Annotated in this window: 49 protein-coding genes and 2 pseudogenes (1 of these 51 only partly in view); 45 read left to right on the top strand and 6 right to left on the bottom strand. The window is 36.7% G+C overall.

Annotated elements, in window-relative coordinates:
* The 22 genes and pseudogenes from RTL21_RS02085 to RTL21_RS01980 form a co-directional block, all read left to right on the top strand.
* On the top strand, positions 1–116 hold the end of the coding sequence (locus RTL21_RS02085; protein ID WP_312092815.1) for an ABC transporter ATP-binding protein. It extends 895 nt beyond the left edge of the window; 116 of the gene's 1,011 nt are visible here — the last part of the coding sequence; the start codon falls outside the window, past its left edge; it ends in the stop codon at positions 114–116.
* Positions 85–1,077 (top strand): ABC transporter ATP-binding protein, encoded by a 993-nt coding sequence (locus RTL21_RS02080; protein ID WP_312092813.1) that lies wholly within the window; start codon positions 85–87, stop codon positions 1,075–1,077. The genes RTL21_RS02085 and RTL21_RS02080 overlap by 32 nt, the downstream gene beginning before the upstream one ends.
* Position 1,078: 1 nt before the next feature.
* Positions 1,079–2,689, top strand: a complete 1,611-nt coding sequence (locus RTL21_RS02075; protein ID WP_312092812.1) for a gamma-glutamyltransferase family protein — start codon at positions 1,079–1,081, stop codon at positions 2,687–2,689.
* A gap of 24 nt (positions 2,690–2,713) precedes the next feature.
* Positions 2,714–3,277, top strand: coding sequence for a chromate transporter (locus RTL21_RS02070; protein ID WP_312092810.1), 564 nt, complete (start codon positions 2,714–2,716; stop codon positions 3,275–3,277).
* A complete protein-coding gene (locus tag RTL21_RS02065; protein ID WP_312092808.1) occupies positions 3,274–3,804 on the top strand; it encodes a chromate transporter in 531 nt (176 codons plus the stop codon). Before RTL21_RS02070 ends, RTL21_RS02065 begins: the two co-directional genes overlap by 4 nt.
* A gap of 19 nt (positions 3,805–3,823) precedes the next feature.
* Positions 3,824–4,660: a DUF1028 domain-containing protein gene (locus RTL21_RS02060; RefSeq protein WP_312092806.1), complete on the top strand. Its 837-nt coding sequence runs from the start codon at positions 3,824–3,826 to the stop codon at positions 4,658–4,660.
* Positions 4,661–4,929: 269 nt separating this feature from the next.
* The gene (locus tag RTL21_RS02055) at positions 4,930–5,607 is read left to right on the top strand and encodes a GntR family transcriptional regulator (RefSeq protein ID WP_312092885.1); all 678 of its coding nucleotides are present in this window, start codon (positions 4,930–4,932) and stop codon (positions 5,605–5,607) included.
* A gap of 78 nt (positions 5,608–5,685) precedes the next feature.
* A complete protein-coding gene (locus RTL21_RS02050) occupies positions 5,686–7,764 on the top strand; it encodes an alpha-glucuronidase family glycosyl hydrolase (protein ID WP_312092804.1) in 2,079 nt (692 codons plus the stop codon).
* A gap of 318 nt (positions 7,765–8,082) precedes the next feature.
* On the top strand, positions 8,083–9,174 hold the full coding sequence (gene uxuA, locus RTL21_RS02045) for a mannonate dehydratase (protein WP_312092803.1): 1,092 nt from the start codon (positions 8,083–8,085) through the stop codon (positions 9,172–9,174).
* Positions 9,175–9,253: 79 nt separating this feature from the next.
* Complete coding sequence (locus RTL21_RS02040) at positions 9,254–10,408, top strand: Gfo/Idh/MocA family protein (protein ID WP_312092801.1); 1,155 nt, start codon at positions 9,254–9,256, stop codon at positions 10,406–10,408.
* Positions 10,409–10,426: 18 nt separating this feature from the next.
* Positions 10,427–10,594 (top strand): annotated as a pseudogene (locus RTL21_RS02035) (Gfo/Idh/MocA family protein); the annotation flags it as partial.
* Between the two features lie 886 nt (positions 10,595–11,480).
* The gene (locus RTL21_RS02030) at positions 11,481–12,431 is read left to right on the top strand and encodes a Gfo/Idh/MocA family protein (RefSeq protein WP_312092799.1); all 951 of its coding nucleotides are present in this window, start codon (positions 11,481–11,483) and stop codon (positions 12,429–12,431) included.
* A gap of 461 nt (positions 12,432–12,892) precedes the next feature.
* Positions 12,893–15,412, top strand: a complete 2,520-nt coding sequence (secA, locus tag RTL21_RS02025) for a preprotein translocase subunit SecA (RefSeq protein WP_312092797.1) — start codon at positions 12,893–12,895, stop codon at positions 15,410–15,412.
* A 74-nt stretch (positions 15,413–15,486) separates the two neighbouring features.
* Entirely contained in the window at positions 15,487–15,951 is a 465-nt protein-coding gene (locus tag RTL21_RS02020) for a hypothetical protein (RefSeq protein WP_312092795.1), read from the top strand.
* A 50-nt stretch (positions 15,952–16,001) separates the two neighbouring features.
* A protein-coding gene (gene prfB, locus RTL21_RS02015) for a peptide chain release factor 2 (protein WP_312092883.1) occupies positions 16,002–17,109 on the top strand; the annotation gives its coding sequence in 2 pieces (ribosomal slippage) (positions 16,002–16,073 and positions 16,075–17,109; 1,107 coding nt in all).
* Between the two features lie 200 nt (positions 17,110–17,309).
* A complete protein-coding gene (gene bacA / locus RTL21_RS02010; protein ID WP_312092793.1) occupies positions 17,310–18,110 on the top strand; it encodes an undecaprenyl-diphosphate phosphatase in 801 nt (266 codons plus the stop codon).
* A gap of 347 nt (positions 18,111–18,457) precedes the next feature.
* Positions 18,458–19,276: a YitT family protein gene (locus tag RTL21_RS02005; protein WP_312092791.1), complete on the top strand. Its 819-nt coding sequence runs from the start codon at positions 18,458–18,460 to the stop codon at positions 19,274–19,276.
* A 652-nt stretch (positions 19,277–19,928) separates the two neighbouring features.
* On the top strand, positions 19,929–20,615 hold the full coding sequence (gene ftsE / locus RTL21_RS02000; RefSeq protein WP_312092789.1) for a cell division ATP-binding protein FtsE: 687 nt from the start codon (positions 19,929–19,931) through the stop codon (positions 20,613–20,615).
* Positions 20,605–21,498, top strand: coding sequence for a permease-like cell division protein FtsX (gene ftsX / locus RTL21_RS01995; RefSeq protein ID WP_312092881.1), 894 nt, complete (start codon positions 20,605–20,607; stop codon positions 21,496–21,498). Before ftsE ends, ftsX begins: the two co-directional genes overlap by 11 nt.
* A 152-nt stretch (positions 21,499–21,650) precedes the next feature.
* A complete protein-coding gene (locus RTL21_RS01990; RefSeq protein ID WP_312092787.1) occupies positions 21,651–23,042 on the top strand; it encodes a murein hydrolase activator EnvC family protein in 1,392 nt (463 codons plus the stop codon).
* A 250-nt stretch (positions 23,043–23,292) separates the two neighbouring features.
* Positions 23,293–23,637, top strand: a complete 345-nt coding sequence (locus RTL21_RS01985; protein WP_312092785.1) for an ArsR/SmtB family transcription factor — start codon at positions 23,293–23,295, stop codon at positions 23,635–23,637.
* A 249-nt stretch (positions 23,638–23,886) separates the two neighbouring features.
* Entirely contained in the window at positions 23,887–26,070 is a 2,184-nt protein-coding gene (locus RTL21_RS01980) for a heavy metal translocating P-type ATPase (RefSeq protein WP_312092783.1), read from the top strand.
* A 39-nt stretch (positions 26,071–26,109) separates the two neighbouring features.
* On the opposite strand, the pseudogene RTL21_RS01975 reads toward RTL21_RS01980, so the two are convergent.
* Positions 26,110–26,250, bottom strand: a pseudogene (locus RTL21_RS01975) (manganese catalase family protein); the annotation flags it as partial.
* Positions 26,251–26,390: 140 nt separating this feature from the next.
* On the opposite strand from RTL21_RS01975, the gene RTL21_RS01970 reads away from it, so the two are divergent.
* Positions 26,391–27,812, top strand: a complete 1,422-nt coding sequence (locus RTL21_RS01970; protein WP_312092879.1) for a S41 family peptidase — start codon at positions 26,391–26,393, stop codon at positions 27,810–27,812.
* 51 nt (positions 27,813–27,863) lie between these two features.
* Here RTL21_RS01970 and RTL21_RS01965 read toward each other — a convergent pair whose 3' ends face one another.
* Positions 27,864–28,226 carry a winged helix-turn-helix transcriptional regulator gene (locus RTL21_RS01965; protein WP_312092781.1) on the bottom strand — a complete coding sequence of 121 codons (363 nt, stop codon included), beginning with the start codon at positions 28,224–28,226 and terminating at the stop codon, positions 27,864–27,866.
* Between the two features lie 189 nt (positions 28,227–28,415).
* On the opposite strand from RTL21_RS01965, the gene RTL21_RS01960 reads away from it, so the two are divergent.
* The 14 genes from RTL21_RS01960 to RTL21_RS01895 all read left to right on the top strand — a co-directional run bounded on the left by RTL21_RS01960 (position 28,416) and on the right by RTL21_RS01895 (position 44,668).
* Positions 28,416–29,612, top strand: a complete 1,197-nt coding sequence (locus RTL21_RS01960) for an MFS transporter (protein WP_312092779.1) — start codon at positions 28,416–28,418, stop codon at positions 29,610–29,612.
* The gene (locus RTL21_RS01955; RefSeq protein ID WP_312092777.1) at positions 29,609–30,448 is read left to right on the top strand and encodes an aldo/keto reductase; all 840 of its coding nucleotides are present in this window, start codon (positions 29,609–29,611) and stop codon (positions 30,446–30,448) included. Before RTL21_RS01960 ends, RTL21_RS01955 begins: the two co-directional genes overlap by 4 nt.
* A gap of 255 nt (positions 30,449–30,703) precedes the next feature.
* Complete coding sequence (rpiB, locus tag RTL21_RS01950; RefSeq protein ID WP_312092775.1) at positions 30,704–31,120, top strand: ribose 5-phosphate isomerase B; 417 nt, start codon at positions 30,704–30,706, stop codon at positions 31,118–31,120.
* 230 nt (positions 31,121–31,350) lie between these two features.
* Positions 31,351–32,214, top strand: a complete 864-nt coding sequence (locus RTL21_RS01945; protein WP_312092773.1) for a 6-phosphofructokinase — start codon at positions 31,351–31,353, stop codon at positions 32,212–32,214.
* A 90-nt stretch (positions 32,215–32,304) separates the two neighbouring features.
* The gene (gene tkt / locus RTL21_RS01940; RefSeq protein WP_312092772.1) at positions 32,305–34,320 is read left to right on the top strand and encodes a transketolase; all 2,016 of its coding nucleotides are present in this window, start codon (positions 32,305–32,307) and stop codon (positions 34,318–34,320) included.
* A 383-nt stretch (positions 34,321–34,703) separates the two neighbouring features.
* Entirely contained in the window at positions 34,704–36,758 is a 2,055-nt protein-coding gene (locus tag RTL21_RS01935) for a BglG family transcription antiterminator (protein ID WP_312092770.1), read from the top strand.
* A 27-nt stretch (positions 36,759–36,785) separates the two neighbouring features.
* Positions 36,786–37,253: a PTS sugar transporter subunit IIA gene (locus RTL21_RS01930; protein ID WP_312092768.1), complete on the top strand. Its 468-nt coding sequence runs from the start codon at positions 36,786–36,788 to the stop codon at positions 37,251–37,253.
* A gap of 16 nt (positions 37,254–37,269) precedes the next feature.
* Positions 37,270–37,554: a PTS sugar transporter subunit IIB gene (locus RTL21_RS01925; protein WP_312092766.1), complete on the top strand. Its 285-nt coding sequence runs from the start codon at positions 37,270–37,272 to the stop codon at positions 37,552–37,554.
* An 80-nt stretch (positions 37,555–37,634) separates the two neighbouring features.
* Positions 37,635–37,919, top strand: a complete 285-nt coding sequence (locus RTL21_RS01920; protein ID WP_312092764.1) for a PTS sugar transporter subunit IIB — start codon at positions 37,635–37,637, stop codon at positions 37,917–37,919.
* Between the two features lie 122 nt (positions 37,920–38,041).
* Positions 38,042–39,313, top strand: a complete 1,272-nt coding sequence (locus RTL21_RS01915) for a PTS galactitol transporter subunit IIC (protein ID WP_312092762.1) — start codon at positions 38,042–38,044, stop codon at positions 39,311–39,313.
* 42 nt (positions 39,314–39,355) lie between these two features.
* Positions 39,356–40,387 (top strand): zinc-binding dehydrogenase, encoded by a 1,032-nt coding sequence (locus RTL21_RS01910; RefSeq protein ID WP_312092760.1) that lies wholly within the window; start codon positions 39,356–39,358, stop codon positions 40,385–40,387.
* Positions 40,388–40,629: 242 nt separating this feature from the next.
* The gene (gene rpiB / locus RTL21_RS01905; RefSeq protein WP_312092758.1) at positions 40,630–41,076 is read left to right on the top strand and encodes a ribose 5-phosphate isomerase B; all 447 of its coding nucleotides are present in this window, start codon (positions 40,630–40,632) and stop codon (positions 41,074–41,076) included.
* 142 nt (positions 41,077–41,218) lie between these two features.
* Positions 41,219–43,234, top strand: coding sequence for a transketolase (tkt, locus tag RTL21_RS01900; protein ID WP_312092756.1), 2,016 nt, complete (start codon positions 41,219–41,221; stop codon positions 43,232–43,234).
* Between the two features lie 240 nt (positions 43,235–43,474).
* A complete protein-coding gene (locus tag RTL21_RS01895; protein ID WP_312092754.1) occupies positions 43,475–44,668 on the top strand; it encodes a PDZ domain-containing protein in 1,194 nt (397 codons plus the stop codon).
* Between the two features lie 108 nt (positions 44,669–44,776).
* Here RTL21_RS01895 and RTL21_RS01890 read toward each other — a convergent pair whose 3' ends face one another.
* Positions 44,777–45,817: an NAD(P)-dependent alcohol dehydrogenase gene (locus RTL21_RS01890; protein WP_312092752.1), complete on the bottom strand. Its 1,041-nt coding sequence runs from the start codon at positions 45,815–45,817 to the stop codon at positions 44,777–44,779.
* Between the two features lie 238 nt (positions 45,818–46,055).
* On the opposite strand from RTL21_RS01890, the gene RTL21_RS01885 reads away from it, so the two are divergent.
* From RTL21_RS01885 to zupT, 4 genes are all read left to right on the top strand, one after another.
* Positions 46,056–46,466, top strand: coding sequence for a MerR family transcriptional regulator (locus RTL21_RS01885; RefSeq protein ID WP_312092751.1), 411 nt, complete (start codon positions 46,056–46,058; stop codon positions 46,464–46,466).
* A 138-nt stretch (positions 46,467–46,604) separates the two neighbouring features.
* Positions 46,605–47,030 carry a MaoC family dehydratase gene (locus tag RTL21_RS01880; protein WP_312092749.1) on the top strand — a complete coding sequence of 142 codons (426 nt, stop codon included), beginning with the start codon at positions 46,605–46,607 and terminating at the stop codon, positions 47,028–47,030.
* Positions 47,031–47,199: 169 nt separating this feature from the next.
* Positions 47,200–47,448 (top strand): hypothetical protein, encoded by a 249-nt coding sequence (locus RTL21_RS01875; RefSeq protein WP_312092747.1) that lies wholly within the window; start codon positions 47,200–47,202, stop codon positions 47,446–47,448.
* 246 nt (positions 47,449–47,694) lie between these two features.
* Complete coding sequence (gene zupT / locus RTL21_RS01870; RefSeq protein ID WP_312092745.1) at positions 47,695–48,504, top strand: zinc transporter ZupT; 810 nt, start codon at positions 47,695–47,697, stop codon at positions 48,502–48,504.
* A 167-nt stretch (positions 48,505–48,671) separates the two neighbouring features.
* On the opposite strand, the gene RTL21_RS01865 is transcribed toward zupT, so the two are convergent.
* Positions 48,672–48,890 (bottom strand): hypothetical protein, encoded by a 219-nt coding sequence (locus RTL21_RS01865; RefSeq protein ID WP_312092743.1) that lies wholly within the window; start codon positions 48,888–48,890, stop codon positions 48,672–48,674.
* Between the two features lie 330 nt (positions 48,891–49,220).
* Here RTL21_RS01865 and rpiA point away from each other — a divergent pair, with 330 nt between their 5' ends.
* Positions 49,221–49,907, top strand: coding sequence for a ribose-5-phosphate isomerase RpiA (gene rpiA, locus RTL21_RS01860; protein ID WP_312092877.1), 687 nt, complete (start codon positions 49,221–49,223; stop codon positions 49,905–49,907).
* 298 nt (positions 49,908–50,205) lie between these two features.
* Positions 50,206–51,435, top strand: a complete 1,230-nt coding sequence (gene ystJ, locus RTL21_RS01855) for an NADP-dependent malic enzyme (protein WP_312092741.1) — start codon at positions 50,206–50,208, stop codon at positions 51,433–51,435.
* 62 nt (positions 51,436–51,497) lie between these two features.
* On the opposite strand, the gene RTL21_RS01850 is transcribed toward ystJ, so the two are convergent.
* Positions 51,498–52,832, bottom strand: coding sequence for a nucleobase:cation symporter-2 family protein (locus RTL21_RS01850; RefSeq protein ID WP_312092739.1), 1,335 nt, complete (start codon positions 52,830–52,832; stop codon positions 51,498–51,500).
* 156 nt (positions 52,833–52,988) lie between these two features.
* Positions 52,989–54,635, bottom strand: coding sequence for a PucR family transcriptional regulator (locus RTL21_RS01845; protein WP_312092737.1), 1,647 nt, complete (start codon positions 54,633–54,635; stop codon positions 52,989–52,991).
* Between the two features lie 263 nt (positions 54,636–54,898).
* Between RTL21_RS01845 and RTL21_RS01840 the strand changes: the two genes are divergently transcribed.
* Both RTL21_RS01840 and RTL21_RS01835 read left to right on the top strand, forming a co-directional pair.
* Positions 54,899–56,134 (top strand): Zn-dependent hydrolase, encoded by a 1,236-nt coding sequence (locus RTL21_RS01840; RefSeq protein ID WP_312092736.1) that lies wholly within the window; start codon positions 54,899–54,901, stop codon positions 56,132–56,134.
* A gap of 122 nt (positions 56,135–56,256) precedes the next feature.
* A complete protein-coding gene (locus RTL21_RS01835) occupies positions 56,257–57,486 on the top strand; it encodes a pyridoxal-phosphate-dependent aminotransferase family protein (protein ID WP_312092735.1) in 1,230 nt (409 codons plus the stop codon).
* Positions 57,487–57,671 lie beyond the last annotated feature (185 nt).

Here is a 57,671-nt window from a genome sequence, read left to right as displayed (position 1 = left end):
GATGTAAAGAAGCTTCACCGAAAGAATATGAGCTACATTCCGCTCATCGCGTAAAATGCTGGTTGCAGGAGGAGGTGGAAATACATGCAGACGATCGAGAAACAATCCCTTCTTAAATTAGAAGGGGTTAAAAAGTACTTTCCTATTAAAGGTGGTTTGTTACAACGGGTACAAGGCCATGTGAAAGCCGTTGAAAACGTTAGTTTAGAAGTTTTTGAAGGAGAAAGTGTTGGAGTAGTGGGAGAATCTGGGTGCGGGAAATCGACACTTGGACGAACAGTCCTTGGTTTAGAGGAAATAACCGATGGAAAGGTGTATTTCCAAAACCAAGATACACAGGCACTTTCCAGTAAAGAAAAAAAAGCATTCAAAAAAGATATGCAGATGATTTTCCAGGATCCTTATGCTTCATTAAATCCTCGTCAAAAAATTGGCAATGCATTAGAAGAAGCATTTGTTATTCATACGAATCTATCAAAAGAAGAAAGAAAACAAAGGGTAGTAGAGCTTTTACAAGAAGTCGGTTTAAAGGAAGAACATTATGATCGTTATCCCCATGAATTTAGTGGTGGGCAACGTCAGCGTATTGGAATTGCGCGTGCAATTGCCCTTAATCCCTCCCTTATTATTTGTGATGAAGCAGTTTCTGCTTTAGACGTATCGGTACAAGCACAGGTTTTAAAATTAATGAAGGGTTTGAAGGATAAATATCAATTAACATATCTATTTATCTCCCATGATTTAGGAGTAGTTCGCTATTTCTGCGATCGGGTATTAGTCATGTACTTAGGGAATACGGTAGAGCTTGCTTCCTCGGAACAATTATATGACAACCCGCTTCATCCTTACACAAAAGCACTGTTATCCTCCATTCCACGCCCAAAAATGGGAGTAAAGGGAGAAAGAATTCGTTTACAAGGAGAAATTCCAAATCCTGCAAACCCGCCATCTGGCTGTCCATTCCATACACGCTGTCCGATTGCTACTGACTTATGTAAACAATCGAAACCAGAGTGGAAAGAAGCAGAGCCAAATCATTTTGTAGCCTGTCATTATGTCGGAAAGGAATTGAATTAATATGAAATTAGATTACTTATATCATCCTTATCCATCCCAGCGAAACACTGTTTTTGCCAAGAAAGGAATGGTAGCTACTTCCCAGCCTTTAGCTGCTCAAGCTGGTCTTGAGATTTTGCAAAAGGGTGGTAATGCGATTGATGCGGCGATTGCTACAGCAGCTGCATTAACAGTAGTAGAGCCAACCTCTAATGGAATCGGTGGAGACGCATTTGCACTTGTATGGGTGAAAGACAAACTTCATGGATTAAACGCAAGTGGTCCTGCACCAAGCTCTATTTCCATTGATGCTTTAAAAGAGAAGGGCTTAGAAAAGATGCCAACTCATGGTGTTATTCCCGTGACAGTACCAGGAGTTCCATCTGCTTGGGCAGCCCTTTCTGAGAAATTTGGAAAGCTGCCATTAAAAGAAACATTGGCACCTGCCATTCGTCTAGCAGAAGAAGGCTATCCAATTAGCCCGATTCTAGGAAAGTATTGGAATCTAGCGCATAATCGTTTTAAGGAAATCCTTAAAGGGGATGAATATAAGCCTTGGTTTGATACCTTTACACCAAATGGAAGAGCGCCGAAAATTGGGGAGATTTGGTCATCAGAAGGTCATGCATCTACTTTACGCTCCATTGCAGAAACAAATGCAGAAAGCTTTTACCGTGGAGAATTGGCAGACAAAATTTCACAGTTTATGGAAGAACATGATGGCTATCTTCGTAAAGAAGATCTAGCTAGTTTTTATCCTGAATGGGTAGACCCAATCTCTGTTTCTTACAAAGGCTACGATGTTTGGGAAATACCGCCAAATGGTCAAGGCTTAGTGGCGTTAATGGCACTTAATATTGCAAAAGGCTATGATCTAACAGAGAAGGATTCAGTCGATACATACCACAAACATATTGAAGCAATGAAGCTTGCTTTCATAGATGGGAAGGCGTTTATTACGGAAGAAAAAGAAATGCCTCATACCGTAAGTGAGTTATTAAGCGAAGAATATGCAGCATTACGAAGAGAAAAAATCGGCGAGCATGCGATTACACCTGAACCTTTATCCCCTCCAAAGGGTGGAACGGTTTACTTAGCAGCAGCAGATGAAGAAGGAAACATGATTTCGTATATTCAAAGCAATTATATGGGCTTCGGTTCAGGAATTGTCATTCCAGGAACAGGAATTGGTCTGCAAAATCGTGGACATGATTTCTCCCTTGATCCAACACATCCCAATGCATTAAAACCGGGAAAAAGAACGTACCATACGATTATTCCAGGATTCCTTACAAAAGATAATAAAGCAGTTGGGCCATTTGGAGTGATGGGTGGTTATATGCAACCACAAGGACATTTCCAAGTTGTCACAAATACAATCGACTTCCATTTGAACCCACAAGCAGCTTTAGATGCACCAAGATGGCAGTGGATGGAAGGAAAGAAAATTCTTGTAGAACCTCATTTTCCAAACCATCTCGCTCAAGCACTTGCTAGACGCGGGCATGAGATTCAAACAGCTACAGACTATGGTCATTTTGGCAGAGGACAAATTATCTGGCGAGATGAAGAGACAGGTGCATTAATTGGCGGAACAGAATCAAGAACAGATGGAACGATTGCATCCTGGTAAGACTTCAGAAAGGTTGTTGATTTTATGACACATTGGCATCTATTTCTTGCCTTTTTCCGAGTGGGAATATTAGGGTATGGCGGTGGTCCATCTTCTATTCCCCTTGTGAAAAATGAAGTAGTGGATAAATATAAATGGATGACAGACGATGAGTTTTCCGATGTTTTAGCATTAGGGAATGCTTTGCCTGGTCCAATTGCCACCAAAATGGCAGGCTATATTGGCTGGCAAGTAAAGGGAGTCTTCGGAATGATCAACGCCATTATCGCATCTGTGGTTCCTACGATTCTATTAATGATTCTGCTCTTAACCTTTTTAAATTCCTTTAAAGATAAGCCTTGGGTACTAGGAATGACAAAGGCCGTAGTTCCAGTGGTTGGTGTAATGTTAGCGGTTTTGACAGTAGACTTTCTAAAGAAAGTAAATGCTAACTTTGGCGTGAAGCTAACAATTGGATTGCTAGTAGCAAGTATCATTCTTTTAGTTTTTCTTAATATCCATCCTGCGATTGTGATAGGCGTTGTCATTGTCGTTTCTCTTCTCAGCAAGAAGCAGAAACAGGAAGTAAAAGAGGTGAAGGCTTCGTGATTTATTGGCACATCTTTTGGGCTTTTTTTCTTCCGGGAATTCTTGGCTATGGAGGTGGACCAGCTTCCATTCCATTAGTGGAAAAAGAAGTGGTCGATCGGTATGGCTGGGTAACGGAAAATGAATTTAGTGAAGTGCTGGCAATGGGAAATGCTCTGCCAGGACCGATTGCTACCAAAATGGCAGGCTACATCGGCTTTCAAGAGGGTGGAGTAATAGGAGCAATCATTGGTGTATTTGCGACCGTTGCCCCATCATTACTTTTAATGATTGCTTTATTACGACTATTAATGAAATTTAAAGATTCTCCGAAAGTGAATTTACTGACAAATCTAGTTAGACCGGTCATTGCTATTTTGTTGGCAATGATGACGATAAGTTTATTCCAGAATTCTTATGAAGGAATCGGAATTTATCAAACCGTGTTTATTGGCATCATAAGTCTAATCCTCCTAGAAAAAGTCAAGGTTCATCCTGCTTATGTAATAGCAGGTTCCCTTGTGTATGGGGCAATTTTCTTAGCTTAATGGAAAAGGAGGTAAGAGCATGACGTTCTCTATTGTTGGCTATGATCCACAGGAAAAAGAATGGGGTATTGCGGTACAATCAAAATTTCTTGGCGTTGGGGCAGTCGTTCCTTGGGCGAAAGCAGGCGTTGGAGCAGTTGCGACTCAATCATATGCAAATACGTCCTTTGGTCCAGAAGGCTTGCGCTTAATGGAAGAGGGAAAATCAGCAGAGGAAGCATTGCATGCATTATTAGATAAGGACCCAGGAAGAGAGCAAAGGCAAGTTGGCTTTATTGATGCAAATGGCAATGCAGCAACCTTTACTGGAAAAGAGTGCTATGACTGGGCTGGAGGAGTAACAGGTTCTCATTTTGCAGCACAGGGAAATATTCTTGTTGATGAAAATACGGTAAAGGCAATGGCTGCTAATTTTCAAAAAACAGAAGGAAGTCTTGCTGAACGATTACTTGCAGCATTGCAAGCAGGACAGAATGCAGGTGGTGATAGCAGAGGGCAGCAATCAGCCTCACTGCTTGTTGTAAAAGATAGAGGTGGATATGGCGGCTTTAATGATCGCTATATTGATTTGCGGGTAGAAGATCACGAGGAGCCAATAAAAGAGCTAACCCGCATCTATCAATTGCAGCAACTATATTTTGCACCCTCGAAGTCAGAGAATATTATTCCAATCGAAGGAAAAGTATTAGAAGAATTAACGACTCATCTACAAAGATTAGGCTATTTAAACGCAACAATTACAGAAGTATCCGAAGCCCTTAAAACCTATATTCATACGGAGAACTTTGAAGAAAGAGAACAAAAAGCAGGCCTAATCGATTTAGAAGTGCTTGAGTATATGAAAAAACAAAAATAATTTATTTATGAAACTTCCTATTTATATAGGTGATTTTAGACAGTAGCCAAACTTCTTGAAAGAAGTTTGGCTACTGTTTTTTTGTCTTCCAAAGGGGATGTTGATTCCCTCTTTCGAGTTATATGCTGCGGGTTCGGAAAAGTTTAGATAATTTGAAATTAACAATTAATCTAATAAAAAGGATTGAAATTCCAGCAGATAACTTTTATAATGAAAGTGCAAACTACCATACTAGTGCAATTAGAATACCAAGAAATAGGGTGAGTATAATAGTTTCAATTAAAAAAAGGGAAAACCTTTCCACACGTGATTTTGTTTATGGAACAATAAAAAATAGAATTACAGAATTAGAGCTAAAACCAGGGCAAAAGATTTCTGAACAAGAAATAGCAAGTGAGTTAAAGGTAAGCCGTACTCCAGTGAGAGAAGCTTTCTTGAAACTGTCGCAAGAGGATTTGCTTGGTATATATCCGCAGATTGGTACGATCGTTTCCTTAATTGACTTGGATCTTGTGGAAGAAGCCAGATTTGTGCGAGAAAATATGGAGAAGGCAGTTGTTAAAGAGGCTTGCCAAATTTTTGAACAAGAGCAGTTGTTTCAATTGGAATCCAATATTACGATGCAGGAATTATGCTTGAAAAATGGATCTTACCATCAATTATTGGAATTAGATGATCAATTTCATCGGTTGCTATTTGAGGGATGCAATAAACTGAGAACCTGGAAGATGATTAGACAAATGAACAGCCACTTTGATCGGTTGCGTGTTCTTCGATTAGAATCAAATCTTGAATGGGATATACTTGTTTCTCAGCATAAATCTATCTTTCAGTTTATCAAGGGAAAGAAAGAAGAGGATGCAGAGAAATTAATAGGGATGCATTTAAACTTAGTTAATTTTGAGAAAAAGGAACTGAAGAAAACGTATCCTAATTATTTTAGTTAAAGGTAGCAGGCTCTTATCATAGCTTTTTCACAGATTTTTAATCAAGCTTTATAAGTTAATTAAAGGAGGATTAAGCAAATGGAAAAAATTATCGATAAAGGGAATGAACGATTTGTAACCAATAGTTATCACTGTTGGTTGCAATATCGTAAAATCGAAAATACTAATCAATATAGCCACATAGCCTCTAATATTGCAGTAGCTTCCAATACAATAGTCATTGATTCTGCTGTGAATGAACTAAAATTTGCACTAACATCCATGCTAGGTGTTGCTCCGATTGTTCAACCGTATACTTCCAATGAGAATTCGATTATTTTAGGTACATATGAAAGCGTTAACTTAGATGGATATGGAATTTCCCTTGCCTTATTTGATGATTTAAATGATGAAGGATATTTAGTAAAGACCACTGAAGATAATAAACAGGTACTTTTAATTGGGAAAACGGATAAAGGAGCTTTATACGCGGCCTTCCATTTCCTAAAAATTTTACAAAGAGAAGAGTCTCTAATTGGTTTAGAAATCATCGAAGCACCAAAAAATCAGTTAAGAATGATGAATCAATGGGATAACATGAACGGTTCGATAGAGCGTGGTTATTCTGGAAATTCCATCTTTTTTAATGACAACGATTTCACTAAGGATTTAACAAGAATAAAAGATTATGCTCGTCTCTTATCTTCTGTAGGTGTCAATGCCATTTCGATTAATAATGTAAATGTGTGGAATGTAGAAACGAGATTACTTACAGCGGAGTTTTTACCTAAAGTAAAAGAAGTGGCATCTATTCTAAGATCCTATGCGATAACAACGTATCTAAGTATAAACTATGCTAGTCCAATAGAATTGGGGAATCTGCCAACTGCTGATCCACTTGATAAAGAGGTAGAAAAATGGTGGGCAAAAAAAGTAGAAGAAATCTATAGCTATATCCCTGACTTTGGTGGTTTTGTTGTCAAAGCAGATTCAGAGGGAAGACCTGGACCCTTCACCTATGGGAGAGGGCATGTAGAGGGTGCTAATGTGTTAGCGCGAGCATTACAGCCTTTTGATGGAAAAGTAATATGGCGCTGTTTCGTATACAATTGTTTACAAGATTGGCGTGACAGAAAAACAGACCGGGCAAGAGCAGCATACGACAATTTCAAGCCGCTTGATGGGCAATTCCTTGATAATGTCATTTTGCAAATAAAAAATGGACCAATGGATTTCCAAGTACGCGAACCAATATCCCCACTAATTGGTGCAATGAAGGAAACGAATCAAGTAGTGGAATTCCAAATCGCACAGGAATATACCGGTCAACAAAAGGATATTTGTTATTTAGTTCCACAATGGAAAGAAGTACTTGATTTTGATACGCATGCTGACGGTGAAGAATCGACCGTCAAATCCATTGTTAATGGTTCACGCTATAACTATAGCTATGGCGGCATTTCTGCTGTATCCAATATCGGCAATGATATGAATTGGACTGGAAATACATTAGCACAGGCAAACCTTTATGGATTTGGCAGATTAACCTGGGAGCCTGATTTATCGACAGAAACCATTACGAATGAATGGATTCAGTTAACTTTTGGTAGTGATCCAAAGGTTGTCGAAGTTGTAGAATATATTTTGCTCCAATCATGGAGAACCTATGAAAATTATACTGCGCCACTTGGTGTTGGCTGGATGGTTAATCCGGATCACCATTATGGTCCAAATGTTGATGGCTATGAGTACTCCAAGTGGGGGACGTATCACTTTGCAGATTGTGAGGGTATTGGTGTAGATCGTACCATTGAAACGGGAACTGGTTATGCGGGCCAATACTTTGGACCAAATGCAGAAATTTATAATTCAGTAGAAGATTGTCCAGATGAACTGCTTCTATTTTTTCATCATGTACCATACTTACATAAACTTCATTCTGGAGAGACGGTAATCCAGCATATTTATAATACACATTTTCAAGGTGCAGAAGAAGTGGAGACGTTTATTAACCGATGGAATGAGCTAGAGGGCAAGGTAGAGAATTGGGTTTTTGAAAATGTGAAGGAACGTTTGCAGCTCCAATTAGAAAATGCGAAGGAATGGCGTGATCGCATTAATACGTACTTCTATAGAAAATCAGGAATCGCAGATGAAAAAAATAGAATGATATATTAATAAGTATTCCATTTTTTCTGCATTACGGGCAGTAGAGTAGGAAAACCCATTCAAAAGTATATTCATTGATGAAAGGGTAATTACTAAATTCACTATAGAACAAATAATATCTCAGTCACTTAAAATTATTTAAACAAATGGAGGTTAAGAGGCTACCATTCATAATCGAATTTAAAAATAATAGAGTTCTTCATCAGGAAAAGGAATGAACAAAATATTTTATCGATCCGGGCTTAACTAGAATTCCGCTAATGGTAAGGAGAAGGACGGATAGGCTAAAAATAAGCGGTTAACTTTATTGGTGAAGGATGATGCAAAATGAAAATGGTATTTCGATGGTTTGGAGAAGGAAATGACTCTATCCCTTTAGAATATATAAAACAGATACAAGGTGTAGAAGGAATAGTTTGGGCACTTCACGATATCCCAGCAGGCGAAGTATGGACAATAGAAAAAATAAACGAAGTGAAACAGCAAGTGGAACGTCAAGGGTTTCATGTTGATGTAGTTGAGAGTGTTAATATACATGAGGATATTAAACTAGGACTTCCATCAAGAGAAAAGTATATCGATAATTACATCAAAACAATTGAAAATTTAGCAACAGTTGGTGTTAAGGTAATTTGCTACAATTTTATGCCGGTATTTGATTGGGTTCGAACCAACTTATTTAAAGAATTGGAGGATGGATCTACTGCATTATTCTTTGAAAAAAGCAAAATAACGGACATAGATCCAATGGAACTGGTTCAGTCCATTTCACATAATCATGATTTTACGATGCCGGGATGGGAACCAGAACGATTGGTGTATTTAACAGAACTGTTTGAACAGTATAAGGAAGTCACGGAAGAAGATTTATGGAATCATTTGCAGTACTTTTTAGAGCGTATTATCCCAGTCGCTGAAAAAAATGGAATTAAAATGGCTATACACCCAGATGATCCGCCTTTTTCCGTATTGGGATTGCCAAGAATCATTACGAACAAACAGAATATTAAGAGATTGTTAGATTTAGTAGATAGTCCTTCCAATGGTTTAACATTATGCAGTGGTTCATTGGGAGTAAATCCAGATAATAATATTGCGGAAATCGCAAGCGAATTTTCGGATCGAATCCCATTTGCGCATATCCGTAATGTAAGACGATATGAAAATGGAGATTTTATTGAAACCTCTCATCGTACTACCGATGGATCAGTTGATATCCAAAGTATTATGGAAGCGCTATATAAATCTCGGTATTCAGGTTATTTACGACCAGATCATGGAAGACATATTTGGAACGAAAAATGTAGACCAGGGTATGGGCTTTATGACCGGGCATTAGGAATCATGTATTTATGGGGAATCTGGGATTCTTTGTGTAGAACTAGTGTGGAAACAGAGAAATATGCTGACGCTAAATGAAAACGTTTAATCTAGTAATTTATGATTTTGGTATAAGCTAAAAGCAGAGTAAATATATAAAGGAAAAGGAGAGGATTTTGTGTTAAAAGTAGCTATTATCGGTACAGGAGCCATTTCATCAGCTCATATAGACGCCTATTTACAATTTCCCGATCGCTGTAAGATTGTAGCTTTATGTGATATTTATCCGGAGAAGGCAGAAAAGAAGGCGAAAGAATATAAGCTTGATGCAACCATTTATAATGACCATGTACAAATGCTGGACCGAGCAGATATTGATTTAGTTTCCGTTTGTACACCACCTTATACGCATTCAGAAATTACGATTAATTTTCTAGATTCCGGCAAAAATGTGCTGGTTGAAAAACCAATGGCCTCTTCATTAGAGGAGTGTGATGCGATGAATGCAGCTGCTGAAAGAAACAATAAAACGCTATCTGTCATTTCACAAAATCGTTTCCGTACCCCAATGATGAAGCTGAAAAGCGTGCTTGACACTAAACTGATGGGACCTATTGTCCATACACAGGTTGATTCCTTTTGGTGGCGCGGACATTGTTATTATGATTTATGGTGGCGCGGTACCTGGGAAAAAGAAGGTGGGGGTTGTACGTTAAATCATGCTGTGCATCATATTGATATTTTTAAATGGATGAACGGGATGCCATCTGAAGTGACTGCAGTAATGAGTAATGCTTCTCATGACAATGCGGAGGTAGAGGATATTTCTGTCGCTATTTGTCGTTATGATGATGGTAGTCTTGCTCAAATAACAAGCTCTGTCATTCATCATGGGGAAGAACAACAATTAATTTTTCAAGGGAAAAATGCCAGAGTTTCCGTGCCATGGAAGGTAAAAGCTTCGAAATCGAAGACAAATGGCTTCCCAGAAGAGGATCTGGAGTTAGAAGAAAAAATTCAGCATCATTATGATGGACTGAGAGACGTTCGGTACGAAGGGCATACTGGTCAAATTGATGATGTATTGACGGCATTGGAACAAGGAACAACTGTGTTAATCGACGGAAAACAAGGAAGACAAACACTGGAATTGATTTCTGCCATCTATGAATCGGCAAGCACAGGCAAAACAATTAAACTTCCATTAACGAAAGATAACCTATTTTACACAAGAGAAAGCACACAAAAGAATGCAATCCATTTTTATGAAAAGAAAACCGTGATAGAAAACTTTGATGACAATGAAATTACTGTTGGTGGAAAATACGAGTAATAAAAGGAGAAGAAAGTGATGAATAAAAATGATGGCATGAATTATGCACCAAAAGGAAAGGTAAGCAAAGTAGTGGCTGAAGGGGAATTCCGATTTGCAGCGGTTGGTCTGGATCATGGTCATATATATGGAATGTGTAATGGTCTTGTAGAAGCAGGTGGAACTTTAGTTGCCGTTTATGACCCAGGTGTGACACGTTTCTAGCTGAAAAGGTTAGGCATTAGGGGAGTACTTAATACCTTCTAAGAGAACTGATTTCTCGATAGGTGGAATGAAGAGGTAACGCTCTGAAACGCCTGCTCTGATCCTCCGACATGCTTGTTCTAAGGTTAAATAGAAGGGTATGAAGCTCGGTGAAGTCGGCAGAGAGATACCGTAAGTTGACAAAGGGAGAGTCTATTCTTTCACAGTTAATCACGAAAGCTGTCTAGCAGTAGATGGTGTATCCTATATGCCGGGAGTCCATAAAGTATCTATGGTTAGAATGTGTAGCAATACACTGACGAATCTCTGAATGTACGGTTCTATACATAAATGCTGTAGAAATGCAGCAGGTGGCAAGTACGCCATTCGTATGTGTGGGTAAGTAAAAATCTGGCGTTATGAAAGCCCATAACTTGTTACAGGCAAGTTCAAGCATACAGGACCATAGGAGAAACCTAAGGATATATGGAAGGATAGAGAAATTGGAACGTGGAAATCGAAGGATGTGGAGGTATTAACCGACCGAAGAAGCAGTTCAGTATATAAAGGGTGTAACCTATTAAAACTGATTAATCTTTCGAGAGAGTGGAGTCACAGTACCTATGAAACCATGATAACAATTGGTGGAGGGATAGACTCTAGTCGGAAATTTCAAAAGCTTATTATCATAGACAATATGTAAGAGGACTAATATATTTTCTACTTGAAAAAAGCTAATTATTGGGCAGTATGTTGGATTTAGTTTGACTAATTTGGTTGAAAAAAGAGCTTGCTCAAAGTTATTGGCAAAATTTTAATTGTCTATTAATTATTTTGAAATTTTTCGATGGAACGCCGTGTGAGATGAAAGTCTCATGCACGGTGTGAAGTGGGGGAAAAGCTAGAGATAGAATCAAAGGCTTACCTATCACTATATGCTGAAAAAGTGAAAAAGTTTATTGAAACATATCCACAAGCAAGGGCAGCAGCATCCGAAGAGGAAATTTTACAAGATTCAACTATTAATCTTGTTGCAAGTGCAAATATCCCAGTTCAGCGTGGACCGTTGGGGTTACGTGTATTAGATGCAGGAAAACACTATTTTGTTGATAAACCAGCTTTTACAACACTAGAGCAAATTGAGCAGGCGAAGCAAAAAGTAGAAGAGACTGGTCTTAAATGGGGAATTTATTATAGTGAAAGATTGCATGTGGAAAGTGCTGTTTTTGCTGGGCAGTTGATTGAAGAAGGGGCGATTGGCCGAGTTATTTCCGTGATGGGAACAGGACCACATCGTGCAAATCCAGCTAGCAGACCTGACTGGTTTTTTGACCCAGAGCAATATGGCGGGATACTTACGGATATAGGCAGTCATCAAATTGAACAGTTTTTACATTATGCTAATGCGAAAAGTGCGAAGGTTCTCCATAGTAAGGTTGCTAACTATAACTATAAGCAATACCCAGAATTTCAAGATTACGGGGATGCAACCTTGGTTGCGGATAATGGTGCTACCTTCTATTTCCGTGTCGATTGGTTTACTCCAGATGGGCTTGGAACTTGGGGCGATGGACGCGTTACAATTCTTGGAACAGAAGGGTATATCGAAGTCCGAAAATACATTGATATTGCTCGAAGCAAAGATGGTGACCATTTGTATTTAGTAAATGGGGAAGGGGAGAAGCATTTTCAATTAACTGGAAAAGTAGGCTACCCATTTTTTGGTGCCTTTATTTTAGATTGCTTGAATGGAACAGAAAATGCCATGACACAGGAACATGCGTTTACTGCTGCAACCCTTTGTGTAGAAGCTCAGGAAAAAGCAATAAGAATTGAATAGTCTTTGTTATGGGGCGCAAAGAAGGAAGATTCAAACGTGTATACAATAAATCATAAATATTGAAAAAACAAAAACGAAGTCTGACATAAGAATAACGCAAATGAAAACTTCCTATTAAATATAGGGAGTTTTTTTGTGGAACTTGAGAGAATGCGTTATTCTGACTAGGTATAAGTTGTCACGCTATTGTGGAAATGGTAAGATGTATAGATGATACTAGTTTGAAATTAAGGGGAAATGGGTATTTAGTAATCATTTTTCTTCTATAATATATAGTATATGATTTAATGTAAGGATAGGCTTTAAGCTAAATAAGCTTTAAAAATTGATTTTTATGGATGGAATCCTGTATATGTTAACAAAGAAGACAATTATTTTTCATCTTTTTTTAATGAAAAAGAGATAATCTTCCCAATAACTACTGCGATTTCTCATTACAATAGAAAAAGGAGCGTTTTTTAATGCTTGGAATTTTAAATAAAGTATTTGATCAAAACAAACGCGATATTAAGAAATTGGCTAAAATTGCTGATAAGATTGAATTGCTTGCAGATGAAACTGCAGTACTTTCGGACGAGCAATTAAAAGGGAAAACGGAAGAATTTAAAGCACGTTTTCAAAAAGGTGAAACATTAGATGACTTATTGGTAGAAGCTTTTGCTGTCGTTCGTGAAGCAGCAAAGCGTGTACTTGGGCTATATCCATATCCAGTGCAGTTAATGGGGGGAGCATCCCTTCATGACGGGAATATTTCCGAGATGAAAACAGGGGAAGGTAAAACGCTAACTGCGACAATGCCTGTGTATTTAAATGCATTATCTGGTAAAGGTGTTCATGTTGTAACAGTCAACGAATATCTTGCTACTCGTGATGCTGCAGAAATGGGGCAATTATATAATTTCCTTGGTCTAACAGTAGGTCTTAATTTAAACGGTCTATCTAGAGAAGACAAGCAAGCTGCCTATGATGCAGATATAACATATGGAACAAATAATGAATTTGGTTTCGATTATTTGCGTGATAACATGGTTCTTTATAACGAGCAAAAGGTACAAAAACCATTGTATTATGCAGTAATCGATGAAGTGGACTCCATTTTAATTGATGAAGCACGTACACCACTTATCATTTCTGGTTCTGCTCAAAAATCAACACAGCTTTATGTTCGTGCCAATATTTTTGTTAGCAGCTTAAAAGCAGAAAAAGACTATACGTATGATGAAAAAACGAAAGGCGTTCAATTAACAGAAGAAGGAATGTCAAAAGCAGAGCGTGTTTTCCAAATTGAAAACCTATTTGACGTTTCCAATGTTGCGATTAACCATCATATTACTCAGGCCTTAAAAGCTCATGCTAGCATGCATAAGGATGTAGATTATGTCGTTCAAGATGGCGAAATTGTAATTGTTGACCAATTTACTGGCCGTCTAATGAAAGGCCGCCGCTATAGCGATGGCTTGCATCAAGCAATTGAAGCAAAAGAAAGCTTAGAAATTCAAAATGAAAGCATGACCCTTGCAACCATCACATTCCAAAACTATTTCCGTATGTACGAAAAACTAGCGGGGATGACTGGTACGGCGAAAACGGAAGAAGAAGAATTCCGCAACATTTATAATATGAACGTTGTTGTTATTCCGACAAACCGTGAAATCGTTCGTGATGACCGTCCTGATTTAATCTATGCTTCTATGGACGGTAAATTCAGAGCAGTTGGAGAAGACATTGCAGAGCGCCACAAAAAGGGACAACCAGTGCTTGTTGGTACAGTTGCTATTGAAACATCGGAAATCATTTCGAAGTACTTATCGAAAAAAGGTATTCCACATAATATCTTGAACGCGAAAAACCATGAAAGAGAAGCAGAAATTATTGCAACTGCAGGGGAAAAAGGTTCCGTTACGATTGCAACAAATATGGCTGGTCGTGGTACAGATATTAAACTCGGCGAAGGTGTAAAAGAATTAGGCGGTTTAGCAGTTATCGGTACAGAGCGTCATGAAAGTAGACGTATTGATAATCAGCTTCGCGGTCGTTCTGGTCGTCAAGGAGATCCAGGGGTAACGCAATTCTATCTATCCATGGAAGATGAATTAATGCGCCGCTTCGGCTCTGATAATATGAAAAATATGATGTCGAGACTAGGAATGGATGATTCCCAGCCTATTCAAAGCAAAATGGTATCTCGTGCTGTAGAATCTGCACAAAAACGTGTTGAAGGAAATAACTTTGATTCACGGAAGCAATTACTACAATATGATGATGTTCTACGTCAGCAACGTGAGATTATCTACTCCCAACGTAATGAAGTATTAACTTCTGAAAATTTACGTTCGATTGTAGAAAACATGATTAAATCATCATTAGAGCGAAACGTACAAGCACATACTCCAGAAAATGGGGACAGAGAAAGCTGGGATCTACAAGCAATTGTGGACTATGTAAACGGCAATCTTCTGAATGAGGGCGATATAGAAGTAAATGATCTTCGTGGAAAAGAAAGCGATGAAATCGTTGAATTCATTTTCGCGAAAGTTCTACAAAGCTATGATGAAAAAGAAGAGAAGCTTTCACCTGAGCAAATGCGCGAATTCGAAAAAGTTATCGTGCTTCGTGCTGTCGATAGCAAGTGGATTGACCATATTGATCAAATGGATCAATTACGCCAAGGAATTCACCTTCGTGCATATGGACAAATAGATCCGCTTCGTGAATATCAATCAGAAGGCTTCGCAATGTTTGAAGCAATGGTCATTGCCATTGAAGAAGACGTAGCAAAATATATCATGAAAGCAGAAATCCGCAATAATCTGGAAAGGGAAGAAGTGGCAAAAGGCCAAGCAGTAAACCCGAAAGAAGAAGGCGGAGATAAGAAACCTAAGAAAAAACCAGCTGTTAAACAACTAGATATCGGTCGCAATGCACCTTGCTTCTGTGGAAGTGGAAAGAAATACAAAAATTGCCACGGAGCAAATCTATAATAGATTAGTGAGGAGCCTACCTTTTTCAATTAGAAGAGGTAGGCTTTTTTGATTGGGATGGGTGTTGGAATGACTTGCAAGGAAGAGTGTGGGAGTCGCAAGTAAGTGGGTGGAAGTCGCAAGTAAAAGCGGGAGAGTCGCAAGTAAAAGCGGGAGAGTTGCAAGTAAAAGCGGGAGAGTTGCAAGTAAGTGGTTGGAAGTCGCAAGTAAAAGCGGGAGAGTCGCAAGTAAGTGGGTGGAAGTCGCAAGTAAAAGCGGGAGAGTCGCAAGTAAGTGGGTGGAAGTCGCAAGTAAAAGCGGGAAAGTCGCAAGTAAGAGTGGGAAAGTCGCAAGTAAGGTGGGAAGTCGCAAGTAAAAGCGGGAAAGTCGCAAGTAAGAGTCAGGAAGTCGCAAGTAAAAGTACAAAACTCGCAAGTAAACTCTTTAAACTCACAATCATATCTAAGCACCACCATCAAAAGCCTCCACGATTTATCCCCTTCGCCATTAAATTAACAGGAAAACATGCATTTTTTTTCAAAAAGCCATATAATACATAAAGGAAGTAGTAAACTACTTAGAACTATAATTTATATAAAGGGTGACATTAATGGAATTAGCAGATATTCGCAATGAGTTAGAAAAGATAAATGTAACACTAGAAAACTTTAGGGGGTCTCTTTGACTTAGAAAACAAAGAGGCACGTATTGCTGGATTAGAAGATGACATGCTTCATCCAGATTTCTGGAATGATCAGCAGGCAGCTCAAGCAGTTATTTCAGAAAGCAATGCATTAAAGGACCAGGTTCATGAGTTCTATAAATTAGTGGAGACATTTGAAAATATCGAGTTAACATATGAGCTGGTAAAAGAAGAAGATGATGCTGAGCTTCGCGCGGAGTTAGAAGAAGAGCTTACAGAATTAGTCGATAGCTTAAGCCAGTTTGAATTAAATTTATTATTAAGTGGACCATATGATAAAAACAATGCTATCTTGGAACTTCATCCAGGTGCAGGTGGAACAGAGTCTCAAGATTGGGGTAGCATGCTTTTGCGCATGTATACAAGATACGCGGAGAAAAAAGGTTTCAAAGTGGAGACTTTGGACTATTTACCAGGGGACGAAGCTGGGATTAAGAGTGTAACGTTAGCGATTAAAGGACATAACGCATACGGATACTTAAAAGCAGAAAAAGGGGTTCATCGTTTAGTACGTATTTCCCCATTCGATTCCTCTGGCCGCAGACATACAAGTTTCGTTTCTTGTGATGTAATGCCTGAGTTTAACGATGAAATTGAAATCGAAGTTCGCACAGAAGATTTGAAAATTGATACGTATCGTGCAAGTGGAGCAGGTGGACAGCATATTAATACCACTGATTCTGCCGTTCGTATTACACATATTCCAACAGGCGTTGTTGTTTCCTGTCAAACAGAGCGTTCTCAAATTAAAAACAGAGAAACAGCAATGAAAATGTTAAAAGCGAAATTATATCAACGTAAAATTGAAGAACAAGAAGAAAAGCTTGCAGAAATCCGTGGAGAACAAAAGGAAATCGGCTGGGGAAGCCAAATTCGTTCATACGTTTTCCATCCATATTCCATGGTAAAGGATCATCGTACCAATACAGAGGTAGGGAACACACAATCTGTTATGGATGGTGACCTTGATATCTTTGTTAATGCTTATCTACGTTCAAAAATTAATAATGCTTAATGAATAGATCTAGTCATCACTTTGTGATGGCTATTTTTTTTGAAAAAATTGTTCGGTCTATATTCTCTAATAAATAATATATTTAAAAAGGACAGGCGTTTTAAAGGGTGAGGTTAAATGATGATTCACTAAGTAAAACGAATGATATGCTACTCATCCTATATTTTTCTACCAAGAATCTTTTAAAAAGGAGGTACTTCATGGAAATTATCATTGCCATCCTATTAGGAATAGTAGAAGGTTTAACGGAGTTTGCTCCTGTTTCATCAACAGGACATCTTATATTAGTAGCGCATTTGCTGGAATTTACAGGTGAAAAAGCAAAGACGTTTGAAATTATCATTCAATTAGGAAGTATTCTTGCGGTTGTTTTTGTGTTTTGGAGACGAATTTTAAGTGTTCTGGGAATGAAAAAATGGCAAAAGGAAGAGGATGTAGGAACATTAAGTATTTTACATATTGTTATCGGAATGATTCCATTTGGGATAGGTGGCTTATTATTTTATGATTTTATAAAGGAAGTTCTTTTTCGTTCAGGAACGGTCGTGATTACACTTATTATTGGAGGACTGTTGATGCTTGCAGCCGAGAAATGGAAGCCGCAGCTACCAACAGCAGAAACGCTGGATCAGGTTACCTACAGACAAGCTTTTGCAGTAGGGATGTTTCAATGCTTTGCATTGGTGCCAGGCTTTTCTCGTTCTGGTGCTACTTTATCTGGTGGCTTGCTTAGTGGAATGAACCACAAAACAGCATCTGAATTTACCTTTATTATGGCAATTCCCATCATGGCAGCAGCAACTGGAAAGGACTTAATCGAAAGCTGGAGCTATTTATCAACCGAAGATCTTGCTCTTTTCTTGACCGGTTTTTTTACTGCTTTTATTGTTGCTTTATTAGCAATAAAGTTTTTCTTACAGTTAATAAATAAAATTAAACTAGCTCCCTTTGCTTATTATCGATTCGGTCTTGCCATCCTTTTTTGGATTTTTATTTTATAAGCCTTGATGAAAGGCCTCGCAATTTTTTGTGAGGTCAAAAACTGCTGTTTCACCGCTTTACCACGCTAATTTGCCACCATTTACACTTCAATTAATAGATGATATACTCTCTGCTTGGGAAGAATCAAGTTCATATTTTATGGAATTATACATCTAAAAATGTGGGGAATGTGAATCTATTCCTCTCTTTCGTTTGGATTTTTCTATAAAAAAATTGCTGAATATGAAAATAATGTCATATTTTTGAGTACGCTCTTTGTGATTATTGCATAATAAAAAAAGATTGTCGAAGAAGAACGCCAAAGGAATGTGACAGAAACTGACAGGAAAACAGGGGTGTAAAAGAAATGAAAGTACGCGAATATATATACGTGCTAATCGGGTCGGCAATTGTCGCTTTGGCATTTAATTTGTTTTTATTGCCTAATAATATTGCATCTGGGGGAGTAAGTGGGATAAGCACGATTACAAAGGCGATGTTTCAATGGGAACCAGCTTATGTACAATGGGCATTTAATATTCCGTTATTTATATTAGGTGTTCTATTATTGGGAAAAAACTTTGGAGCAAAAACGTTAGTAGGCACTGTGTTTCTACCATTTGTTGTCTATCTTTCAAGAGGATTGGAGCCATGGACAAATGAACCATTACTAGCCGCACTTTATGGCGGGATTTGTATTGGGCTTGGAATTGGCATTGTGTTTAGAGGAAAAGCATCTACTGGTGGAACCGATTTAGCTGCACAGATTATAAACAAATATACAGGGATTTCATTAGGGAAATGTGTGGCTTTAATTGATGGGGTTATTGTTATTACCGCTTCTATCGTGTTTAGTATCGAGCAAGGATTATATGCGTTGATTGCATTATTTGTAACAAGCAAAACTATCGACCTTGTCCAAGTTGGCTTTGGCAGCTCGAAAATGGCTCTTATTATTACTGATAAACAAGATGAGGTACGGGAAGGAATCTTAAATAAAATTGATCGTGGTGTAACTAAATTAACTGCACATGGTGGCTATACTGATTCTGAAAGGCCGATTTTAATGTGTGTGGTAGATCAGTCGCAATTTATGAAGCTAAAGCAGTTGGTGAAATCAATTGATGAAGCGGCATTTGTTGTGGTAACAGACGCTTCAGAGGTGTTAGGTAGAGGGTTTAAATAAATAGATTTTTACAAGAGAGTATCTTTTAGAGAGGATTCATTTATTTTTAAATAGAATCAATCCATGCTAAAAAGGATATTCTCTTTTTTATACAACTATATTTGTCGAATTTTCTTTTTAGAGAGCCTTCTAATTATGTGAATTTTTTGTGTCCAACGAATAAAAGCTCTCTATTATGTAAATAATTCCAATAATAATTTGAGGGATTAGGCATATAATACTATTTATTATAAAAAATGATGAAAAAAAAGGGGAATTCGGTCGATTTGTAGTACTATATTATTAGGGGATGTTGGCGTATGATGAAATCAATAGTACTATATGTTATGTTTGAAAAGAAAATGTAATAATTTTTTACATTAATTTGCCGTATTATGATGATATAATAGCTAAAGTAAGTCAGGGGGACAGCCTGTGAATGATGACAGATTGTCACTTTTAGTCGGTTGAAAGTTGTCGAATTTTGGTTTTTGAATCATATGGACAGTAGAAGGAATAGGTTAGAAAAATTAAACTTATTGCCAGAGGATAAATTCATGAACCAATCACTTCCAAATAACTCTTCTGTGATTCGTTTATGCTTTCAAACTCAAATGCACCTTCTTCGCTTTTTCCATAATCCATACAAAAAATAATTCAGGTGTGATAATAGATGATAGAAATGAAGAATGTAATGAAGAAGTATGCTAACGGCGTAATAGCCGCTAACGGGATAAATGTTAGAATTAATCAGGGTGAATTTGTCTATGTTGTAGGACCGAGTGGCGCAGGTAAGTCTACCTTTATTAAAATGATGTATCGCGAGGAAAAGCCTACACAAGGAAGTATTCGAATTAACGGCATCAACTTAGAAAAATTAAAAGATAAAAAAGTTCCATTGTTAAGAAGAAATATGGGAGTTGTCTTTCAAGATTTTAAGCTTCTTCCTACGTTAACTGTTTTTGAAAATGTTGCCTTTGCATTAGAGGTAATTGAAGAAAATCCTAAATATATAAAGAAAAAAGTCATGGAAACATTAGAATTAGTTGGATTAAAGCATAAAGCAAAGATGCTTCCAACTGAATTATCAGGAGGAGAGCAACAACGTGTATCGCTCGCGCGGTCGATTGTCAATTCCCCTAAACTAGTAATTGCTGATGAACCGACAGGGAATTTGGATCCTGAGACGTCGTGGGAAATCATGAATATTTTTGAGACTATAAATAATAGAGGTACAACGATTGTAATGGCAACACATAACCGTGAAATCGTAAATACGATTAAGCATCGCGTTATCGCCATTGAAGGCGGCAGAATTGTACGTGATGAAACAAGAGGTGAATACGGATATGAAGGCTAGAACAGTAGCTAGACATACAAGAGAAAGTTTTAAAAGCCTTTTTCGTAACGGTTGGATGACATTTGCTTCTGTCAGTGCGGTAACCATCACATTGATCCTTGTTGGTGTATTTTTCGTTATTATGATGAATTTAAATCATGTAGCGACTTCCATTGAAGAAAACGTTGAGATTAGAGTGCATATTGATGTAGCAGCAACAAAAGAAGAACGGAACGCCTTGGAAAAAGAAATAAAGGCACTTCCAGAAGTGGGGAGTGTTACTTTTTCTCCTAAAGGAGAAGAATTAGATAATTTAATTAGTAGTCTTGGGGAAGATGGAGATGCATTTAAGCTCTTCGAACAGGATAATCCGTTAAATGATGTTTTTGTCGTAAAGACGAAGGAACCGCAAGATACTCTAGCTGTTGTAGATAAGATTGAGAAATTTGATCATACTGCAAAGGTAAGGTATGGACAAGGAACGGTAGAAAAGCTTTTTAGTGCGATTGATATGAGTAGAAATGTAGGGATTGTGCTTATCATTGGATTGCTATTTACAGCAATGTTCCTTATTTCCAATACAATTAAAATTACAATTGTAGCAAGAAGAAAAGAAATTGAAATCATGCGTTTAGTAGGTGCTACGAATTGGTTTATCCGCTGGCCATTTTTCTTAGAAGGCATGTGGCTAGGGATAATTGGATCGATTATTCCGATAGCTGCGGTTAGCGCAATTTATTACTATTCGTATCAGTTTTTAATTGCGAAGCTAGCAGGAAGTTATATTCATATTTTAGATTTCACTCCATTTGTATTCCAAGTTGGTGGACTACTTCTTCTAATGGGAGCTGTAATTGGAATTTGGGGTTCTGTTATGAGTATTCGCAAGTTTTTAAAAGTGTAGGTTAGTCGTCGATAAAAAAATTAGTCTTATGGTCAATAGCTTGGAGAACGAGAATTATAGTGCTTCAAGCTATTCTATTTGAAAAAAAACAGAGAGAAAGCAACAATTTACCAAGTTTACTTATTGGTATTCGGGGAAGGAGCATCTACTAGATGAAAAAGAAAGTAGCAAAATTAACACTTGTATCTGCATTAAGTATAAGCAGTATGGTAGCTTATACAGCCTCTACTACATCACCAGCATATGCCCAAAGTTCACTTAGTGAGTTGAATAAGGAAAAAAGTGATATTGAGAATAAGCAAAATAACGTAAAGTCAAAACTAGATGATTCTAGTAATAAATTAAGTGATATTCATTCAGAGCAAGATTCAGTAGAAACAGAGATTGAAAGATTAAATACTTCTATCTCAAGTACACAAGTGAAAATTACTGAGAAAAAAGAACAGATCGCTACTACGAAAGAAGAAGTAGAGAAATTAGAAAAGCAGATTAAAGAAGTGACAGAAAGAATCGAAAAACGAAATGAATTATTGAAGGATCGTGCAAGATCTTATCAGCAAACAGGTGGAATGGTTAATTACCTGGATGTGTTAATGGGGTCACAAAGCTTCAGTGATTTTATTGATAGAGTGGGTGCTGTTGCGACAATCGTCGAAGCAGATCAAACGATAATTAAAGAGCAAGAAGCGGATAAAAAGTTATTGGAACAATCCCAAGCTGAGCTAAAGTCGAAATTAAGCTCACTTGAAACGATGCTTGCTGATCTTGAATCACTTAATTCTCAGTTGAATTCAGAGAAAAAAGAAAAAGATAAATTAATGGCCCAGTTGAATGAAGAAGAACAACACGTACACGCTGAAATGCTTTCCTTAGAAGAGGAAGAACAGCTACTTAAAGATCAACAGGTAGCAATGGAAAAAGCGATACAATTAGAACAGGAAAGACAAGCTGAGCTAGCAAGACAAGCAGCAGAAGCAGAAAAACAGCGAAAAGAAGCAGAAGCAAAGGCTGCTGCTGAAAAAGCTGCTGCGCAAAAATCATCAAACGCTAAATCTAGTTCGAATACAACTACTTCAACTAGTTCATCTAGCGGAAGTTCTTCCCAAAGTGTTTCTAAGCCATCCACTTCTGTATCATCCGGTAACTTTACCCGTCCAGCAGGATCAGGCTATTTATCTTCAGGGCTTGGGCATCGCTGGGGTACTTTCCATGCAGGTGTAGATATTGCAGCCACTGGAGCTGTGCCAATTTACGCGGCTGCAGATGGTGTTGTAATCAGATCTTATCTTTCAAGTAGTTATGGACAAGTTATTTTTATTAGTCATTACATTGATGGACAACAATATACGACGGTCTATGCACATATGAGAGATGGTAGCCGTTTAGTAAATGCTGGAGATGTTGTTTCAAAAGGACAACAAATTGGTACAATGGGTAACACTGGTGATTCTACTGGGCAGCATTTGCATTTTGAATTGCATAAAGGACCTTGGAATCAAGCAAAATCAAATGCTATAAACCCAGTCGGTATTGTTCCATTGTAATAGAATCTGATAGTAATAGTTTATCCGAAATAAAGAGAGCTAAACATAAAACGATAAGTATGATCGTTTACTGGAAACTCTCTCTTTTCTCTTAAACCCGAGTTGAGGGCGTTCATTTTAAGTAAATGAACGCCCTTATTTTGTTGTGAAAGACAGGATACAGGCAGAAAATCGAGTTGCTACTGAAAGCGATAATTTGTATGCTATAATAGATGGAAAGGTTTGTAATAATAAAGGGGTAAGAATATAGATGAGCGAATTGAATGATAAAAATGAATCAATGGATCCAATTGATAAAAATAAGCTTGAATTGGATGAAGAAACACTATTTATTGTTTCTCAAACGTTCAAAGCACTTTCTGACCCTACAAGGATAAAAATCCTTCATTTATTATCCAAAAAACAGCATTCCGTAAATGAAATTGCAGAAAGTCTGAACATGCTCCAATCAACCGTATCGCATCAGCTTAGGTTTTTAAAGAATTTACGCTTAGTAAAATATAAGCGAGAAGGAACAACAATGATTTATTCCTGTGATGACCAACACGTGATGGACGTATTAAAGCAAATGATTGACCATGCAAGACATCATTGACAAGAAACAAATTACGATTTAGGATATTTGAAAGTGAAAATCAAGGCAAACATTATTCCAACCAAATAAACTGTAACAAAAAGAACAGTTATCAAATGCATAACTGTTCTTTTTTTGCGAAAAATTAGAATATGGATTGACACTTTTATAAGACTATTCATATAATATTAATATGAGTATATGTTCATATGTTAACATGGTCAAGTAAATCCATTGAATAATAGATAATAAAATGAAAGTAGGGATAAGATGGGGGAAGAGAAGAGGCTACTGAAAAAAGAATTTACACTAGAAGGCTTGGATTGTGCTAATTGTGCGATGAAAATCGAAAATGGAATTGCCTCCATTAATGGAGTGAGTGAATGTAATGTTAATTTTGCAACTCAAACGTTAAGAATACAGTTAACGGAAACCGAGAAAGAAAGCATTTTAGCAAAAGCAGAAAAAACAATTACAAGACTAGAGCCGCATGTGAAAATGGTGGAAAAAAGAAACAGTACTATAGCTTCCCTCCCACATCATGCACATCACAATGAACATGATCATGAAATAAATGGTCATACTCACGATCATGGAGCGGAAAATACAAGGAAATTAATTGGAAGATTAGTAGCCGGAATGATTGTTGCTGTAGTTGGATTCTTAGCTCCTTTCACTGGAATGATGGAATTTGCCCTTTTCTTTGTGGCCTATTTAATTGTTGGAGGAGAAATTTTATATAGAGCTATAAAAAATATTTTACGCGGGCAAGTATTTGATGAGCATTTTCTTATGGCGATTGCTACATTGGGAGCATTTGCAATTCAAGAATATCCTGAAGGAGTAGCAGTCATGCTCTTCTATCAAATAGGGGAGTTATTTCAGGGAATTGCGGTGAATCGTTCTAGAAAATCAATTACAAGTTTAATGGATATTCGCCCCGATTACGCAAATGTAAAGGAAGGAGATCAATTTAAAAAAATTAGTCCCGAGCAAGTAAAAATTGGAGACATTATTCTCATCAAGCCGGGAGAAAAAATTCCTCTTGATGGACAGGTAATAGAAGGAAGTTCCTCTGTTGATACTTCGGCATTAACGGGAGAATCCATTCCTCGTGATATCGAAATCGGAAATGAAGTACTCAGTGGATTCATTAATAATCATGGTGTATTAACAATTGAGGTAACAAAGAATTTCGGCGAATCAACAGTAACAAAAATATTAGAGCTTGTCCAAAATGCAAGTAGCAAAAAAGCTCCTACTGAAAATTTTATTACGAAATTTGCTAGATATTATACACCAGCAGTAGTAATTGCCGCTGCTTTATTAGCTATCTTGCCACCGCTGATAATAAGTGAGGCAACATTCTCAGACTGGTTATACCGAGCTCTTGTATTCCTTGTCATTTCTTGCCCATGTGCCCTTGTAGTCTCCATCCCGTTAGGCTTCTTTGGAGGAATAGGCGCAGCGTCGAAAAAAGGAATATTAGTAAAGGGAAGTAATTATTTAGAAGCTTTAAACGACATTAAATATGTTGTTTTTGATAAAACAGGTACGTTGACAAAAGGTGTATTTGAAGTAGATTCCATTCATGCGGCTCTTGGATATTCAGAAGAAGATGTTCTTGAATATGCTGCTTATGCAGAAGTGCATTCCAATCATCCAATTGCAAATTCCATAAGAAAGGCATTTCCTGGGAAAGTATTGGAGGAACGCATCGAGGAATATCAGGAATTATCCGGTCATGGAATTATAGTGAAGCTTGATGGAAAAAAAGTGCTAGCGGGTAATCAAAAATTAATGAATAAAGAAAAAATAAACTACTTACCAAATGAAGATGTTGGGACTGTTATTTATGTGGCAGTAAATCAAACATTCATTGGTTCTATTGCTATTTCTGATCAGATAAAAGAAGATGCAAAGAAAGCAATTCAACTTATAAAAGAACAAGGGATTAGAAAAACGGTAATATTAACAGGTGACTCTAAAAAGGTTGGCGACAAGATTGGCTCTCTTTTACAAATAGATGAAGTACATGCAGAATTATTGCCTCAACACAAAGTAGAGAAAATAGAGAAACTTGGTGAACAAAAACAGGCAAAAGAAAAAATTCTCTTTGTTGGAGACGGCATAAATGATACACCTGTTTTAGCAAGAGCGGATGTTGGAATGGCGATGGGCGGGTTAGGTGCAGATGCAGCGATTGAGGCAGCTGACATCGTGATTATGACAGATGAACCTTCTAAGATAGCAACGGCTCTATCTATTGCAAAGCGCACAAGACGAATTGTGTGGCAGAATATTATTTTCGCCTTAGGCATAAAAGTACTCTTTTTACTGCTAGGAGCCTTTGGAATTGCGACTATGTGGGAAGCTGTTTTCTCCGATGTTGGTGTTACTCTACTTGCTGTTTTAAATGCAATGCGGGTATTGCAGGTAAGAGGGCTAGAATGAAAAAAACGGTGCGAAAGCATCGTTTTTTTTTATAAGCACTTATTGAACATTAGGGGGGGGGTGAGCATGCACGGCAGGAGGGGCTGGTTTCAATTTTGGAGCTGGGCCAAATGGAGGAACATCTTTTACATATTGAAAAGTTCCCATGCCATCCATGCTCGGTCCAGATGCCCATCTACCTCCCCCTATTGCATAGATTTGCCCCTTTTCGGTTCGTGTCCATTGGATTAAAAGACAGAATCAATCATAAGTTGTACGAGCCCATCATATACATGAAAGTATCTATTATACAATCGCATGTGGAAGAAGGGACGGTTGAAATGAATCGAAAAATGCTGGCTGTTTACATGGCAGGCTCCTTACTAGTGGGGTCAGGAATGACATATATGGGAATGACTGTTTTAGAAAAAAGACAGGAGGAACATTCAATTGATCAAACAATGGAGACGAATTCTCTTTATAAACTAGATAAAGCCTATCAGTTAATTCTCCAGAATTATGTAGAAAATGTAGACAAGCAGAAGCTAGAGGACGGGGCGATAAGGGGGATGCTGGCTACATTGGAGGACCCATATTCCGTATATATGGATCAAGAGGCGGCAAAGCAATTTGAACAGGCATTAGATTCTTCATTTGAAGGAATCGGAGCGGAAATTAGTATAGAAGAAGACAAAATGATTATTGTTTCCCCAATTAAAGGATCTCCCGCAGAAAAAGCGGGCATTAAACCGCAGGATCAAATTATTTCAGTAGATGGGGAAAGCGTCGAAGGTAAGGACTTAAACGATGTAATCGGCAAGATTAGAGGGGAAAAAGGGACGAAGGTGGAAATAGAGATTAAACGAACAACGGTAGATAAGTCGTTAAAGGTAAAGATTGTTCGAGACGAAGTTCCCCAAGTTACGGTTTATTCAGATATTAAAAAAGATGGTGGTGAAAAGATAGGCTATATCGAAATTACTTCTTTCTCTAAAGATACAGCAAGTGAGTTTGACAAAGCGTTGGGTAGTTTAGAGAAAAACGGAATATCTGGCCTTATCTTGGATGTCCGCGGTAATCCAGGTGGATTACTAACTAGTGTGAATGCAATTGCAGAGCATTTTTTAACAGACAGTAAACCATATGTACAAATAGAGAATCGAAATGGCGATCGGGAACAGTTTTATTCCGATTTATCGAAGGAAAAAGAATATCCAGTCGTCGTGTTGATTGATAATGGAAGTGCTTCTGCATCAGAAATTTTAGCTGCTGCATTGAATGAGGGAGCAGATTATCCGCTAATTGGCGAGAATTCATTCGGGAAAGGGACAGTCCAGCAGCCAATTGATATGGATGATGGAAGCGAAATTAAATTAACTGTTTCAAAATGGCTAACCCCTGATGGGAATTGGATTCATAAACAAGGAATAAAGCCTACTATTGAAGTAAAGCAAACGGATTTGTATCATACACATCCTTTGCAAATTGTAGATTCATTAAAGCTAGAAGATAATGATGAACAAGTCAAATATGCACAAGAAATTCTGACGAGCTTAGGGTTTACAACGGATAGACAAGATGGCTATTATAGCCCGCAAACAGAAGTTGCTGTCAGAGCATTTCAAGAAAAAAATGCGCTTGAGGTAACGGGAATAATTGATACAAAAATGGCTGCGAAGATGGAAGAAGCAGTTAGAAAAGAAAAACAGAAGGAAGAAAATGATATCCAATTACAAACTGCTATACGATATTTGGTTCATTAAAAATCAACAAGAAAAAATCTCCTATTTCACATTGTAGGAGATTTTTTTTTCTTATTTATTTAACACACTATCTTCCAACACTAAGCTTTTATCCCCGTAAATTTTGGTGATATGCGTTTCTCCCCAATTACAAAGAGCATTTAAAATAGGCTCTAGACTTCTCCCATAGTCGCTTAATTCATATTCTACCTTTGGTGGAATTTGTTGATAGATTATCCGATTAATTACGCCATCCTCTTCTAATTCTCTTAATTGTTGTGTGAGCATTTTCTGCGTAATATTCGGCATTAATCGTTTTAGCTCGCTCGTTCTTTTTTTGCCATGTGTTAAGTGACACAAAATCACACACTTCCATTTTCCTCCAATTACTTCTAAAGTCGCTTCAACAGATATATTATATTTTTTATTTTCCATTATATCCTCCATCTATCTTATAGGAACTTTTTTGTACCTATATAACTTTTTGGTTCCTACATTACAAAAAAGTGCGTACTTTTCTATATGGATTATATGATTCATAATAACACTTACCGGTTAAAATGCAAGATGATCAAAAAGTTACCACTAGTGGTTATCGATAAAATTTATAGGAGGAAAAGGAAAGTGAAGCAAAAAAAGAATACTTTCGCTTTAATTGCATTAGCTATTAGTGCTTTTGCAATTGGGACAACTGAATTCATAAGTGTTGGTTTACTCCCTTTAATTTCTGAAGATTTTCATGTAGGGATTACAACAGCGGGGTTAACTGTTTCTATCTATGCACTAGGTGTCACAATTGGGGCACCAGTTTTGACAGCAATTACCGCAAATTTTTCTCGGAAATCTTTATTATTGTGGATTATGATTGTTTTTATTATTGGCAATAGTATGGCTGCATTTGCTCCAAACATTACTATTTTACTTATTGCACGTATTGTATCAGCCTTCGCTCACGGAATATTTATGTCCATTGGTTCTACCATTGCAGCGGATCTAGTAGCAAAAGAAAAAAGAGCAAGTGCTATCTCTATCATGTTCTCTGGATTAACCGTTGCAACAGTAACGGGAGTTCCATTTGGAACATTCATCGGACAACATTTTGGATGGAGATTAGCATTTATCACAATCGTTATTATTGGTATCATCGCCTTTATCGCAAATAGCGTGCTTGTGCCAGGTAATTTATCTAAGGGAGGCCGAGCGACATTTAAAGACCAGTTGCGTTTAGTCACAAATGGACGTCTTTTAATGCTGTTTCTAATTACGGCATTAGGATATGGAGGAACATTTGTTGTTTTCACCTATCTTTCCCCTTTATTACATGAAGTAACAGGGTTTAAACAAAATACAGTCGCAGGAATTTTATTATTGTATGGAGTTGCGATCGCTATTGGAAATATGATTGGGGGCAAGTTATCCAACAAAAATCCGCTTCAAGCGTTATTTTACATGTTTATCATCCAAGCTATTGTACTGTTTGTCTTATCCTTTACGCTTCCATTTAAGGCCATTGGCTTAATAAGTATCCTTTTTATGGGATTATTGGCTTTTATGAATGTTCCGGGCTTACAGGTGTATGTAGTGATGTTAGCAGAACGCTATGTACCTAGTGCAGTAGATGTTGCATCAGCTGTTAATATTGCTGCCTTTAATGCAGGAATTGCTATCGGCTCCTATTTGGGAGGAATTGTAACTAATTCACTTGGATTAATCCATACTTCTTGGGTGGGTGGATTAATGGTTATTGCTGCCATCTTCCTTACTGGTTTTAGTTTAGTTTTAGAAAAAAATTCATTAGAAGAAGGAGTTTTATCACGATGAAAAACTTACAAGATACTATTAAACTATCAAATGGAATAAAAATGCCTTGGTTAGGATTAGGTGTATTTAAGGTTGAAGAAGGCCAAGTTCTTGTAGAAGCTATAAGCTCTGCTATTAAAACTGGCTATCGCAGCATTGACACAGCTGCCATTTATGCGAATGAATCTGGTGTTGGCGAGGGTATTAAAAAGGGAATAGAGGAAGCAGGAATTACACGAGAAGATTTATTTATTACTTCAAAGGTATGGACAGAGGATTTAGGCTATGAAGAAACACTAAAAGCTTATGAAGTAAGCTTAGAAAAAATAGGGCTTAATTATTTAGATTTATATCTTATTCATTGGCCAAAAGAAGGAAAGTATAAAGAAGCATGGAGAGCGTTAGAAACTCTATATAAAGCAGGAAAAGTAAAGGCAATCGGTGTAAGTAATTTTCAAATTCATCATTTAGAGGAATTAATGAAAGATGCAGAAATAAAACCAATGATTAATCAAATCGAATTGCATCCAAGACTAACACAAAAGGGATTAATTGCTTATTGCAAGGAGAAGGGAATTCAAGTCGAAGCATGGTCTCCATTAATGCAAGGTCAACTATTAAATCAACCCGAATTAGTGGAAATTGCATCGAAATATCAAAAATCAGTTGCTCAAGTTATTATACGCTGGGATCTGCAAAATGAAATTGTAACCATTCCAAAATCCGTGAAAGAACATCGTATTATCGAAAACGGGAATGTCTTTGATTTCATGTTAACAAAAGAAGAAATGGATACAATTGATGCATTGAACATGGATCAACGAGTTGGTCCAGATCCAGATAATTTTGATTTTTAATCGAAATATTCTATTACGCTAAATGAACATAGGGGGAAAATTGCATTTTTTTCGATGTTCATTTATTTAAAATGCAAGAGTAAAAGGGGAATGGAGAAAGACTCCATTCCTCTTTGATCTTCATATCAACAATAAATGGATAAGTATATCGAAATATAAAAAATTATAAAATTTATCTGAAACCGAATACAAATTCTTGCTTTTATGTTAGAATACATCTGAAAAACAAGCATCTTAACTAGGAAGGATGAGCTTATGAAAATAGCAATAGCTAGTGATCATGGCGGATATCAGCTCAAAGAAACAGTAAAAGCACATCTACTTAAAACTGATGTAGAAGTAGTAGATTTTGGGTCTCATAGTAGAGAGAGTGTTGATTTTCCAGATTACGCAAAAATGGTTGGCACAAGCATCGTTAATGGAGAGAATCAATTAGGAATTTTGTGTTGTGGAACAGGAATTGGCATGAGTATTGCTGCCAATAAAATCACTGGCATACGTGCAGCGGTTGTCGGCGATGTATTCTCTGCTAAAGCAACAAAGGAACATAATGATAGTAATATCCTTTGTTTAGGCGAAAGAGTTACTGGTGAAGGATTGGCATGCTTAATTGTCGATACGTGGTTAAATGCAGAATTTCTAGGTGGTAGACATGCGAATAGGACCCATTAGCATCAAATTTATTAAATGAAACATATTATAACTTGTACGTACCATTAATAGGTTATACTAAATATGTATGGTTTATTCTTGGGAAGTTGTATGGTATAATGAGTTTGGAAAAAAATATCATTGAGATGAAAAAGTAGAAAAATAATTTTTCTTCAAATGATATGTGCATTTTTTTCTGTATATTTTTATTATTGCCATTTAGTTATTTATAGTTCAGGTTAGGGGGTAAGGTGTTGAAGGTTGGAGTGATTGTGTTAGGTTGTTTGCCTTCAGGAGTAAAACAAATTCTTCATCGTTTATATGAGGATTTATCTCCTACGCATCAACTAGTAGGACTTGAAATAGACAGAGAGTCCGGTGAAATCACTTATACAGAGTTGAAAGAGATTAGTGATGCACCATATTTAAGCCATTCTATCTTAAAGGTAAGCGCTACACCATCAGATTATCAGTGGGATCAAGCATTTGCTCCAGTGGATATGACAGTTGTAATTGGTGATGCGGATGCAAAAGAATTATGGCAAACTTCTATTGCAACGAAAAAAGCCATTCGTACATTATTTGTTCCAGTTTCCATTTCTAATAATATTAGAGGAAATGATTGGACTTTAGGGTATGATACAGCACTTAACAGTATTACTCAGAATGTGTTAAAGGTTCAGGATACCATCCAATCTTTAAAATATGATAAACCAAGATTATTTGGCTTTTCAATTGAGGGGAATGCTTCAACAAATATGCTGCAGGATATTTCGCTTGCGGTGGATGGGAACTATTTAGCAGTTGATTACGAGGAAGAAGAAATTACCGCTTTATGTGACGCAATAACTAAGAGCTATACATATACAAAAACATCTAGTGTCTTAATCTACAGCGAAGCATTAAAAGAAGTAATCCAAGATTCTGTAATCAGCAAGCTTGATGTAGATTGGAAATATACAGAAATTAATGAAGCACTTTGTATGGGAACAAATCCGACAGCTATCGATCGAATCCTTGCAAATGAACTAGCGGATGAAATATTAAGATGGATAAAAAATAATTGTTTAACAGGTGAGCTTGCCGTTCAAAAAGACGGAATTCAATTTAAATAAAAGTTATGCGAAATGCTAAATAATGATCTTGCTTTCTGTACTTAAATTAGCATTCGTCTAGCATTAAATAAATAAAAAAGGATGAGGAAAATGAGTAATCAAGTAAAAACAAATATCGAACAATTGGCTATCAATACGATTCGTACTTTATCAATCGATGCAATTGAAAAATCAAATTCAGGTCACCCAGGAATGCCAATGGGCGCAGCTCCAATGGCATATACACTATGGGCAAAAGAAATGAATCATAATCCAGCTAACCCTAACTGGTTTAATCGTGACCGTTTTGTACTATCTGCAGGTCATGGTTCTATGCTATTATACAGCTTGTTACATCTATTCAATTATGGCGTAACAATCGATGACTTAAAGAACTTCCGTCAATGGGGAAGCAAAACTCCAGGTCATCCAGAGTTCGGTCATACACCAGGTGTTGAAGCTACAACTGGTCCACTAGGACAAGGTATTGCAATGGCAGTTGGGATGGCAATGGCAGAAAGACATTTAGCAGAAACATATAATAAAGAGAATTATCCAGTGGTTGACCACTTTACTTATAGCATCTGTGGAGATGGCGATTTAATGGAGGGTGTATCTGCAGAGGCAGCATCGCTTGCAGGTCACTTAAAATTAGGAAGATTAGTAGTATTATATGATTCCAATGATATTTCCCTAGATGGTGATTTACATCTATCTTTCTCTGAAAGTGTTCAAAAACGTTTTGAAGCATACGGTTGGGAAGTAATTCGAGTAGAAGATGGCAATGACTTAACAGAAATTCAAGCAGCTATTGCACAAGCGAAAAAATCAGATGTACCAACATTAATCGAAGTGAAAACAGTTATTGGTTACGGTTCTCCAAATAAAGGTGGAAAATCTGCATCACACGGTGCACCACTAGGAGTTTCCGAAACACAATTAGCGAAACAAACGTATGGTTGGTCTTACGAAGAAGCATTCCATGTTCCAACAGAAGTTTCTGAGCACTATGCAGCATTAGCGCAAGAGGGAGCAGACAAAGAACAAGCTTGGAATGAGTTATATGAAGGCTATAAAGCAGCTCATCCAGAATTAGCAGCTCAACTAGAAACAGCAATCAAAGGAGAGCTACCAGCTGATTTACAAGAAAGTCTTCCTGAATTTAATGCTGGGGATGCAATGGCTACAAGAGATTCTTCTGGTAAAACAATTCAAGCAATTGCTAGTGCTGTGCCTGCATTCTTCGGTGGTTCTGCAGACCTTGCTGGTTCAAACAAAACATTAATGACTGCTGAGAAAAACTTTGCAATCGACGGTTACGCTGGTAGAAATATATGGTTTGGTGTACGTGAATTCGCAATGGGTGCAGCGTTAAACGGTTTAGCACTACATGGTGGAGTGAAAGTATTCGGAGCAACATTCTTCGTATTCTCTGATTATTTACGTCCAGCAATCCGCTTAGCAGCATTAATGAAATTGCCTGTGACTTATGTATTCACACATGACAGTATCGCAGTTGGAGAAGATGGTCCAACACATGAACCAGTTGAACAACTTGCTTCATTACGTGCAATGCCAGGACTTTCTATCATTCGTCCAGCAGATGCAAAAGAAACAGCTGCTGCATGGCAACTTGCTGTAGAAAGCACAGATACACCAACAGCGCTTGTATTGACACGACAAAACTTGCCAACATTAGATTTAACAAAGGCTGAAGCATACGAAGGCGTGAAAAAAGGTGCTTACACAGTTTCAACTGGTAAAGAAGCAGCTCAAGCTTTAATCTTAGCATCTGGTTCAGAAGTATCCCTTGCAATGAAAGCACAAGCAGCATTAGCAGAAGAAGGAATTTCTGTAAATGTTGTAAGTATGCCAAGCTGGGATCGTTTTGAAAAACAATCAGCTGAGTATAAAGAGAGCGTATTACCAGAAAGTGTTCAAGCACGTGTTGGTATTGAAGCTGGTTCTTCTCTTGGCTGGAGAGAATATATCGGCTCTAAAGGGGAGCATATCACGATTGATCATTTCGGAGCATCTGCACCTGCCGATAAACTTTTCGAAGAGTACGGATTCACAGTGGAAAATGTAGTAGCGAAAGTAAAATCTTCTATCTCAAAAACAAAATAATGAACTAAACTAACATTCAGAAGCTAATGACCATGAAATATGGTTATTAGCTTCTTTTTTGTATAAGGAAGATTTTAGAAATTGTTGTGAAATAACAATTAAATAAAAATTGTCATATAAGTAGCTGTCAACTTTATTGATAGTTTTTGTAGCAAAAAGTAGATAATTATAGTAAAAATAAGGGATATATTTAATTGCTGAATGAATGCGAATAAATCAATATTGGCAAATAGTCCTTCACTTCACTATAGCAAAATTTGCAGGCACTTTGTGCAAGTTAATCACTTAGTGACACAATTCACAAACTAGTTATGGAAATGAAAGCGAATACAATAATGATTTCATTCATGCTACAATAAAATCAAGTTAAGAGGTGATAGATAATGTACCTTGATGAAAGAAGTAATATTTTATTAAAGGAAGTATTGAGTAATCCTGATACCTCTAACATAAAGCTAGAGAAAAAATTTCAGCTATCCCGAAGACAAGTTAGTTATAGTTTTCAGAAAATCAATGACTGGCTAGAATCAAATAATTATCCTGCTATAAAAAGAACCAACGGTGGAAAATTCATCATTAGTCCAGTCATCATGGAATTATTTGCTGAAAAGACAGATGAACAAGCAGATAAGCATTATATTCCATCTGAAACAGAAAGAGCTCAATTTATTCTATTGTATATTATTAGTAGCGAAGAAGAAATTTCCTTACTTCATTTTACTAGTGCATTAGGGGTTAGTAAAAATACAATCCTCCGGGATATGAAGAATGTTCAGCAAATGATTGAGCCATACGAACTTGAGGTTAATTATTCAAGATTAAAAGGATATGAATTAAAAGGGAAAGAATGGAATGTTCGAAAATTATTAGTGGAAGTATTGGAAAATATCTTATCTATTTATAATGGCGAAGTATATATTCAAAAGTTTATTAGTGTATCGAAAGACAATCTATCTATTATCAAGAACAGGCTAGATGAAGTGGAAAGTAGTTTAAATCTTCAGTTCATTGATGAACGGATTAATCTTTTACCATATATTTTAGCAGTAATTTTAAAGCGGATACAAAATGGAAAAGTAATTCAAGATTTTTATCATATTGATTATCGTTCCTTGTCAGATACGAAAGAATATATTGCTGCTGAGATATTAATTAAAGATATTGAGCAAATTCCGAAAGAAGAACATCTGTTTATGACCTTACAGCTGCTGACATCTAAAATACTATCAGCACAGTTTTTAACCGATCATCAAATTCCAGAGTTGACTAAAGCTTTAGAAATATTTCTTCATACTTTTGAATCTAAAGCGTGTATTGCATTTAAGGATAAAGCGGCATTACTTGGAAGACTAGTACTTCATATGAAGCCCGCTTATTACCGAATGAAGTATAATCTAACGACGAATTACACGATGATGGAAAAAGTAAGTGAAGAATTCGAAACGATTCATTTTATTGTAAAGGATTCTATCACGCCAGTAGAGGAATATATAGGATGTCCTATACCAGAAAGTGAATTAATGTTCATCACTATCTTTATCGGAGGACATTTAATTAGCTCAGGAGAAACCATTCAGAAGAAGAAGAAAGCAGTAGTTGTTTGTCCTAATGGCGTATCTATTTCACGCTTAATGGAAAGTACATTACGTGAATTATTTCCTGAATTTTATTTTCATCAGGCTTTATCCATTAGGGAATTTCAACAATTAAATTATCAAATTGATATTATTTTTTCACCAGTAGCATTGCAAACGGATACAAAACAATTTGTCATTAATCGCATATTAACAGATTTTGAAAAAGTCCAGCTTAGACAAAGAGTATTAAGAGAAATATTTGGCTTAAATACAAATGTAATAAACATTGAGCAATTAATGGGGAAAATTGAGAAATATGCTTCCATAAAAGATAAAGCTTCCTTGAGAAATGCTTTGCAGGAACATTTTTCTATTACTACTGCTACTGAATCCCAAGAGCGAATGACAAAAATGGATTTATCGCTAGCATCCTTACTGACACCTGAAATGATTACAGTGGTGAAAAGTGTAGCAGATTGGCAGCATGGAATACAAATGGCGGCGAATCAGCTGTTGAAAAATGGAAATATTACAGAAAATTATGTAGAAGAAATGATGAAACAGTATCCAACAATGGTACAGCATATTTTACTAAGAAATGTTATTGCAATTCCTCATGCTGGTCCTGAAGCCGGTGTAAATAAAGTCGGCATGAGCCTATTAAAAATAGAAGATGGTATCCCTTTTAATGACGATGTAAAAGTATATTTTATTGTAGTGCTTGCATCAACAGATAAGCATAAGCATCTTTACGCACTAAGACAGCTTATGAGTTTATCAAAAAATGGAGAAGATATCAGCAAACTAACTAATAGCAATGATTCAAACCAATTATACGAAACTATCAAAAAGTATGCTTAAAGTTAAGTGAAAGCGGAGGGGTTTAAAATGGCAGTTGCTTCATTTATAAAAGAAAGCTTAGTTAACGTCGGTTTAAAGGTAGAAAATCAAGATCAACTTTTTAATACAATGTATGAGAAGGCATTTGAGCAGGGACTTGTAAAGGAATCATTCCTTCCAAAAATTAAGGAGAGAGAATCAATCTTTCCAACGGGACTCAGTGTCAATAATTATAGTATCGCTATCCCTCATACAGATCCGGAACATGTAGTGGAGCAATTTATTGCCGTTTCTGTCTTAGAAAAACCAGTATCCTTTCATTTAATGGAAGATAATACGAAAACAACTGAGGTGCAAGCGGTATTGATGCTTGGCTTGAATCAACCACATAGTCAAATTGAGGTTTTACAAGAATTGATGCAAGTTATTCAAGTTGAGGATCATTTAGAAAAGCTTATCCATGCGAAAGACAAATCAGATATAACAGCATTATTTCAAAGCATTAACATTTCATGAAAGGTGGTGAGGTAGATTGGACAGGCGCACAATACTAGTTGCATGTGGTGCGGGAATTGCAACTTCAACAGTGGTTCTTGATCATTTAGAAGAATTAGTTAAACGAGAAAATTTAAAAGTGGAGCTTGTTCAATGCAAAATAGCAGAAGTTGCAAGTTTACAGTCTAATGCAGATTTAATCGTTGCAAGTACCATATTGCCAACAAAATATTCTATTCCTGCACTTAGTGCAACCGCTTATATAAGTGGAATAGGGATGGAGGAGTTAGATAAAGAAATTCTAAGATATTTAAAAAAATAACGTGCATGTTAAAGGGTTAGACAGAAAAAAATGAATTGCTTCTATATAGATAATACACAAATCGAAGGGAGATTTTTAAAATGAAAAAAGGTAAAATTCTTGTAGCTTGTGGAGCTGGTATTGCAACATCAACAGTAGTATGTAACCGTGTAGAAAATTTGGTAAAGGACAACAATCTTAATGCAGAAGTTGTTCAATGCAAAATAGCAGAGGTTTCTTCTCTTCAAGGGGACGCAGATTTAATCGTATCAACGACAATCCTTCCAAAACAATATGATATTCCTGCTATTGTAGCAACTGGATATATTAGTGGAATCGGCATGGAGCAAATTGATCAGCAAATTATTAATCATTTCAAAAAGTAATTTTAAATCATCTAAGAATGAAATCTCAGCTGAGACAATAGAGGCGGGGGAACCTGCCTACTATCCTTTCCTTGGTGTATAGGATACACAAATATAAATAATGTGATGAGAGGAGATTCAAAATGAGTCAACTTTTAGATGGAGTACAGTACGTCCTTAATTTAGGACCAACCGTTATCTTACCAATTGCCATACTTATTATTGGACTTATATTTCGTACAGGGTTTAAAAAGGCATTTCGTTCCGGCTTAACAATTGGAATTGGATTTGTCGGTATTAATTTAGTTATTGGCGTTCTTACAGGCAGCTTAGGGCCAGCTGCACAAGCGATGGTTGAAAGATTTGGTTTGAACTTACATGTAATTGATGCTGGTTGGCCAGCGGCAGCAGCAGGTGCTTGGGCATCACCAGTTGCAGCAATCCTTTTACCGATTTGTTTGGGCGTAAACTTATTAATGATTTTCCTAAAATTAACGAAAACATTAAATGTAGACATTTGGAATTACTGGCATTTTATTGCCGCTGGTGCAACTGGTTATATTTTAACAAATAGCTGGATTTTTGCAATCCTTTGTGCGGTTGTTTATGAAGTAATTGTGTTAATTATTGCAGATAAAACACAGCCAATGGTTGAAAAGTTTTATGGATTACCAGGAATTACATTCCCAACTGCTTCAACAGCAGCATTCGCACCACTTGGTATTTTAATTGGTTTATTAATTGAAAAAATTCCTGGCTTACAAAAGATTAAAGCAGATCCCGACGTTATTCAAAAAAGAATGGGGATTTTTGGAGAGCCTATGATGATGGGCTTTATCTTAGGGATTCTTATCGGAATTCTAGCTGGATACAACGTAGGAGATGTGTTCCAAGTTGGTATTTCAATGGGAGCAGTTATGCTTTTATTACCACGTATGGTTAAGATTTTAATGGAAGGTTTACTACCAATTTCTGAAGCTGCACGTGATTACTTGAGAAAACGTTATGCTGGTAGAGAATTATATATTGGTCTAGATGCGGCACTAGCTGTTGGGCATCCAGCTGTTATGTCAACTGCACTTATTTTAGTCCCAATTACATTATTCCTAGCAGTTATTCTTCCAGGAAACCAAGTACTTCCTTTTGGTGACCTTGCAACGATTCCGTTTTTAGTAGCATTCATTGTTGGTTCTAGAAAAGGAAATATCATCCATTCTGTTATTGTGGGTACAATTATGATAGCGCTTTCCTTGTATATGGCAACTGATTTTGCACCTGTATTTACGCAAATGCTTGAAGGTGGATCATTTGAAATGCCAGGAGGAGCTACTCAAGTATCCAATTTAGACACTGGAGGAAACTTGCTGAACTGGTTAGTATTAAAGGTTTCTCAACTTTTCCAAGGTGTATTTTAATCCAGCTTTAAATGATTAAAAAAACTTAGGAGGATGTAATCAATGAAAGCTATCACTAAATTAAAATCAGGCTATGATGAAATGGAGCTAATCGAAATCGATGAGCCTTCTGCATATGATGATAAAGTAAAAATAAAGGTTGCCTTTACAGGAATTTGTGGATCAGATATCCATACCTTTAAAGGGCAGTATAATAGCAAAAATACACCTGTTGTATTAGGACATGAATTTTCTGGTATAGTGGTCGAGGTCGGTAAAGATGTATCCAAAGTAAAGATTGGAGATCGAGTAACAAGTGAAACAACCTTTACAACTTGCGGAGAATGTATCTATTGTCAAGAAAAAGACTATAACCTTTGTCCGAATCGAACAGGACTTGGCACACAAGTAAATGGTAGTATGGCAGAGTATGTGATTGCTAGAGAAGAAAGCGTTCATGTATTAAAGGAGAATGTTAGTTTAGAAGCAGCGGCATTAACGGAGCCATTAGCTTGTTGTGTCCATGCTGCATTAGAAAAAACAACCATTGATGAAAAAGATGTAGTATTAGTATTTGGTCCTGGTCCGATTGGATTGTTACTAAGTCAAGTAGTAAAATCCCAAGGGGCATTCGTCATTTTGGCTGGTATCACAAAAGATAGAAAGAGATTAGATCTAGCGAAAGACATAGGCATTGATGTGGTTGTTGACCTGTTACAAGAAAATTTAAGTGAAGTAGTAAATAAGTATACAGATGGATATGGGGCGGATAAAGTATTTGATTGCTCTGGTGCTGTTCCAGCTGTAAACCAAGGTCTTGCACTAACTAAGAAAAAAGGGACCTTCGTTCAAGTAGGATTATTTGCAAAGAAAACAAATGAGATTGATCAAGAATCCATTATTCAAAGAGAAATTAATTATATAGGATGCCGTTCTCAAAAACCAAGCTCTTGGGATATTGCCTTGCAATTGCTTGAGGATGGAAAAATTGATACCGATAAAATGATTACTAAAATCGTATCTCTTGATGAATGGCGTAATGGTTTTGAAAAAGTGATGGCTGGTGACGAAATTAAAGTTTTAATTGAGTCATAAGCCTTGCTAATTGGATAAAAATACTCCTCTTACATACATAAAGTGGAGTATTTTTATTTGTTTACTATGTATTTTTGTAATCACTATACTATACAAAAAGTTAAACAATTTTGAATATGAAAACGTATACATCAAGAAGTGTCTCATGTGATAAAATGAACATGTTGAAAAGATAGAATGGAATGATTCGAAAAATAATCGTATTATCTTTCAGGTTCTAATTAATAGAAAGGGTGAGGAGCATGAAGTTAGCTATAGCATGTGATCATGGTGGATTTGCCTTAAAAGAAGCAGTAAAAAAATATTTATTGGAACAAGGAATAGAGGTTAACGATTTTGGTTGTCATAGTAGAGAAAGTGTCGATTTTCCAGACTATGCGAAAATCGTAGGGGAGTCTATTGTAGCAGGTCAAAATGAATTAGGAATTCTTTGCTGTGGAACTGGTATCGGCATGAGTATTGCAGCAAATAAAATAACTGGCATACGTGCAGCTGTAGCTGGAGACGTTTTTTCGGCAAAAGCTACTAGAGAGCATAATAATAGCAATATCCTTTGTTTAGGAGAGAGAGTTACAGGAGAAGGGTTGGCATTATTAATTATAGACACATGGCTTCAAGCAGAATTTTTAGGCGGAAGACATGAAAGAAGAGTAGAAGCTATTGGGGAATTAGAAAAACATCTTTGTTGAAAAAAATCAAAGAATAGGAAGTTTGTTATTTAGAGGCTACTAAAATTAGAATGAACAGGTGTGTTTATTTGAAGAACGGCATGTTATCGCAAGGAGACTACCTTTTGAGAATATCAAAATAAAAAGATGAAGGAATGATACTATGAGTAACACAGTTGTTACAAATATCGAGAAAATAGCAATTAATACAATTCGTACTTTATCCATTGATGCCATTGAGAAATCAAACTCTGGTCATCCGGGAATGCCGATGGGAGCAGCACCAATGGCTTACACACTATGGGCTAAAGAAATGAATCACAATCCGGCTAATCCTAATTGGTTCAACCGTGACCGTTTCGTTTTATCGGCAGGCCATGGTTCGATGCTTCTTTATAGCCTTTTGCACTTGTTTCAATATGATGTGACCATTGATGATTTAAAAAACTTCCGCCAATGGGAAAGTAAAACTCCTGGCCATCCAGAGTATGGTCATACGCCAGGTGTAGAAGCCACAACTGGTCCACTTGGCCAAGGAATTGCGATGGCAGTTGGGATGGCTATGGCAGAGAGACATTTGGCAGACACCTATAATAAAGATAATTTCCCAGTAGTAGATCATTATACGTACAGTATTTGTGGGGACGGCGATTTAATGGAAGGGGTATCTGCAGAAGCAGCGTCGCTTGCAGGTCACTTAAAATTAGGAAGACTAGTAGTATTATATGATTCCAATGGTATTTCCTTAGATGGTGATTTACATCTGTCATTCTCTGAAAGTGTTCAAAAGCGTTTTGAGTCGTATGGTTGGGAAGTAATCAGAGTGGAAGATGGAAACGATGTGGAGGAAATTCATAAGGCAATTACAAAGGCAAAGCAATCAGATATCCCTACACTAATCGAAGTGAAAACAGTAATTGGATATGGTTCTCCAAATAAGGGTGGTAAGTCAGCGTCACACGGTGCACCGCTAGGAGCTTCGGAAACTACTTTAGCAAAACAAACATACGGTTGGCAATATGAAGAAGCATTCCATATTCCAACAGAGGTTTCAGAACATTATGCAGCCTTGGCAAAAGAAGGCATAGACAAAGAACAAGCTTGGAATGAGTTATATGAAGGCTATAAAGCAGCATATCCAGAATTAGCAACTCAACTAGAAACAGCGATAAAAGGAGAGCTACCAGCTGATTTACAAGGAAGCTTACCTGAATTTCATGCTGGAGATTCTATGGCAACAAGAGATTCTTCTGGTAAAACAATTCAAGCAGCAGCAAAAGAAATTCCATTCTTATTTGGTGGATCTGCTGATTTGGCAGGGTCCAATAAAACATTCATGACCGCTGAGAAAAACTTTGCAATCGATGGGTATGCTGGAAGAAATATTTGGTTTGGCGTACGTGAATTCGCCATGGGTGCAGCGTTAAACGGTTTAGCACTACATGGTGGGGTAAAAGTATTCGGAGCAACCTTCTTCGTATTTTCTGATTATTTACGTCCAGCAATTCGCTTAGCGGCATTGATGAAATTGCCGGTAACGTATGTATTCACACATGATAGTATTGCAGTTGGGGAAGATGGCCCTACACATGAGCCAATCGAGCAATTAGCTTCTCTGCGTGCAATGCCAGGTCTATCAATTATTCGTCCGGCGGATGCGCAAGAAACAGTAGCAGCATGGCAACTTGCTCTAGAAAGTACAGATACACCAACAGCACTAGTATTGACACGACAAAACTTACCAACATTAGATTTAACAAAAGCAGAAGCATATGAAGGTGTAAAAAAAGGAGCTTACACTGTTTCTACATCCAAAGATGAAACACAGGCATTAATCTTAGCATCAGGATCAGAAGTATCCCTTGCGATTAAAGCGCAAGCAGCATTAGCAGAAGAAGGAATTTCTGTAAATGTGGTAAGTATGCCAAGTTGGGATCGTTTTGAAAAACAATCCGCTGAATACAAAGAGAGTGTATTGCCAGAAACCATTCAAGCACGTGTCGCCATTGAAGCGGGTGCCTCTCTTGGTTGGAGAGAATATATTGGATCAAAAGGAGAACACATCACGATTGATCATTTCGGAGCATCTGCACCTGCCGATAAACTTTTCGAAGAGTACGGATTTACTGTGGAAAATGTAGTAGCAAAAGTAAAATCTACTATTGCAAAAACAAAATAAAAGTTGAGATAAGCCAATGACCTTATTAGGTTGTTGGCTTTGTTTAGGAAACTAAAAATCATTTCTATTTATAATAAGCCCAATACTTACAATAGTTACAAAAAGAGATAATATTTCTTCCGCATAGTCTTTCTATTACCATATTAGTAGAATATAATAGATTTATACTATAAAAGATTAAGTTCCTTTAAAACAAGGAATGAATAGATGGGAAGCTATTGTAAGGATGGGGGAAGTATTATGTGGCAAGATTGGTTGCTCGAGCTTTTAAAAGGATTTGGGAAACTATTTTTGAATCCGGTTTTCTATTTATCGTTTTTATTTGCCGCTTTTTTAGGGGTTACTAGAGTAAAAAAAGAAAGAAGAAATTTTACGGTAAGAGCACAGAACGCTTACTTTGAACTGAAACAATTGTTGCCATTGGGGCTTATCAGCGGATTATGTGTATCCGTTCTTTCTATCGGACTTGTTTTAGTAGTTCCAATGGAATTTATTATTTTTACAGGAGTCATTTCGATCGTATTAGTGTTGATTGGAAAAACGAGAATAATGTCTCCTGTATACACAGCTGGATTAGGAATAGTAGTTAGCAGTGTTTCTTTGTTCTATGGATGGGATTATTTCTTGTTTTCTAAAAGTAATCTAAATTCATCCGAATATATTTTTCCGACGGCAGTTATTTTGTTAGGCTTATTAATTATTTCCGAGGGAATATTTGTTCGTAAAAATGGAGTTAACGGAACTTCGCCGCGGTTAAAGAAAAGTAAACGTGGTCAAGCTATAGGCATTCATTTACTAGAGAGAGCGTGGATCTTACCAGTATTTTTATTTGTCCCTTCAGGAGTATTAACGATTCCATTTGAATGGTGGCCAATGTTTACTGTAGGAGATCAAACCTATTCTCTCCTCTTGGTTCCTTTCTTGATTGGATCTAAAATGGAAATTCAAGGGGAACACCCGATTATTGCGATTCGAAATGTAGGAAGAAATATTATTATTCTAGGTTCTATTATTATTGTAGGTGGAGCTGCTGCTTATTTCTTCCCAATTTCTTCACTCGGTTTCGTGTTAGTAGCAATTATTGGACGTGAGTGGATTACAAGAAAGCAGAGAAACAATGAAAAGAACAAATCCTTCTATTTTTCTAGAAAAAATAATGGCGTGGTAATATTAGGAATTGTGCCAGATTCTCCAGCAGATAAAATGGAGCTGAAAATTGGTGAAATGATTTCTAAGGTAAATAGTATTCCAGTTCAAGATAAAAATCAGTTATATAAAGCATTACAAAAAAATTCTGCCCATTGTAAACTGGAAGTGTTTGATGCTCATGGTGAAATTCGTTTCGTCCAAAGGGCTTTATATGAAGGGGATCATCATGAATTAGGGTTGCTATTGATTCCTGACGAGAATGTTCATGGGAATGAAGCGGTCTAAAAGAGTTAAGGGGTAAATGCATAACTAAATAAAAATCGAGTAATCTATTCCAATGATTACTCGATTTTTGTATTTTCAGTTGATTAAAGTACAAATAGAATAATAGTTTTACATGGTACTAGTATCAATGACGAAACGATATTTAACATCTGAAGCTAAGACACGTTCATATGCCTCATCAATTTGGTCGGCTGAAATTACTTCGATTTTTGGAGCAATATGATTTTTTGCACAGAAATTTAACATCTCTTGTGTCTCACGGATACCTCCAATCATGGAACCAGCAAATGAACGACGGTGCCCGATTAGAGACATCACATTCAATGACAGTGGCTCTCCAGGAGCACCGACATTTACCATCGTACCGTCAAGAGTAAGCAAGGAAAAATAAGAATCAAGGTTGATTTTTGCACTTACAGTGTTAAGGATTAAGTCAAATGATCCAGCAAGTTTCTCAAATGTTTCTGGATCGTTTGTAGCATAGTAGTAATCTGCACCAAATTCTAAGCCATCTTCTTTTTTCTTTAATGATTGTGATAGTACGGTTACTTCGGCACCCATAGCATGTGCAATCTTAACAGCCATATGTCCAAGACCACCCATTCCAACAATCGCTACTTTCTTTCCTGGACCTGCTCCCCAGCGATTTAATGGGGAATAGGTTGTAATACCCGCACAAAGCAATGGTGCTGCAGCGTCAAGTTCAATATTATCAGGAATTCCAACAACAAAGTCCTCTGTCACAACAATATGGGTAGAATAGCCGCCTTGTGTAGGCTCACCATATTTGTCTACACCAGCGTATGTTGGAATGTTTCCTTTTAGGCAGTATTGTTCTTCGCCTCTTAAGCAGTTCTCGCATTTTCCACAGGAGTCCACCATACATCCGACACCTACTCGGTCACCAACTTTATATTTTGTTACTTCTGTCCCTACTTCCGTAACAATTCCTGCAATCTCATGACCGGGGACAAGAGGATAGTTAACAGGACCCCATTCACCGTGGGCAGTATGGATGTCAGAATGGCAAATGCCTGCATATTTAATTTCGATTAGAACATCGTGTAAGTCAAGGTCCCGTCTGTTAATTTCAGTTGCTCGAAACGATTTATCCGGACCGTTGACTGCTCTTGCTTTAGCTGAAATCATTTTTGAAAAACCTCCAATAGTTTAATTTTTTAAGAGAGTATGTATTACTGAACTTATTTTTTATTCATTGTCTCTCTTACTAAATTAGAATAATCCCTATAGTTAACTCTAGGTCAAGTGATAAGCATAAATATTATGATTTAAGTTAAATCTTTGACAGGTAGTAAACAGCGTGTTAGGATGCTGTTTAAAACATAGAGTTAACTCAAAATCTATATCAAGAGGGAGAAGAAAAAGGATGAAGACTTATTCTATCAGTGAAGTGGCGAAAGAATTAAATCTCACCGTATACGCCTTGCGTTACTACGATAAGGAGGGGCTAATGCCTTTTGTGGAACGTACTCCGAATGGCACTCGAGTGTTTAAAGAATCGGATGTTGAATCACTAAAGATCATTCAGTGTCTAAAATCTACTGGGATGCCTATTAAGGAAATTAAAGGATTTATTGCCTGGTGTTCGGAAGGGGATTCCACCTTACAGCAAAGATATGATATGTTTTTAGAACGAAAGGCTGCTGTGGAGGCACAGCTAGAAGAATTAAATAAGACAATGGAAGTCATTAATCATAAGTGTAATTACTACATGACAGCCATAGAAGCAGGGACGGAAGATATTCATAAAAGTAATAAAATAGGGAGTTTTAATTAATAGAAAATACTTGTCTTACGACGATTTAAAATATTCCTTATGAAGGCTGCTCACATATTGCAACAAACTTTACGAAAACAGCCTTCATAAATAATCAAGTTAAGTTTTAGAATATATAACTAATAGAAGAGGGTAAACATGAAATTAGATGAATTTACAATTGGACAAAGTTTTAAAACAAAATCTTTTAAAGTGACAAAAGAAGAGATAATGAAGTTTGCAGGAGAATTTGACCCTCAATACATGCATTTGAATGAGGAGAAAGCGAAAGAAGGCAGATTTAATGGAATAATCGCTTCAGGTATACATACTTTAGCCATTTCTTTTAAGCTTTGGGTAGAAGAAGAGAAATATGGGGAGGATGTTATTGCTGGAACGGAAATGAATCATATAAAATTTTTAAAACCAGTTTTTCCAGGTGATGAGCTGTATACAATGGTAAAGGTTCTCGAAAAAAAGCAAAATAAAAGTGCTACTGGAATTCTTACAGTGTTGCTTAGTACGTATAATGATAAAGAGGAAGAAGTTTTTTCAGGGGAATTATCTGTCCTTATAAAAAATTGATATAGGATAAAAAAATTTTAGTCAAAAAGCAAAAGAGACCTTTTATTCTTTTGCTTTTTTTATGGACAAATGTTTAGCAGTAACGATTGAATTAGCCCTGTGTAAATAATTTTTCACATTGGACAATCTCTTTCTTTCATACTCTAAATTCAAAGGGGAGATGGAGGAAATGAATAAAGAGACTAAAAAACAAATAATCATTGTAGTAATTGAATTTTCGAAAATGAAGCGATTTGTCATGATGGATATGGGCATTGGTACACTTTCTTATTACGTAATCAAAATGATTAATGGAAATATCGCTATCGATCTAATTGGAAGTACCATTATCACGGAAGGAGTAAAAAGAATATATAAGGGGATGAATAAAAGTAGGAAAAAGGCTTTTAAAGAGGATTTCATGTTCATTAAGAAATAAATAAAATGAAAGGAAAGAAATTTTCTTTTTTGCGTATAATTAAAACGAGTCGTCTTCATTATTATCAAAAATAGTATTTGTGTATTGCTCCATGAAAACAAATAAACTCAATTTGTAGATATGGATTGACGAATATTTGGAAATTGGTTAAGATTTTTCCTAAGAGAAACATTTTTTAATGAAGGTATAATTTTTATATAAATGAAAAAGCGTCGGAATAATACAGATGGATAAAGGGGGATTTATATGCCCGAAAATTTATTGGTTGCCTTTGGTTTAACGTTATTAGCAGGTCTTGCTACTGGGATTGGAAGTATGCTTGCTTTTTTCACATCGACAACTAATACGAAGTTTCTCTCGTGGATGCTCGGCTTCTCTGCGGGTGTGATGATTTATGTATCGATGATTGAGATTTTTGTTAAAGCGAAAGATGCATTAGTCGGATCATTAGGACAGCAAACAGGGAATTGGCTAACTGTTGCAGGATTCTTTGGGGGGATATTGTTAATTGCTTTTATTGATAAATTCGTACCAGAGCAAGGAAACCCCCATGAGCTGAAAAAAGTAGAAGACATTAATAAATCAAATGTAAAGCAAACAGACCATTCCCTTTTGAAAATGGGGAGCTTTACAGCACTTGCTATTGCCATTCACAACTTCCCAGAAGGAATTGCAACCTTTACTGCAGCTCTTCAAGATCCAGGACTTGGTGTAGCAATCACAGTTGCAATAGCAATACATAATATCCCAGAAGGAATTGCGGTCGCAGTACCAGTTTATTTTGCGACAGGTGACCGAAAAAAAGCATTTAAACTTTCCTTTTTATCAGGATTAGCAGAGCCAGTTGGCGCCTTAGTTGCATTCCTTATCTTAATGCCATTTCTAAATGATGTGATGTTCGGCCTTATCTTCGCAGCAGTAGCAGGAATCATGGTCTTTATTTCATTAGATGAATTATTGCCAGCTGCCAAAAAATATGACGAAGGCCACTTATCCATATATGGACTGATTGCCGGAATGGCTGTGATGGCAGTAAGTTTGTTATTGTTTATATAGAAAGAGTTTTATTTGCTATAAATGGAATAATTAATTGTTATTTTGTTTTTATAAATGAGTTACTAAATAAAGCCATAGCAGGCTGAATACCCTTCACGTCCCTACGGAAAGCATAGTGTATTCAGCCTGCGGTTTTAGTAAGGCATTTATGAGAAAACAAACCACAATCAATTCTTCTCCAATAAATTATTTTCTTTCTCCATCTTCTCCACTTCTAACTTCAATTTATTCGTTTCCAATAAGAAATTTTCATATTTTAATTTTTCAAGTTTTAGCTGATCCTTTAACATGGCTCGTTTTAATTTTGTCTGTGCTTCTAAATGGCCAGTTATGATGCGTGTTAGGGGTACAGAAAATATGATTAAAACAGTAATGACAAAACTCATTTTGTTAACACCCTTATCTTTTTTTACTAGATATACGGTAATTTAAAGCAAAAGTTTCAATTATTAAGTAATAGACTTCTTTTTTATTTTGGATTTTACAGAGTAACAATAGAAGTAAATGAAAGGATACTTGGGATATTAATAACAAGCTGATGTGATTTCCTTAAAATGTAAGACGTTACATAATGTGAATAGAGGAAAAAATAATATGAAAATATAATTCAGTGAAAATTTTTCGTGAAAATAGATGAAAGAGAAGGATATATCATCTATTATAGAAGGGAGAATGACAATATAGATGATGACAAAATAAGTGTGTAGGTGAACAGAATGGATAGACTAGATGAAAAAGCATTAGTTGGAGAAACTGCAGCAATTCAATATGTAAAAGATGGAATGACCGTTGGACTTGGAACAGGATCTACTGCCTATTATGTAATTAAAAAAATGGGAGAAATGATTAAGGAAGGAATGGAATTAAAAGGAGTTGCTACATCAAAGGCTACAGAAAAATTGGCTAGGGAATATGGGATTCAACTGGTTGATATAAATGAAGTAGAAGAATTAGATGTTGCTATTGATGGTGCAGATGAAATTGATGCTAATTTCTTTGCTATAAAAGGAGGAGGCGGAGCATTACTGCGAGAAAAAATAATTGCTAGTGCTGCTAAAACCTTTGTAGTTGTTGCTGATGGCAGTAAGAAAGTTCAGTCATTAGGGCAATTTCCTTTACCTGTAGAAGTAGTGCCATTTGGATATAAACAAACAGAGAGAGCCATTCGAAAATTAGGATGTAAAACAGAGATGCGGTTCAAAGATGATAAACTTTATGTGACAGATAACGGAAATTATATTGTAGATTGTTCTTTTCCTAGTATCCAAAATCCCAGTCAATTACATGAGACCTTGAATAATATAGTAGGAGTAGTGGAAAATGGCCTCTTTATTCATATGGTAGATGTATTAATCTCTGTTGATAAGCAACATGAAATTAGTGTGGATATAGCTAAAAGATAATGAGTGGGCAAAAGGTGTTAGCGTATTTCACAGTAATGTAGATTTATCGCACATTAACTTGCATATAATACCCTCACCTAAACATTTTTAGGTGGGGAGCTATTCATAAAACCTCTAGTGATCAAAAATAACTATTTGGATCATATTTCATTAGAGATTAGGTGTTTTTTCTTTGAAAGCGTTTCTTTTTTCGTTTTTAAGATTTATCATCTTAGATAGGAAGGCAACTATCTAGAAAATGCCCAATTAAAGAAAGCAATAATGTTTGAGGAAATTGCGCTAATAAGGGAGAGATAAAATGTCTTTACGAGAAGAAGCTTTACATATGCACCAAGTCAAACAAGGAAAATTGGAAATACATGCAAAGGTAGAAGTGAAAAATGCCGAGGATTTAAGTTTAGCTTATTCTCCAGGTGTTGCAGAGCCCTGTAAAGAAATTTTTAAAAATCCAGAAGCTGTATATGATTTTACGATGAAAGGTAATATGGTAGGGCTTGTAACAAATGGCACCTCTGTACTCGGTTTGGGGAATATTGGAGCAGCGGCATCTCTTCCGGTTATGGAGGGAAAAGCAATCTTATTTAAAATCTTTGCGGGGGTAGACGCTTTTCCTATAGCCTTAAATACAACAGATGAAGATAAGATAGTGGAAACGGTGAAATTGATGGCTCCTACTTTTGGTGCGATTCATCTAGAAGACATTGCTGCCCCCTATTGTTTTGGGATAGAAGAACGATTAAAGCAAGAATTGGATATTCCTGTATTTCATGATGACCAGCATGGTACTGCGATTGTAACCTTGGCTGGACTTATCAATGCGCTTAAGCTTGTAAACAAAAAAATGAAGGATTTAAAGATTGTTATAAATGGGGCTGGTGCTTCAGGAATAGCTATTACGAAACTTCTCTTTTCCTATGGCGTGAAAAATATGATTTTATGTGACACCAAAGGAGCTATTTATTCTGGGAGAACTATTGGGATGAATCCGGCAAAAGAAGCAGTAGCAGTATATACAAACGATAAGAAAGTAACAGACTTACATGATGCGATTAAAGAAGCAGACGTATTCATTGGTGTTTCTATCGCAGGTACGCTAACAAAAGAGATGGTAAAAACGATGAATAAGGATGCAATCATTTTTGCGATGGCCAATCCGATACCAGAAATAAGCCCTGCCGAGGCGAAAGAAGCAGGTGCTGCTATAGTTGGAACAGGAAGGTCTGATTTTCCAAATCAAGTTAATAATGTATTGGCATTTCCAGGTGTCTTTCGTGGAGCTTTAGATGTTCGTGCGACAACAATTAACGAAGAAATGAAGAAAGCAGCAACGGAAGCAATTGCAGGATTAATTTCGGACTCTGAGTTGAATGAAGATTATGTAATTCCAAGTCCTTTTGATCCAAGAGTAGCGCCAGCAGTAGCTGCCGCAGTTGCTGAAGCAGCGATGAAAACAAATGTAGCGAGAATTCAGGTCGATCCAGAGCAAGTAAGACTGAAAACAATGAAACGGACAATTATTAAAAAATAAATAAAGAGGTAAATAAAAGCTGACATTTTGTCAGCTTTTATTTGTGTGCAAAACTAGCTTAGTTAAAAAGGATTAGTTTCCTTTACCTCTTGTGTGCTAATAAGAGAAGAACTAGTGCTTTTCTTACTTGCTGTTACGTTGAATAGCAGATTTAACAGGATTGCTGCAATACTTCCGGTAATAATCCCATCACTTACTATAATACGTAGAGCGGAAGGGAGTTGGTCAAATAAAGTAGGAACTGCAGTCGCGCCTAAACCAATGGAAATCGAACAAGCCATAATCAATAAGTTAGCTTGATTCGTGAAATCAACGCTACTCAGCATTCTGATTCCAGAAGAAACAACCATTCCAAACATAACAACCGTTGCTCCGCCTAATACTGGTGTTGGGATAATGGTAGCAAAAGCAGCGATTTTAGGAATGAATCCTAAGAAAACAAGGATTGCACCAGCGGCTACAACTACATGGACGGTTTTAACTTTTGAAAGCTGTACAAGACCAACGTTTTGGGCAAAGGTATTATACGGAAATGCATTAAATAGTCCACCTAACGTAATTGCTACCCCTTCTGCACGATACCCTCTCGTTAAATCCTTTTCACTTAATGGTGTTTCGGTAATCTTGCTTAGTGCAAAGAAAACTCCAGTTGATTCGATGACAATGACCAATCCAACAATTAACATTGTAAGAATCGGGCCAATTTCAAAGCTTGGGGTTCCAAAATAGAAAACTTCAGGGAAATGAAACCAACTTGCCTCTTTTACTGGGGAAAGATTAACTTTTCCAAGAAAGGAAGCAGCAACTGTACCTGCTATAATTCCAATTAACACAGACAATGATTGCAGAAATCCTTTTGTGAAACGGTTTAACAATAGAATGAATAATAGAACACCAAATGAAAGAATCAGATTCTCAATGGAGCCAAAATCTTCACTAGTTGCTCCTCCTCCCATATTTTTAATACCTGAAGGAATGAGAGATAAACCTATAATGGTAACGACGGTTCCGATCACGACGGGAGGGAAAAGCTTTGTAATTTTACTGAAAAAAGGAGCGCAAATAATCATAAAAAGTCCAGTAATAATGATAGCCCCATAAATTGCAGTAACTCCATAGTTTGCTCCAATGGAGATCATTGGGGTAACGGCAACAAAGGAGCTACCAAGAACAACTGGTAATCCAATTCCTAAATATTTATTTTTCCAAGCCTGAAGCAATGTGGCAATACCGCATGTCAATAAATCAATTGCAACAAGATAAGCAAGTTGTTCGGTTGATAAATTTAAAGCTCTTCCGACTAGTAGCGGAACGAGGATAGCACCTGCATACATGGCAAGCACATGTTGAAGTCCTAAAGAAAAAATTTTCAAACCCGTTTCTTTATTTTCAGCCATTATTTACACTCCTTTTTCTCCTTGTGTTAATAAAACTAACGTTATTCGTTATGTTTATTAACATCATAATAATCGAGAAGAAAGAAGTCATTGGTTATATTGTACAAAATATTTAGAAAATATAGATTATATATCTAAGAAGAAAAAAGGCTTCCTTTATAGTTGGATTTGCTTTTTTCTTTCATTCGATTTTAAAATCGATTTTATTCGGAATGCAAAGCGAAGATGGAAGGTAGTTTCTGGATCCTTCAGGCTTTTACCTAGCAACTCTTCACATTTTTCCAGACGATAGATTACGGTATTGCGATGTACATATAGACGTTTCGCGGTTTCGGAAATTTGGCAATGGGTCTCTAAGTAAACCGATAATGTATTGAGTAAAATTTGTTCTTCCTCTTGTTGCTGATTACTCGTGAATGCTTGAAAGATATAATCGTAAAACTCTTGAAGATCCTTTGTTGGAATAATTCTTAACATTTCAAAGACATCCTTTGGCCGATGAATTTGGATAAAAGGAATACTTCCAGAAAGCTGACCAGTATGTAAGGCACTAAGTGCCTCTTTGTAGCCATTAGGTATATTTAATAGGCGCTGAAAAACATTACTGATACCAAATGACATCGATCTCTTAAAGGTATTTGTCATATAATCTTGAATATTTTGTAAATAAGGAAGAATAGTGCTGTCTAAATCATAGGATGAATGGGCGACTTCCATGATAATGATACAATGATCATCTTTAATAAAAAGCTGAGAGGCAAAGGGTGCCTTCTTTATTTCCGTTTCTAAAAATTCGTATATATAATCAATCTCAACAGAATGCTGTGTAAAGGACATATACTGTTCACTGTTATCCATTTTGCCAATGATTGCAATGGATGCCTGCTCCCTTTTTAAAGAGAATTCTTTTGCTCTACTTTCAATTTCCTCTGCAAAGGTAAATTTTCCTTCCACGAAATGAGTAAAGAAATCATTCCTTGCTCTTCTTGTATATTGTTTTACTGTATTTTCTCTCATTAGCTCAAAGGATAAAACATTTGTAGCTTGTTCAATAGTAAGCAGTAAGCTCTTGTCTTCAATCGGAATTTCTCCAAGTACCACTAAAAATGCAGGTTTCCTCATATGCGTATAAATTGGAAAAATAGTAAAAACCTCTTCTGTATTTCTGCTTGAAAAACAAGAGTAGGGCGAGCTTGTTAATAAAAATTCATATCCTTTTGCATGCAGGGAGCTAAAGTAGCTTCCGATAGAATTTCTAGTATGAGAAGTGGTATGCATTTGTAAATGTGCATCAAGTAAAACAATACGCTTGTTGATCATTTGTGATAAGTCGTCAACAAGCCTTTTTATGCCTTTTCCTTTTAAGATATGCTGTGTGAATTTCCGATGCGTTTCAAATGCACTGGTTAATTCAGCCGTTCTCTGACTCAACATGTAATTTAAAGAACCATTAACAATTTCACCAAGTGACGTTTCTAATGGAATTTCTAAAAGTGGAAAGCCTTTTTCATTCGCAAATTGAATTGCTTCTTGTGGAATATGTCCTAAGAATCGTTTTGCTTTAATTCCTAGAGCGGTACAATCTTTTTCCTGCATGCTTTTTATTAAAGAAAGCAAAATATCAGGATCATCTTTCAAATGATAGGCGGTAGTAACTAATAAATCGTTAGGGTGTAAATATTCAACGATATCTGGCGCATCCATCATGGTAATATTCTTTATTTCTTTATTTAATCCACTGTGACCTGCAATGACTTGAACAGCGTCAAACACTGGCTTCTGCAGAATCTCTGCTAGTTTCATATTATCCCTCCTCAAGAAATCTATTTATAAGGTGAATGATTATTTCTATTTAGTTATTTTATACAAAGTATTTAGATAATTCTAACATTTTATCTAATGTATTGCTAGCAGCTCGTTATTAAAATAATGGTTACATAATATTAGTGCGTTGTAATTGTAAATGCAAAAAAGAGCTAGAAAACATAACAAAATGGAGAAGTATGTTCCTTCATTTTTGAATAGGTTGAATCAATTAGAGTTATCACCCGAGAGGAGCGATTGAAATGAAGACAACTATTGATATAGATTCAAAAGAGGTGGGCAGGTGGATAGAATGGTTAGCTGCATTTGGGTATACCAAAAATGGCGGGGTTACACGACTTCTCTATGATGAAAATTGGAGGTTAGCACAATTTTCTCTTTTACAAAAAATGAAGGAATGTGGTTTAAACCCATATTTGGATGGGGTGGGTAATCTGTTTGGCAGACTGGAAGGAACGCTGCAAGAGGAGAAAGCAATTTTAACAGGTTCCCATATTGATACGGTTATAGATGGTGGGAAATATGACGGTGCATATGGAATTATTGCAAGTCTGGTCGCTGTTAATTATTTAAAGGAGCGTTATGGATTACCAAAAAAAACGATAGAAGTCGTATCCTTATGTGAGGAAGAGGGGAGTAGATTTCCTTTAGCTTTCTGGGGTTCAGGTTCCATAACGGGAAAATTTACAAAAGATGATTGCCACGAATTATATGATACGAAAAATATTTCCTTTTCCCATGCAATGTTATCCATGGGATTACAAACAGAGAGAGAACAAGTGAAAAGAGAGGATATTGATTGTTTCATAGAAATACATATAGAACAAGGTGCAGTTTTAGAGAAAGAGCAAAAGTCGATTGGTATTGTTTCTCATATTGTTGGACAAAGAAGGTTTACTGTTAAAGTAATAGGAGAGAGTAACCATGCAGGTACAACCCCGATGCCTTATCGGAAGGATAGTATGCATTTAGCTGCTGAATTAATTACCTATACATTAAATCAAGTTACAGAAATTGATTCTCAGTTAGTAGCAACGGTTGGGAAAATAATAGCTTCTCCTAATGTTCCAAATGTAATTCCGAAAGAAGTTACGTTTACATTAGATGTCAGGCATCATCAAGAAGAAGTGTTAGATTTCTTTTGCGGGAAAATAATAGCTTATTTTAAACAGAAAAGCATAGAATCAGGTATGAATGTGGAGTGGGAACAATGGATGGATGTGAAGGCTGTCGCAATGGATGATAGATTGACAAAATTAGCTCATCATATCGTTCAAGAAATGGAGATTCCAAACCGAACAATGATCAGCGGAGCAGGGCATGATGCCCAAGTGTTTGGAACTTACTGTCCGACAGCTTTACTATTTGTTCCAAGTGCAGGTGGAATCAGCCATTCACCAAAAGAACATACGGACTTAGAAGATTTAAAAAGAGGGATTATTGTTCTTATTGAATTTTTGCAGAGATTGGCTTATTAAAGAGCAAGGTCTTGCATAGTAGAGAAAAAGACGATCATCGAGTAAATGAAAGCCGCAAGAAAAAATTATCTCTTAAAGTTTGTTCTATATCAAAATATATCTATAAAGGAAGGACATAACCAATGACTTTTTCAGAATTAAACACCCCTCTAAGAACGATTATGACACCAGGCCCAGTAGAAGTAGATCCGCGAGTATTAAGGGCTTTAAGTACCCCAATTTTAGGACAATTTGATCCTGCGTTTACGGCTATTATGAATGATGTGATGGCAATGATACAACAAGTTTTTCAAACAAAAAACAGGTGGGCATATCCGGTAGATGGAACATCGAGATCTGGACTTGAAGCAGTATTAGCAAGTGTTATCGAGCCAGGAGATAAAGTGTTAATTCCGATTTATGGGAGATTTGGTCATCTATTAACAGAAATTGCTGAAAGATATGGGGCCGACATTCAGTTACTTCATTGTGAATGGGGAGAAGTTTTTGATCCGGAAGTAATCATTGCAGAAATGAAGAAAGTGAAACCAAAAATTGTTGCCCTTGTACATGGAGAAACATCAACTGGCTGTATGCAACCATTAGAAGAGGTTGGGAAAGCATGCCGGGAACAAGATATTCTTTTTATTGTCGACGCAGTGGCAACCATTGGTGGAGCGAATGTTCAAACAGATAATTGGTATATAGATGCAGTTATTGGGGGGAATCAAAAGTGTTTATCGGTGCCATCTGGTCATGCCCCAATTACTTATAATGACCGAGTGGAAAAAGTATTGATTGCTCGGAAAAAGGTAGAAAGAGGGATAGCTACAGATAGTGAACTAGCAGAGAAAAAAGCCCATACTCCTATTCGCTCAAATTATTTAGACTTAGCACAATTACAGGATTATTGGAGTCCAAGAAGATTGAATCATCATACAGAAGCAACTTCTATGTTATACGCATTGCATGAGGGATTAAGAATCGTTTTAGAGGAAGGATTAGAAAATAGATTTTTGCGTCATCAATACCATGAACAAGCATTAATAGAAGGCATTCAAGGTATGGGCTTAGAATTATTTGGTGATAGAAGATGGAAGTTACCAACAGTTACTTGCATTAAAGTACCTGAAGGAATCGATGCAGAATCTGTTCGAAGCATGATGCTCCAGCAATTTGGAGTGGAAATCGCAAGCTCCTTTGGTCCATTGCACGGGAAAATATGGAGAGTCGGAACAATGGGCTATAGCTGCCGAAAAGAAAATGTTCTATTTGTCCTAGCTAGTTTAGAAGCATGCCTACTTAGACATGGAGCAAAACTTCCTGCAGGTCAAGCGCTCCAAGCAACGTTAGACTTTTATTCTAGAGATTGAAAAGAAAAGGTAACAGAGAAGAGGTCTCTGAGCCCGAGAGCAAGAGCTTCAGCAAGAAAAGGTAACAGAGAAAAGGTCTCTGAGCCCGAGAGCAAGCTCCCGAGCGAAAAAAGGTAACAGAGAAGAGGTCTCTGAGCCCGAGAGCAAGCTCCCGAGCGAAAAAAGGTAACAGAGAAGAGGTCTCT

The organism is Niallia sp. (assembly GCF_031978665.1).
Taxonomy (GTDB): domain Bacteria; phylum Bacillota; class Bacilli; order Bacillales; family Cytobacillaceae; genus Niallia.
Note: the sequence above shows the minus strand (reverse complement) of the source record. Positions and strands in the feature narration are given on the sequence as shown.

Coding starts and splice junctions, on each gene's coding strand:
- RTL21_RS01895 (WP_312092754.1), top strand. CDS start 43,475: ATGTGGCAAGATTGGTTGCTCGAGCTTTTAAAAGGATTTGGGAAACTA.
- RTL21_RS02005 (WP_312092791.1), top strand. CDS start 18,458: ATGAAAGTACGCGAATATATATACGTGCTAATCGGGTCGGCAATTGTC.
- rpiA (WP_312092877.1), top strand. CDS start 49,221: ATGGATAGACTAGATGAAAAAGCATTAGTTGGAGAAACTGCAGCAATT.
- tkt (WP_312092756.1), top strand. CDS start 41,219: ATGAGTAACACAGTTGTTACAAATATCGAGAAAATAGCAATTAATACA.
- RTL21_RS01985 (WP_312092785.1), top strand. CDS start 23,293: ATGAGCGAATTGAATGATAAAAATGAATCAATGGATCCAATTGATAAA.
- rpiB (WP_312092758.1), top strand. CDS start 40,630: ATGAAGTTAGCTATAGCATGTGATCATGGTGGATTTGCCTTAAAAGAA.
- RTL21_RS01965 (WP_312092781.1), bottom strand. CDS start 28,226: ATGGAAAATAAAAAATATAATATATCTGTTGAAGCGACTTTAGAAGTA.
- bacA (WP_312092793.1), top strand. CDS start 17,310: ATGGAAATTATCATTGCCATCCTATTAGGAATAGTAGAAGGTTTAACG.
- RTL21_RS02060 (WP_312092806.1), top strand. CDS start 3,824: ATGACGTTCTCTATTGTTGGCTATGATCCACAGGAAAAAGAATGGGGT.
- RTL21_RS02075 (WP_312092812.1), top strand. CDS start 1,079: ATGAAATTAGATTACTTATATCATCCTTATCCATCCCAGCGAAACACT.
- tkt (WP_312092772.1), top strand. CDS start 32,305: ATGAGTAATCAAGTAAAAACAAATATCGAACAATTGGCTATCAATACG.
- RTL21_RS01890 (WP_312092752.1), bottom strand. CDS start 45,817: ATGATTTCAGCTAAAGCAAGAGCAGTCAACGGTCCGGATAAATCGTTT.
- RTL21_RS01835 (WP_312092735.1), top strand. CDS start 56,257: ATGACTTTTTCAGAATTAAACACCCCTCTAAGAACGATTATGACACCA.
- RTL21_RS02080 (WP_312092813.1), top strand. CDS start 85: ATGCAGACGATCGAGAAACAATCCCTTCTTAAATTAGAAGGGGTTAAA.
- RTL21_RS01955 (WP_312092777.1), top strand. CDS start 29,609: ATGAAAAACTTACAAGATACTATTAAACTATCAAATGGAATAAAAATG.
- secA (WP_312092797.1), top strand. CDS start 12,893: ATGCTTGGAATTTTAAATAAAGTATTTGATCAAAACAAACGCGATATT.
- RTL21_RS01865 (WP_312092743.1), bottom strand. CDS start 48,890: ATGAGTTTTGTCATTACTGTTTTAATCATATTTTCTGTACCCCTAACA.
- RTL21_RS01990 (WP_312092787.1), top strand. CDS start 21,651: ATGAAAAAGAAAGTAGCAAAATTAACACTTGTATCTGCATTAAGTATA.
- RTL21_RS01935 (WP_312092770.1), top strand. CDS start 34,704: ATGTACCTTGATGAAAGAAGTAATATTTTATTAAAGGAAGTATTGAGT.
- RTL21_RS02050 (WP_312092804.1), top strand. CDS start 5,686: ATGGAAAAAATTATCGATAAAGGGAATGAACGATTTGTAACCAATAGT.
- RTL21_RS01880 (WP_312092749.1), top strand. CDS start 46,605: ATGAAATTAGATGAATTTACAATTGGACAAAGTTTTAAAACAAAATCT.
- ystJ (WP_312092741.1), top strand. CDS start 50,206: ATGTCTTTACGAGAAGAAGCTTTACATATGCACCAAGTCAAACAAGGA.
- RTL21_RS01850 (WP_312092739.1), bottom strand. CDS start 52,832: ATGGCTGAAAATAAAGAAACGGGTTTGAAAATTTTTTCTTTAGGACTT.
- uxuA (WP_312092803.1), top strand. CDS start 8,083: ATGAAAATGGTATTTCGATGGTTTGGAGAAGGAAATGACTCTATCCCT.
- RTL21_RS01920 (WP_312092764.1), top strand. CDS start 37,635: ATGAAAAAAGGTAAAATTCTTGTAGCTTGTGGAGCTGGTATTGCAACA.
- RTL21_RS01845 (WP_312092737.1), bottom strand. CDS start 54,635: ATGAAACTAGCAGAGATTCTGCAGAAGCCAGTGTTTGACGCTGTTCAA.
- ftsE (WP_312092789.1), top strand. CDS start 19,929: ATGATAGAAATGAAGAATGTAATGAAGAAGTATGCTAACGGCGTAATA.
- rpiB (WP_312092775.1), top strand. CDS start 30,704: ATGAAAATAGCAATAGCTAGTGATCATGGCGGATATCAGCTCAAAGAA.
- RTL21_RS01875 (WP_312092747.1), top strand. CDS start 47,200: ATGAATAAAGAGACTAAAAAACAAATAATCATTGTAGTAATTGAATTT.
- RTL21_RS01970 (WP_312092879.1), top strand. CDS start 26,391: ATGAATCGAAAAATGCTGGCTGTTTACATGGCAGGCTCCTTACTAGTG.
- RTL21_RS01885 (WP_312092751.1), top strand. CDS start 46,056: ATGAAGACTTATTCTATCAGTGAAGTGGCGAAAGAATTAAATCTCACC.
- RTL21_RS01840 (WP_312092736.1), top strand. CDS start 54,899: ATGAAGACAACTATTGATATAGATTCAAAAGAGGTGGGCAGGTGGATA.
- RTL21_RS02070 (WP_312092810.1), top strand. CDS start 2,714: ATGACACATTGGCATCTATTTCTTGCCTTTTTCCGAGTGGGAATATTA.
- RTL21_RS01930 (WP_312092768.1), top strand. CDS start 36,786: ATGGCAGTTGCTTCATTTATAAAAGAAAGCTTAGTTAACGTCGGTTTA.
- RTL21_RS01910 (WP_312092760.1), top strand. CDS start 39,356: ATGAAAGCTATCACTAAATTAAAATCAGGCTATGATGAAATGGAGCTA.
- RTL21_RS01980 (WP_312092783.1), top strand. CDS start 23,887: ATGGGGGAAGAGAAGAGGCTACTGAAAAAAGAATTTACACTAGAAGGC.
- ftsX (WP_312092881.1), top strand. CDS start 20,605: ATGAAGGCTAGAACAGTAGCTAGACATACAAGAGAAAGTTTTAAAAGC.
- zupT (WP_312092745.1), top strand. CDS start 47,695: ATGCCCGAAAATTTATTGGTTGCCTTTGGTTTAACGTTATTAGCAGGT.
- RTL21_RS01915 (WP_312092762.1), top strand. CDS start 38,042: ATGAGTCAACTTTTAGATGGAGTACAGTACGTCCTTAATTTAGGACCA.